This window comes from Mycobacterium sp. IDUB_5 (genome assembly GCF_055419565.1).
The window spans coordinates 505084-562032 of sequence record NZ_JBVAXX010000005.1 but is presented as its reverse complement, the minus strand read 5'-3'; the positions used below and the strand labels follow the sequence as shown (position 1 = coordinate 562032).

Here is a 56949-nt window from a genome sequence, read left to right as displayed (position 1 = left end):
TCGTTTAACGCCGAGCACATCGCCGTGTTGGCACCCGGAAGCCTGGCTGAATAGGACGCCGGCTCCAAGATGGCGATGTCGGCGCCGGCTTCCATGATGAGTTGCTGGAACGCCAGATCTGGACTGCTGCCGGGGAATTCGCCGTCGGACGGGAAGCTGTCGACACGCATGGCGTAGGCGTGTGCGTAGTCAGGAGCGTCGTAATAGATCTGGTCACCGACCGGGTGGGTGCCGAAGTAGTTGCTGCGCCAAGGTTCTGGCAGGTACTCGACGAGTTCGCCGCGACGCGGTGTCGGATGGACGTCAGAGTCGACGCACCGGACGGCCACGCGTTCGGCCGCCGCCACTCTGGGATTGGCTGTCACTGTCACGAGGCCTCCTCTGGCTACGTTGCGGCCACGGTGGCCGAGACGTCGATGCCGTACAGCTCGGCGGCGTTGCGCCAACACAACTTGTCCCGCTGGTCCGCGGTGTAGCTGGCGGGCACCACGAGTTCGTTGCACTGCCAGTGCGGGTAGCTCGAGCCGAACATCACCATGTCGTCCTTTCCGGTGAAGCCGGCCCATTCGCCCGCAAAGGGCACGTCACCAGGCCCGTCGAGATCGCCCTCGACGAAGTACACGTGGCCGGGCAGGTAGTCACTCGGCATTCTCGGCGCCCACGGAGTCTGCTCCAGATGCGGGCGACCGAAGCAGTCCATCCGCCACATGAACGGTGTCAGGAGATCGGCAGCGCCGTCTGCCCACACGAACTTCAACTCGGGTAACCGCTCGAACACGCCCTCGGCGATCATGTTCATCAGGTGATAGAGGTAGTTCAGCGCCATGAAACCGGCGTACTGCTCGTAGGTGCGCGTGTTGCCCGACGGTGTGGGCGCCGCGGCGATGCCCGTACCCACCTCGATGTGTACCGCCACCGGGAGGTCAGCCGCCACGGCGGCATCCCACAGGGGCCAGTACTGCGGCTTGCCGTAGAGCTCACGGGACTGCAGCGGGATGCCGATCTGGACGACGCGCGGATGGTCGCGATACTTCTCGATCTCCCGGATGGCGCCCGCGACGTCATCGGGATTGACCCGGATGGTTCCGCGAAAGCGATCACCGAACTCTCCGTCGAGCCACCTTCTGACCATCATGTCGTTGTGAGCCGAGGCGATAGCGGTGCCGAGGTGACGGTCGGGCATGACCCCTCGCGTCATGGGATGCAGGATGGCGATGTCGACGCCGCGCCGCTCGAACAGGTCGTGCGCCACCACCGCGGGGTCGGAACCGGGGTACTGACCGTCCGGGCCGGTGCTGCCGGCGACGTATTCGCCGCCGGGTGCGCCGTACCAATCCATCTCGTAGTCCGGGAATCCGCGGCTTCGAAACGGTTCGTGCATGTAGGTCTGCCGAAGGTCGGCGTTGGACTGACAGAAGATATGCACGCTGGCGTCGATGACCGGTGTGGTCCACGCCGCACCAGCGTCGTCATGCAGTTCCATCACGTTTCCTGCCCCCTGCCGCGCGCATGCGGTGCCGTGCCCATCGAATCAGTGTAGATCCTTGTTCTTCTGTTGCAAGAATTATGTTCTCGTCCGCTCGTGGTCGCCATGAGCGCGGGTGATGTCGTCGGACCCATCGGCTTCCCGCAGCTCGAAGATGACCGTCGATGGCAGTCGAAGAGAATCAGTAATCCATGAATGAGAATGTTATTCTCGCCAAGGACCATCACCACGGGAGGCGCGGCATGCTGTTGGAATTGGACTCTGATCAGCGACTCTGGCAGGAGACGGTCCGTGACGCGGTGAGCAAACAGTGCCCGGCCACCCTGGTGCGTGAGGTGGCTGAGTCGGATGCTGACTCGACGCCGCTGTGGACGACCTACGTCAGCGCCGGGTGGACCGAGCTCGCCGATTCCGAGAATGCCGTCGAATTGGCGATTCTGCTCGAGGAACTCGGCCGGGCGACCGACCCGACTCCTTTCCTCGCGACGCTGACGCAGTTCGCGCCGTTGGTCGGCGATCGCTTCGATCCTCAGCGCCCAGGGGCTGCGTTGCTCGAGGGCATCAGTGCTCACCGCGACGCCGACGGGTGGATTCTGTCCGGGACGAGCCGCCACGTCCTCGAAGCAGACCGGGCGCACCGATTCGCGGTGGTGACCGCCGCCGGGGTGTTCGTGATCGATGCCGATGATCCGGCCGTCCTCACTCGCCGCGCTGCCGTCTTCGACCCGGTCCTGCACGTCGGCGAGGTGAGCCTCCTCGGCATGCACGTGCCCGACAGCGACCGACTCGCCGTCGATGCCGAGCGCGCGCACCACGTCGCTTTGACGGGAATGGCCATCACCATGGTGGGAGCCTGTCAACGGGTGCTCGATCTGGCGCTGGACCACGTCAAGAATCGCCATCAGTTCGGGGTACCGATCGGGTCTTTTCAGGCGGTGCAGCACAAAGCAGCCGACATGCACGTCGCAATCGAGCGGGCCCGCGCACTGTCGTACTTCGCGGCGCTGACGATCGCCGCCGACGATCCCCGCCGGCGGCTGGCCGCGGCCATGGCCAAGGCATCGGCGGGGGAGTGTCAGTCGCTCGTGTTCCGCCACGGCTTACAGCTGTTCGGCGCCATGGGATTCACCTGGGAGAACGATCTGCAATTCGCTCTCAAACGCGCCAAAGCCGGCGAGCACATGCTCGGCGGCGCGGCCGCGCATCGAGCCGTCATCGCCGCAGAGTACGGAACCTGCTGATGCAGTTGACCTTTGACTCAGACGTCGAGGACTTCCGTGCGGAGTTCGTAGCCTTCCTCGATGAGAACCTGCCCACCTCGGCAGAGACTCTCGAGCGGCCCCGCTCGGTGTCGCACCTTCCCCAGTGGGCGCGGGACTGGCAGCGGTTGTTGTTCGACAACGGCTGGTTGCTGCCTGCGCAACCGCCGGAATTCGGTGGTCGCAACGCCTCGGTGCTGCAGACGTACGTGCACCTCGAAGAGCTCTGCCGCCGCCGGATCTACCACAGCTTCAACCCCCAGGGCGTGAACATCGTTGCGGCATCGCTGCTGACGTTCGGCAGCGAAGAGCAGAAGCACGAGTGGGCCGTGCCCGTGCTACGTGGCGACAAAACCGCGTCACTGGGCATGAGCGAGCCCAGCGCCGGCTCCGATCTCGCCTCGCTGCGGACCCGCGCGATCCGCGACGGTGACGCGTTCGTCGTCAACGGCCAGAAGGTATGGACATCCGGTGCGCACGACGCAGACTTCCTGCTGACCTTCGTGCGCACCGACCCCGACGCGCCGAAGCACAAGGGCATCAGCGCGCTGCTCATCCCGACCGATCTCGAGGGTGTCGTCCGTCGGCCGTTCGCCGATCTGTGCGGCCAGCAGAACGACGACTTCAACGAGGTGTTCTTCACCGATGTTCGGGTGCCTGCCGAGAACCTGGTCGGCCCGATCAACGGTGGTTGGGGCGTCGTCAACGGATCCCTGGGCCACGAGCGCACGATGATGTGGCTCGGTTTCGCCGACCGGATCGACAACATGATCAACGACTTCTCCCCGAGTTCGGAACTCGAGCGCGATCAGTTCGCGACCATCGTCATGGATTATCAGGCGCTGCGCGCGATGGGTTCGATCTCCCTGGCTCGCGCCGCACGCGGCGAGGTCGACGTCGCCTCGGTGTCAGTGCTCAAGCTCTTCGGCTCCGAGGCGGAGATGAACGCGTCTGCCAACATCTTGACCGCCATCGGGCCCGAGGGTCTGACCCACCCGTCCACGTCGGGCGCGTATGCGCCCATGAATCTCGACCACTACTTCGCGAGTTGGTTCGAACGCTTCGCGCGCAGCTTCTCGGGAACGATCGCTGGCGGCACCTCGGAGATTCAGCGCAACATCATCGCCCAACAGGTACTGGGGCTGCCCCGACCGCCCCGCTGATCCCGAGGGGGTTCCGGATGACGCTGGAGATCGATCTCACCGGTCTGCGGGTCCTGATCACCGGAGCCGGACAGGGCATCGGCCGCGGCTTGGCGCTGGCGTTCGCGGCTGCCGGCGCCGAGGTGCTGGTCAACGATCTGCGCGCGGAACGCGCCGACGACGTCGTCGAGGCTTCCTGTGCTGCAGGGGGATTCGCACATGCGTCCGTGTTCGACGTGACCGACTACGGTGCCGTCACCGACGCGATCGCGGCGGCCGGAGCTGTGGACGTCTTGGTCAACAACGCCGGCAACGCGGGCGCCAACGACTTCCTCACTGGACGAAGCTTCGCAGCGACCGAACCGGCAGACTGGGAGCCATTTCTGCGGGTGAATCTCTACGGTGTCTTGCACTGCACCCGCGCTGTGCTGCCTGCAATGGTCGACCGCAGCAGGGGCCGCATCATCACGATCGTGTCCGATGCCGGTCGAACGGGCGATCCCACGTCGGCTGCGTACGCGACAGCGAAGGCCGGGGCTGCGGGGTTCACGCGCTCGATCGCGGCGGAGATGGGCCGATACGGGATCACCGCGAACAACATCGCACTGGGAACCATGCGGACACCGCTGACCGAAGTGCTGTGGAGCCAGCCGAAAACCCCACAGCACGAGGCGATCCTGCGCAACTACGTCATCCGGCGCCCCGGCACCGCGGACGACGTCACCCGCCTCGCCGCGTTGCTCGCGAGCGAGCACGGCTCGTGGATCACCGGACAGACAATTCCGGTCAACGGAGGCTTCTCCTTCGCACTGTGATCTCCGACGTCGATCGACGCCGACGGCCGTGTGGCCTGCAATCAGCCTGCAGCCTGACATGCTGTGGGAGCGTCATTCGCGAAGCCCCGACGTCACTGACGGCGCGGCAAACCGTGTCACCAGTTCGTACTCGGTCTGCTTGTCCTTCACCGGCCAGTACCAGAGGGCGAAGGTGATTCGGATCAGCCATTGCGCAGCGAGGGGATCGTCACGCCCGATGATCTCTTCGGCGATCTTGGCCACGAGCGGTGACGCCGTGACGTGGCCGATGTCGTGGTCTGGACTGATGTCGCCCATGATCAGTTTTCCCAGCGGCTCGGTCCGCATGCACTGCAGTCCGACGACGATGGCCGTGGCGACGCGCTCGGTTCCCTCGGTCCCCGCGATGGCTTCGCGCACTCGGTGGGTGACGCGCTGGGACAACATGGAGATGAGGCGTTCGAGAATCGCGGCTTTTCCGCCTGCTTGCCGGTAGATGGTCGCGGGCGAACAGTTCAGCCGGGCAGCCAACGCATCGATGGCGAATGCTTGGAAACCATTGCGAGAAACTATTTCTGATGCTTCGAGCAGGATTCGATCCAGCGCCACCGCGCTTCGATCCGCGCCGAGGACCCAATCCCTGCGTGCCATGGTCTTCAGCATTCCCGTCGCGGTGGTGAAAGACAACGAATCCGCTTTCGCACCGCGAGACAGATCGCTTCGAATGTCTCACTCGTGTGTGCAGCTAGGAGGATCTCGCCTCGAGCGTCGACTCATCGCCCTGATGCCGGGCATGTCAACTTCAGCTCCTGGCATTGACCACTTCGATGTGCGCGCCGAATCTGGACACAACTGCGACAGGGAGTGAGTGTTCATGCCGAACCCGCTGATGAAAGCTACTGACGGCGCGACCGCGGTGCTGTCACCACTCATCGCTGCGGGACAGTTGAATGTGGCAGCGGCAATCCGCACGCGCAGACGCGGTTATGGCGGTTGGACCGGGGCCATCAACACCGACTACGACCCATTGGATCCGAGCGTTGCAGCACATCCCCACGCTGCATACGACGCCCTGCACCGCGGCGGGCGTGTCCACTACAACCCGAAGCGGGCGACCTTCATACTGCACCGACTCGACGACGTCCGCGCAGCCCTGCGCGATACGGACCGGGTGACCAGTAGCCACGGGGTGACCCGAGCACGGATGGTCGCCGACTTGGTCGTGGTCACCGACGGTGATCGACACAGCCGTCTCCGCAAGCAGGTGCAGCCGGCGTTCACCAAAGGTGCACTTGATCGTTGGCGCAGCATCATCGACACGCTCGCCGCAGAACTGGTCGACGAGATGGTCGCGGCGAACGGCGGTGACGCGGTGCAGCAGTTGACCGTGCCTCTCCCGCTTCGGGTCATCGCCGCGATACTCGGGGTCCCTGACACTGACATCGCGGACTTTCGTCGTTGGTCAGAAGACTGCACCCAGATGATCAACGTCAGTCCAACGCCGAGAGGCATGGTGAACACGGCGCGTTCTCTTCGCGCCGCAGCAGCATTGCGTCGCTATTTCTTGCGACATCTCAAAGACGGACACCTCAAGGGGTCGAACACCGTGCTCGGTCGTCTGCTCGCCCACAGCAGCGACGGCGAACTTACGGACAACCAGTTGTTCTACATCGCCATCCTGCTGCTGATCGCCGGAAACGAGACCACGACAAATCTTCTCGGCGGGATGCTTCACACCTACGCTCGACACCCCGACCAATACGACATGATTCGAGCCAATCCAGAGCTCATTCCGCAGGCCATCGAGGAACACCTGCGCTACAGCAGTCCCATCCAGAATCTCTACCGCTATACCCGCGACGACTATCAGGTCGGTGAGGTCACCATTCCCACTGGTTCGCGCATATTGATGTCATTCGGGGCCGCCAACCGCGACCCACTGGCCTTCGATGACCCCAACACCTTCCGCGCCGATCGAAACCCACGCAGCCATCTGGGCTTTGGCTATGGTCCCCACCTGTGCCTCGGTGCACCACTTGCGCGCATGGAGGCCCAAGCCGTTCTCCGCGAGCTGGTCGGCCGCGTCTCGCGAATCTCGCTCACCGGCCCGACGACGTGGTCCACCAACAGCTCCCTACGCGGCCCGACACACTTACCCGTGGTTCTCCATGACGGGGCAGTTATTTGATCTCCTTGCGCACACGATCCGGACGGTGGTCACAGATCGGCGGGTCAGCTCTGGTCCTGTCCGGTGTTGCCCATGTGCTGTGTCCACGTGCTTTCGAATCAGTCAATCGAATGGCCTTCGCAGACAACATCCGTGCCCACGTTGTCGTCAACGGCAGCATCGAAACCGTGCTGGGCTTGGCGGTGCTGCACCCCGGTACCCGGCGCCCCGGGCTCGCTGCGACGGCTGCGTACCTCACTTATTTCAACGTCGCCCTGCTGTATCGGAGGCTTGCCGGCTGACTGCGATGCAACTGATGGCAATCGGACGCGCAGATCGAGACGTCACCAATCGATGACGACGGCGTCCTTGTGCTCGGTGATCGGTCTTGCGGGCAATTGCTCGTCGCACACTCGCTGCAACCTCGCCAGGGTCTCGTCGAGGCCGGGCCCGAGCCGCGTGCCGGGGGTGAATGTGGCGGGTAGGTGCTTCATACCCTGGATGACGCCGATGCTCTCGTAATGTTCTGTGCCCGCCGGATCACAGACATAATCCGGCATGCGGTCGAGGACCGCCGTCAGCATCGACTTGAACACCGTGCGGGCCACGTTGGATCCGACGCACCGGTGCACACCGATGCCAAAGCTGAAGTGACGGTTGCCCTTCCGATCCAGAATGACCTTGCCCGGTTCGTCGAAAACCGATGGGTCGCGGTTGGCCATGGCCCACGACAGCCACAACCGCTCGCCCTCTTTGAACTGCTGGCCCACGACCTCGATGTCCTCGGCGAACGTCCGTCCGTCCCCGGGGGCGGGAGTGAAGAAGCGCAGGAATTCCTCGGTGGCCGGGTGCAGCAGCGTGTCACGCTCGCGGCTGAGTCGGTCGCGCTCGCCGGGATTCTCCGACAGCCACTCCAGCGCATGGGCGGTGAGAGCCGTGGTGGTGTCGAACCCGCCGCCGATGACCAGCCCCAGGTTGCCCAGGATCTCCAGATCCGGTGCGGGCTCGCCGTCGATCCGCAGTTGCAGTAGCGCGTTCACCAGACCGGGGCGGCGATTCTCGCGGATCTCCATCATCGTGGTGATCATGTCGATGCCCATTTGTCTGCTCATCTCCGCGACGCGAGGCGCGTCGGGTGAGTGCTCGGGCGTGGAGACCGACAGATGGGCGGGCTCACTGTAAACGGGCCACTTGTCGAGCTGTATGCCCATCATGGCGAGAGTGAGGACCGCGGGCACGATGTTCGCCAGATCGTCGACGAAGTCGATGCGGCCGGTCTCGATCTTCTCGTCGATCGCCGCGCGGGTGATCTCGTCGACGAAGGGCGCCCACCGCTTCACTGCGGCAGGCGACAGGTACGGGTTCAGTGCACCTCGATAGATACTGTGGTCGGGCTCGTCCATCTCGAGGATGCCGCCGCGAACGACAGTGGCTCGCTGCGCCCTCGGAATCGTGATGCCCTGGTAGCCCCGCCGTTCACCGTGCAGGTCGTGGTCGTTGGAGATCGCGGGACAGCGAGCCAGCTCGAAGACCTCGTTACTGCCGGCCGCCACCCAATGCCCGTCGTACATGTCGGTCCACGCCACCGGACACTTCGCATGCATCTCTTCGGTGATCTGCTGGAACTGCTCCCGATACTCCGGTGCGTGCCGGTCGAAACGGAACGTGTTCTTCTTGCGGTGCTCGTCGCCCACGACGTCGTCGATACTCACGGCGGTGTCTCCTATTGTGTTGGGCTAGAGGTCATTCGAGGATGATCGCCTGCTCGGGACACGAGTGGGCGGCTTCTCTGACCTGATCTTCCCGGTCGGCGGGAACGATGTTGGTCACGGGCGATGCATGACCGTCCACGTCGTCGAGCTGGAACGAGTCGGGTGCGATCATCGAACACAGGGTGTGGCCCTGGCAGCGTTGTCCGTCAACTGAAACTCTCACGTCGACAACCTCTTTCGATTCAGATGTGGTAGTCGTACCACTTGAGATAGCCCCCGCCGTCAACGCGCATCTGCATACCGGTCACGTACCGCGACTCCTCGGAGGCGAGGAACAAGACCATGTTGCTGATGTCTGACGCTTCGACGTAGGGGATATTCATGGCCTGCTGCACTCTGAACGCGGGCTCGGCGTCCGCGCGGCTGGGCTTGTCCAGGTCGGGTCGGAAGGACCGGTACATCGGCGCACTCTGCAGCATGTCGGTGTTGCAGTTGGTCGGATGGACGACGTTGGCCCGGATTCCGCGCGGAGCGAGGTGGGTGGCGAGATCGTAGACATAGCCGGACAGCGCACGCTTGGAGGTCATGTACGCCACTCCGCCGAGATCGGCTCCGGGATTGTCCACCTTGGCCACGTCCATGAGGGCGGCGGTCGACCCGGTGGCGATGATCGAGGCGCCTTCGCCGAGATGGGGGAGGGCCACCTGGATCGCGTTGATGGTGCCGACCAAGTTGGTGTTGATGACGTCGCACCAGGCGTCGATCTGCGGCTCACCCTTCATCCCCGCGACGCCGGCCTGGGCGACCACGACGTCGAGCTTGCCGAATTCTGCGAGGCCCCGGTCGAGTGCGCTCTTGAGCTCGGTGACCTGTCGCACGTCAGCCTTGACCGCGATGATGCGTCGGCCCGTCTTCTCGACGTAGTTGACCGTTTCCTCCAGATCTTCCGCGGTGGCCAGTGGATAACCGATGGAGGCGATGTCTTCGCACAAATCGACGGCGATGATGTCGGCGCCCTCTTCGGCCAGTCGGATCGCGTGACTACGGCCCTGCCCGCGCGCCGCACCCGTAATGAATGCGACCTTGCCGTCAACCCGTCCCATGCGTGTCCTCTCGTGTCCGTGATCGATGCCCTCGGGTCAGGTGTTTCTGCCGCCGTTGACACCCAAGATCTGTCCTGTCACGTAGTCGGCTTCTTCCGAGACGAAGAAGGAGCACGCGGCCGCGATGTCCTCGGGCCGTCCGATGCGGCGCACCGGCGTGCGCTCGATGTTCTCGTCGATGTCGCCCAGGAACCCGCGACTCGCGGCCTTGCGCAGCATCGGGGTGTCGATGAAGCCGGGAGGAACGGCATTGACCGTGATCCCGGCCGGCCCGTACTCGAGCGCCAAGCTCTTGGTGAGCCCGTTGACCGCCGATTTGGCCGATACATAGTGCGACATGTACGGCGTTCCCGAGTGGGTGCTCGACGAGGAGATGTTCACGATGCGACCCCAGCCTGCCTCTATCATGTCGGGCAGCACGGCCTGAATGCAGTGGAAGACACCGTGGAGGTTGACGTTCACCACCCGCTGCCAGGTGTCGAAGTCGATGTCGAGGAAACGCTTGAAACCGTCGAGGCCTGCGGCATTGACCAGAACGGTGACCGGCCCCAAGTCGGAGTGGATGGCGTCGAGCGCGGTGTCGATCGCCGCGCGGTCGGTGACGTCGGCGACGTAGGAGAATTTCTCGTCCGACGGCGTCAGGTCGAGAGTCGCCACGTGATAGCCATCAGAACGTAACCGATCGGCGATCGCCCGGCCGATGCCCGATGCGCCCCCGGTGACGACGGCGTTCCTCACTGCATGGCCTCCCGATGACGTCGCACTACCCAAGAATCCTACTTCCGAATGCGAGAACCGTACTCTCAACTGCTGTTGACACGCAACAAATGCGTCCCTGAGAGATCTTTGCGACAGAACGACGACATCAGTGCAGGACGTCGCGACAAGGGCATATGCCGATATTTGTGTTCCCACAGGCTGAATGTATGATTTGCCGCAAGTGAGAATGGAATTTACATCACACTTGAGGAGCAGGATGGGGCAGTCACCCGCGGTCACCACAGGAGAGCGGTCCGAGACGCATCCCGAAGCACCCGATCGACGCATGCTGATCGACGGCCATCTCGTCGAAGCGCAACGTTCGTTCGCCTCGATCAACCCGGCGACCGGCGAGGTCGTCGGTCACGCACCGGACGGGACGGTCTCCGACGCGGATGCGGCTGTGACCGCGGCCCGCAGGGCCTTCGATGAGGGGCGGTGGGCGACCGACGTCGAGCTGCGGATGCGTTGCCTGGATCAGTTCCATCGGGCGCTGATCGAGCATCGCGACGAGCTGGCCGCGTTGACCATTGCCGAAGTGGGCGCCACCCCCGCGCTGCTCGCGGGCGCTCAGCTCGACCAGCCGATCGAGATCGTGCGCTACTACGCGGACCTGCTCGAGACGATCCCGCTGACCGAAGATCTCGGCAACATCGAAAGCCGTGGGATGCAGCACCACCGCTGGGTGGAGAAGGAGGCCGGCGGTGTGGTGGCAGCCATCGTGGCCTACAACTACCCCAATCAGCTGGCGCTCGCGAAGCTCGCACCGTCGCTGGCCGCGGGCTGCACCGTCGTGCTCAAGGGGGCGCCCGACACGCCGCTCGTCACCCTGGCCCTCGGCGAGATCATCGCCAACCACACCGACATCCCTGCCGGGGTGGTCAATGTCTTGAGCTCGTCGGACCCGGAGGTCGGTGCCGCACTGGTGGCCAGCCCTGAGGTGGACATCGTCACGTTCACCGGTTCCACTCCCACCGGTCGGGCGATCATGGCGGCCGCCAGCACCACTCTCAAAAGAGTGTTTCTCGAACTCGGTGGAAAGTCGGCGGCCATCGTGCTCGACGACGCCGACTTCGCGACCGCTGCAATGTTCGCGGCCTTCAGCATGGTCACCCACGCAGGCCAGGGTTGCGCACTGACCTCACGGCTCCTGGTGCCCCGGGCACACCACGACGAGATCGTGGAAATGGTCAAGACCAACTTCGCCCATGTCCGCTACGGCGACCCGCACAACCCGAAGACCTACATGGGTCCTCTGATCAGCGAGCGCCAGCGAGACAAAGTCGACGGCATGGTCCAGCGCGCAGTGGCCGCGGGTGCAACTCTGGTTGTCGGCGGAGAGAAGAAGGATCCCGGCTTCTTCTACACCCCCACCCTGCTCACCAACGTGGACGCAGACGCCGAGATCGCACAGGAAGAGGTCTTCGGACCGGTGCTCGTCGTCATCGCTTACGACGACGACGACGACGCGGTCCGGATCGCGAACAACTCCATATACGGTCTGTCCGGCGCGGTGTTCGGAAGCGAGGAGCGCGCGGTGGCGATGGCCCGTCGTATCCGAACGGGCACATTCTCGATCAACGGCGGCAACTACTTCAGTCCCGACGCTCCCTTCGGTGGCTACAAACAGTCGGGCATCGGTCGAGAAATGGGTCTGGCCGGCCTCGAGGAGTTCCAGGAGCGCAAGACCTTCGCCACTGTCGTCCCGGATTCTGCGTCGTGAGCCTGCCACTGGCGGGGATTCGCGTCCTGGAAGTCGCGATGTACGGGTTCGTGCCGTCGGCGGGAGCGGTCCTCGCAGAGTGGGGTGCCGATGTGATCAAGGTCGAGCACGCGGTCACCGGCGACCCGCAGCGCGGCCTTCGCCAGACCGGATCACTTCGCGTCGAGGGCGACCCCAATCCCAACATCGAACACGCCAACCGTGGCAAGCGCAGTATCGGTCTCGACGCCTCGACGCCGGAGGGCCGCGAGGTTCTCCTCGAACTCGCCAGTCACGCAGACGTCTTCTTGACCAGCTTCCTGCCCGGCCACCGGGAGAAGTTCGGCATCGACGTCGACGACATCCGCGCGGTGAATCCCCAGGTGATCTACGCCAGAGGAAGCGCCCTCGGCCCCCGCGGCCTGGAAGCCACCAAGGGCGGCTACGACATGACCGCGTTCTGGTGCCGCGCCGGAACTGCAGCCACCATCACGCCCCCGGGTGTCGAAGGCATGATCGCTCCTCCCGGCCCCGCATACGGCGACACCATCTCCGGCACCAATCTGGCCGGAGGTATCGCCGCCGCGTTGCTCAAGCGTGAACGCACGGGGGAGCCGTCGACGGTCGACGTGTCTCTGCTGGGAAGCGGGCTGTGGGCCATGGGCCACACCATCGCGTTGACGTCGCACCTCGGCCAGCGCCTCATCGCCCCGACGCCTGGCGTGCACGGGTCACCGGTCAACCCTCTCGCCGGCGTTTATGCGACGAAAGACGACCGCTACATCTCTCTGCTGATGATGCAGCCCATCAAGTTCTGGGCGGACGTCTGCCGGCACATCGATCGCGACGACCTGATCGACGACCCGCGGTTCTCAACCGCTGAGTCCATCGCGCAGAACACTGCCGCCGCCGTGGAAATCCTCCGGAGCGTCATCGCCACCCGAACCCTGCCCGAGTGGAGTGAGCGCTTCGCCACGCTGGCGGGACCGTGGGCGCCCGTTCAGGACACGTTGCAGGCCGCCGCCGACGCTCAGGTCCTCGCGAACGAATACATCGTGCGGGCAGGTGATCTCGACCTCGTCGCGAACCCGGTTCAGTTCGACGTCGCCGCGCCGCGAACCCAACCCGCGCCGGGTTTCGCCGCTCAGACCGACGAGATCCTGATGGAGTTGGGCATGGACTGGGACCGCATCATCGAGCTGAAGACCGCCGGCGCGGTCACCTAGGCGCGGAAGGCGACATGTTCGAAGCGTCACATCGAAGCGGACGACATCGTCCGGCAGTTCAGAGATGCCACGATGTCGCCCCATCGATTGAGGCGCCTTCATTTCCGATGGCATCGTCACCAGTCAGTGCGAACTACTTCGCCGAAGGCGCCCCCAGCAAAGGCCCTCGTGTGCCACAGTGCGTGAAGCCGGTTCGACCGCCCGAGGCAGCGCGGTTCCCGCTTGTGACGAAATGTGCTGTGGCACTGGATATTGACGCCCACGGTGTTCGACAGGAAAGGACCTGAAACCCATGGCGGTCAAGGGGCCCGAACGTTGGTCGACGGGTATCTCGCTGCCGAAGAGTTTGCGGTCGCCGATGGGGGCCGTGGGCGGCCTGTTCTCCATGGGTCTCGATGCGATGCGCTTCGTGTTCGTGCGGCCCTTCCAGACACGGGAGTTCCTGGAACAGTGTTGGTTCGTGGCGCGGGTGTCACTGTTGCCGACGCTCCTGGTGGCCATTCCGTTCACCGTGCTGGTGAGCTTCATTCTCAACATCCTGCTGCGCGAGCTGGGCGCGGCCGACCTGTCCGGAGCCGGCGCGGCGTTCGGCGCGGTCACCCAGGTCGGTCCGCTCGTCACCGTGCTGATCGTGGCCGGGGCGGGGGCCACGGCCATGTGCGCAGACCTCGGTTCGCGAACGATCCGCGAGGAAATCGATGCCATGGAGGTATTGGGCATCAACCCCGTTCAGCGGCTTGTGACTCCACGCATGCTGGCCTCGGGACTGATCGCGTTCCTGTTGAACAGCCTCGTGGTCATCATCGGGATCCTCGGCGGCTACTTCTTCTCGGTGTTCGTCCAAGACGTCAATCCCGGCGCATTCGCCGCGGGTATCACCCTGCTCACCGGTGTACCCGAGGTCATCATCTCGTGTGTGAAGGCGGCGTTGTTCGGGCTCTTTGCCGGCCTGATCGCCTGCTACCGAGGACTGACCATCACCGGTGGCGGAGCCAAGGCCGTCGGTAACGCCGTCAACGAGACCGTCGTCTTCGCCTTCATGGCGTTGTTCGTCATCAATGTGGTGGTCACCGCCATCGGCATCCAGCTGACGGCGAGGTAGGCGAGCCATGGGCACGTTGCAGGTGGTGCGCAGCCGGTTCCCGCGGCTGGTGTCCACGGCGAACCGTCCGATCAGCAGGCTGGGTCGGCTCGGTGACCAGACCATGTTCTTCGGCAAGGCCCTTGCCGGAACGCCGCACGCGGCAGCGCACTTTCGCACAGAGGTCGTGCGCCTGATCGCCGAGATCTCGATGGGCGCCGGCGTGCTGGCAATGATCGGCGGCACACTGGTCATCGTCGGCTTCCTCACCCTGGCCACCGGCGGCACTCTGGCCGTACAGGGCTACTCGTCGCTGGGCAACATCGGCATCGAGGCACTGACCGGCTTCCTGGCCGCCTTCATCAACGTCCGCATCGCCGCCCCGGTGGTGGCCGGCATCGGTCTGGCAGCCACCTTCGGTGCCGGCGTCACCGCACAGCTGGGAGCGATGCGCATCAACGAGGAGATCGACGCCCTGGAAACCATGGGCATCCCCTCCGTCGAATACCTGGTGTCCACTCGCATCGTGGCGGGGATGCTCGCCATCACTCCGCTGTACGCAGTCGCGGTGATCCTGTCCTTCCTCGCATCCAGATTCACCACCGTTGTGCTCTTCGGACAATCCGGAGGTTTGTACGACCACTACTTCGAGACTTTTCTCAACCCGGTCGATCTGATGTGGTCCTTTTTACAGGCCCTGCTCATGGCGCTGTCGATCCTGCTCGTGCACACCTACTACGGATACTTCGCCAGCGGTGGGCCATCGGGGGTGGGGGTGGCCGTCGGCAATGCCGTGCGCACGTCGCTGATCATCGTCGTGTCGGTCACCCTGCTGATCTCGCTTGCCGTGTACGGCTCCAACGGCCACTTCAACCTGTCGGGATAGGGGGATATCGATGTCGAGCACAATCCTTCGTCCCCTGGTGGGGTTGGGCATGGTCCTGGTGATCGTGGCGGCCATCGTGTTGGCGATCGCGATGTTCCTGGGCGGTTTCGGTCAGACCGTTCCGGTGACCGTGGTCGCGGAACGGGCCGGCCTGGTGATGAACCCGGAGGCCAAGGTTCAAATGCGTGGTGTCCAAGTCGGACAGGTCGAGTCGATAGAGACTCGTCCCGACGGCAAGGTCGTCCTGCACCTGGCGATGGATCCCGACGAGCTGCGCAACATTCCGTCCAACGTCGTCGTCGACATCAGCTCATCGACGGTGTTCGGCGCGAAGTCGGTCCAACTGGCCGACCCGCCCAATCCGTCGCCGACACCGTTGTCGAAGGGAGCCGAGATCGACGTCGAACACGTGACCGTGGAGACGAATACGGTTTTCCAACAGTTGAACTCGGTCCTCAAGGCCATAGATCCGGTCAAGTTGAACCAGACCCTGGGCGCCGCCTCGGGCGGCCTGCGGGGCCGCGGCGAGAAGCTGGGACAGACCGTCACCGATCTCGACCGCTTTCTACAGAACCTCAACCCCAGCATGGGCAGCATCAGCCGTGACCTAGAAGTGGCGCCGGTCGCGGTGAACGCCTACGCCGACGCGGCCCCCGACCTCGCCGACGTGCTCGCCAACACCACCAAGGTGAGCGACACGGTGGTCGACCAAGCACAGGCGATCGATATGTTCCTCCTCAGCTCGATCGGGCTCGCCGAAACGGGGAATGATGTGGTCGGATCCAACCGCCAAGGGCTGACCGACCTCCTGCACATGTTGGTTCCCACGACGTCAGTCGCCAGCAAGTACAGCGACAATCTGCGCTGCGGCGTGCAGGGTCTCGCCACCTTCACCAAGACCCCGCCGTTCGACAACTCTGGACTGAACATCTCGGCGACCTTCACACTCGGCATCGACCGCTACCGGTATCCAACCGACCTTCCCAAAGTTGCGGCGAAGAGCGGGATTTCGTGCAAGGAACAGATGCTACCGGTCGTACCGAACGGGAAGCGGCCGCCATTTCTGGTCACCGATGTCGGCGCGAACCCATGGAAATATGGCAACCAGGGGCTCCTGTTGAATTCCGACGGACTCAAGCAGGCATTGTTCGGACCACTCGATGGGCCGCCGCGTAACACCGGTCAGGTCGGGATGCCCGGATGACCGGCTCTCGCGCAACGATGGTGAAATTCGGCGCCTTTGCCGCCGTCATGATTCTGCTGACCGTGTTCCTGTTCTTCACTTTCGGCCAATATCGAACGGGCTCCACCAACGGTTACTCGGCCGTGTTCACCGATGCGTCCCGGCTGAAGTCGGGTGACACGGTGCGAGTCGCAGGCATCCGGGTCGGCACGGTGACCGAGGTGTCCCTAGGGCAGGGCGGCGAGGTCGTCGTCGACTTCGACGCCGACCGCAGCATCAATCTCACCGACGGAACCAAAGCTCAGATCCGCTATCTCAATCTCACCGGCGACCGCTTTCTCGACCTCGTCGATGGTCCCGGCTCCACTGCACCGCTCCCGCCCGGCGCCCAGATACCGAAGAGCCGAACCACACCGGCGCTGGACCTCGACCTGTTGCTCAGCGGCCTCAAACCCGTGGTCCAGGGCCTCAATCCGACAGACGTCAACGCCCTGACGGCCTCGCTGGTGCAGGTGTTCCAGGGACAGGGCGGCACCTTGGACTCGCTGTTGTCGAAGACGTCGTCATTCACCAACACCGTGGCCGACGACGACCGGACGGTCCAGGCCCTGCTCGACAACCTGAAAACGACGCTGGACACGATCGCCAAGGATGGCGACCAGTTCGGCGATGCCATCGACCGGCTCGAGAAGCTGATCGACGGATTGGCCCAGGACCGCGATCCGATCGGCACCGCGATTACGTCGCTGGACCAGGGCACGGCCTCGCTGGCCGACCTGCTCGCACAGGCTCGGCCACCGCTGGCGGCTACGGTCGATCAGCTCAATCGTCTTGCGCCTAACCTGGAGAGCGGCAAGGGTGTCCTCGACGGAGCGCTGCAGCGCGCACCCGGCAACTACCGCAAGCTCGCGCGTGTAGGGGCTTACGGATCCTTCGTGCAGTACTACATCTGTGCGCTTCAGGTCCGCGTCACGGATCTTCAGGGTAGGGCCGCATTGTTCCCGGTCGTGAAACAGGAAAACGGAAGGTGTGCTGAGCCGTAATGCTGAAGTATCGCGCCAGCGCAACCCTCGTCAAAGCCGGTTTCATCGGTGTCGTGCTCGCCATCCTGGTCATCGCGGTCGGGCTGCAACCTGAGAGGTTGCTCGCGTATGCGACGTCATTGACCTACCAGGCGCGCTTCGCCGATGCCGGTGGCCTCTACGTCGGCAACGACGTCACGATCTCGGGCATCAAGGTGGGTTCTGTGACACGTGTGTCGCTCGCCGACGGCGACGCACTGGTCGGCTTCACCGTGCAGAGCAAGTACCCCCTGGGTTCGGAGACCTCCGCCCACATCCGAACGGGATCTCTTCTCGGGCAACGGGTTCTGGCTCTGGAGTCGAGTGGTAGCCGCGCCCTCGACCGATCAGAACCCATCCCGGTGGAGCGAACGTCATCGCCGTACTCACTCACCGACGCGGTCGGCGAGCTTGCCGCGAACACCGCGGGCACCGATACCCAGCAGCTGAACCTCTCGCTCGACACCCTGTCCCAGACCCTTGACCAGGTGGCGCCCAGGCTCGGCCCCACGTTCGACGGGCTGACCCGCCTGTCCACTGCGTTGAACGGCCGCAACGAAAGCCTGCGCGATCTCCTGCAGGCCGCGTCGGCCGTCACCGGCATCTTGTCCGAGCGCAGCCAACAGGTGAACAGCCTGATCCTCAACGCCAACGATCTGCTGGGTGTTCTCGTGGAACGTCGGCAGGCCATCGTCGATCTGCTGGCAAACACCACCGCCGTCTCTCAGCAGCTCGTCAATCTCGTCGCGGACAACGAGAAGGAGCTCGCGCCGACGTTGGAACGGTTGAACAAAGTGAACGAGGTTCTCATCCGTAATCGCGACAACATCGCCAAAGCGATTCCGGGCCTGGCGAAATATCAGTTGACACAGAGCGAGGCCGTCTCCAGCGGTCCCTACTACATCGCCTACGTGCCGAACGTCTCCTTCGGACAGTACTTGCAGCCGTTCTTGGACTACGCCTTCGGATTCCGGCGCGGCCCATTCGGTTCCGGGGCGCCCCCCACCACGCCGGAGACCGGGCCGCGCGCTGAACTCCAGTTGCCCTACAACGCCATTCCGGGTGGGTCACGATGACGACTCGAGTGCGACGCTGGCTGACGCCCTTCGTTGCGTTGGCACTGATCGTCGCGCTGATCGGGGGAGGGTTCCTGGTCCTGCGCGCCGCGTTCTTCGCGCCCTCGACGATCACCGCCTACTTCCGGACCGCCACCTCCATCTACCCCGGCGACGACGTCAAGGTCGCCGGAGTGAAGGTCGGGACCATCAGCGCGATCGAGCCGCAAGGCACACAGGCCAAGATCGTCCTGAGCGTCGACCATTCCGTGTCGGTGCCGGCAGACGCCAAGGCGGTGATCGTCGCTCAGAACTTGATCGCCGCCCGGTACGTCCAACTGACGCCGGCCTACCGGTCCACCGGTCCCACCATGGCCGACGGAGCCGTCATCCCCGTGGAGCGCACCGCCGTCCCGGTGGAATGGGATGAGGTCAAACTCCAACTCGACCGGCTGGCAACGGATTTGGGGCCGACGGGAGACATGTCGACGTCCTCGGTGGGCCGGTTCATCGACAGCGCAGCGAACGCGCTCGATGGCAACGGCGACAAACTTCGTCAGACCTTGGCTCAACTATCGGGAGTCGGACGGATCCTGAGTAGTGGTAGCGGAGATCTGGTCGGCACGATCAAGAACTTGCAGATTTTCGTCACCGCACTGCGCGACAGCAACCAACAGATCGTCTCCTTCAACGACCGGCTCGCGACGTTGTCCAGCGTGCTCGACGGAAGCAAGTCGGAACTCGACGGTGCGTTGACGAACCTGGCTGCCGCGGTGAACGAGGTCACACGCTTCGTCGCCGGTACCAGGAATCAGACCGTCGAGCAGGTCAAGGGATTGGCGCAGGTGACCCAGACGTTGGTCGAGTCGAAGGACGATCTGGAACAGGTCCTGCACGTCACGCCCAACGCATTCGCCAACGCGTACAACATCTACGATCCCGATATCGGCGCGGTCCGTGGGGCGTTCTCTATCCCCAACCTCGCGAACCCCATGCAGTTGATCTGTGGCACGGTCGGCGCAACCGCCAACACGACCGCGCCAGAGACAGCCAAACTGTGCAACGACTACCTGGGGCCGGCTCTGCGACTGCTCAATCTCAATTACATTCCGGTACCGATCAATCCGTATCTCGCCAAGTCAGCGAGCCCGGATCACGTCATCTACGCAGACCCCGCGTTGGCACCGGGTGGTACCGGCGGTGCGCCGTCGCCACCGGAGATTCCGCCGTCAGTGTCTGCCTACACCGGTCTCGACGGCGACGTCCCGCCGCCGCCGGGCATGGGCCCACCCGGCGTCCCGCTCCCGGAGAACAATCGTCTCCCCGTGGCGCCGTTCCCCGCGCTGTATCCCGGCGCGCCCGTGCCCACGGATCCGCCGCAGATCCTGCCTGGCGGCCCTCCAGGTCAGGAATCTCCCGCCGCCGCGGGCCCACCGAGCCTGCCGCAAGTGCTGCTTCCCGCCGAGGCTCCGCCGGCTCCCGAGCCTGCCCCGCCGACCGAGGGGACGCCGCCGTCATGATCCCGAGAAGGCCGATGGCCCTGCTGAGCATCGTTGCCGGTATCGCGACGATTTCCACGGGATGTGCGTTCCAGGGGATCAACTCCCTGCCTCTGCCAGGTGCGGTGGGACGAGGTTCCGACGCGCACCTCTACCACGTGGAGATCGCGAATATCGCGACGTTGGAGACGAATTCGCCGGTGCTGATGAACGACGTGGTGGTGGGCAGCGTCAAGGCAATGCGTGTCGAGGGCTGGCATGCCGAGGTCGACGTGACGATCAAGCCCGACGTGGTGGTTCCCGCCAATGCGGTCGCCAGCGTCGGTCAGACGAGTCTGCTCGGTTCGATGCACCTCGCCTTGAATCCGCCTGCCGGTCAACAGCCCACGGGAGAGCTGCCCTCGGGCGCCACCATCGGACTGAACGACTCGTCCACGTATCCGACGACGGAGCAGACGCTGTCAGCGCTGTCGGTCGTGGTCAACGCGGGCGGACTGGGCCAGATCGGCGACATCGTGCACACCTTCAACACGGCATTGTCCGGACGTGAGAGTGACTTCCGCGATCTGCTCACCCAACTCGACACCTTCGTCGGCACCCTCGATCAGCAGCGACAGAGCATCGTTGCCACCATCGACGCACTGAACCGGGTCGCCTCGACCTTCGCCAATCGAAAGGACACCCTCGATCAAGCGCTGCAGCGTATTCCGCGTGCCTTGGAGGTGCTGGACCGGGAACGGCCACGGTTGACCACAGCGCTCACCAAACTGGGTCAGTTCAGCGATACGGCCAACCGGCTGGTGAACGACACCCAGGCAGACCTGGTCACCAACTTGACGAACCTGGCGCCCACGATCAAGGCCCTTGCCGACGTGGGACCCGATCTGGACGCCGCGTTGGCCTACGCCACGGTTTTCCCGTACGGACAGGGCGTGATCGACCGCGGCATCAGAGGTGACTTCATCAACATCTTCGTCACGGTCGACATCTCCGGCCCGCGGTTGCGCAAGTCGCTGTTCTTGGGCACACGAGGCGGCCAGGAGGGCCGCGATCTCGTGCCTCTGCCGGGTGAACCGTACTTCCAGACGTACACGCTCGATCCGCTGGGCCGACCACTGCGACCTCCTCCATCCGGCGGCCCGCTCGGTCCTCTGCCGGGCAATCCGCCGACCCCCGGTTTGCAGGCCGATCCGCCCGGGGCGGACAAGAGCCTGCCGGGACCCGGGTCGATTCCGGCACCCGCGGCGCCAGCACCCGCGGCCCCACCGCCCGCGGCGCCAGCACCCGCGGCACCACCGCCTGCGCAGGAGGGCGGCAACTGATGCTGACCCGTTTCATCAAGATCCAATTGGCGATATTCACCGTGGTGTCGGTCGTCGGCCTGCTGGTGATGGCGATCTCCTACATGCAGGCACCCACGCTGCTTGGCATCGGGAGGCTCACGGTGACGCTCGAGTTGCCGAGCAGCGGTGGCCTTTACCAGCTCAGCAACGTCACCTACCGCGGTGTGCAGATCGGCAAGGTCACCGATGTGCGGTTGGCCCCCGATGGTGCGGTGGCGACGTTGTCGATCGCGACGTCGCCGCAGATTCCTGCGGACCTGGAGGCGAGCGTCAAGAGCGTGTCGGCAGTGGGCGAGCAGTACGTCGACTTGATGCCGCGCACCGATTCTGGTCCCTACCTTCAGGATCACGCTGTCATCACCAGAGACAATGCGACCATCCCGATGCCCATCGGCCCGGTGTTGGACAAGGTGAACACCCTAGTCGGAACCTTCCCCAAAGATCGGCTGGCCGACCTGCTGGACGAGACCTACAAGGGACTCAACGGTGCCGGTGAGGACTTCGGTTCGTTGCTCGACTCCGGCTCGGTCCTGAGCGCAGACCTCAATGGCGTTGCAGCGCAGAGTCGGGCGCTCGCGGACGACGCCCGCCCGCTGCTCGAGGGTCAGGCCCAGGGGGCCGATGCGATACGGACGTGGGCACGCAGTGTCGCCGGCGTGACGGGCCAGTTGGTCGAGAGCGATCCGCAGCTGCGTACGGTGTTGCAGACCTTTCCCGGATTCAGTAGCGAGGTCTCGGGGTTGTTGAATGAGCTAAAGCCCACGCTGCCCGTTCTGATCGGCAATTTGAGCACGGTGGGCGAGATCCTGATGACCTACAACGCGTCGCTCGAGCAGCTGCTGGTGCTTCTGCCGCCATATATGGCCCAACAGCAGGGTTACTCGAGCACGTCGGACTCCACCGGTGGCGCTCGCGGTGACTTCGCCATCACCGTCAACGACCCGCCGGCGTGTACGGTCGGCTTCCTGCCACCGTCGTCGTGGCGTTCACCCGATGACGTGTCCGACATCGACACCCCCGACGGGTTGTACTGCAAGCTGCCTCAGGATTCGCCCATCGCGGTGCGTGGTGCCCGCAACTTCCCCTGCATCAGAAAGCCCGGCAAGCGCGCCCCGACCATCGCGATCTGCAACAGCGACAAGCCATTCACGCCATTGGCGATGCGACCTCACGTGTTGGGGCCGGTGCCCCTCGATCCGAGTTTGATCGCCCAGGGGATTCCCCTCGACGATCGAACGACGCTCGACAATGACATTTACGCACCTGTAGAGGGCACCCCGTTGCCGCCCGGAGCCGTCCCGTACGGAACCCCGCCGGGTGGCCAGCCCGTGTCACCGCTCGAGGTACCGGTCGCGCCGCCCCCGCCGGTCGGAAACTCGTTGAACGGTCAACCGTTACCGCCCGTGAGTGCCCCGGCGCAGGGGACACCTGAACCTTCACCGCCCGCGAGCATCCCCGACGCCCCCGCAGGCAGCGGCGGCGCGACGCCCGTCGCACCGAGCGGCTTCTCTGCGGGACGATCCGGTAAGAAGCCGAAAGTTGCTGTAGCACAATACAATCCCAGGACGGGGGAGTATGTCGGCTCGGACGGCAAGCTCTACAAAGTGACCAACCTGGCGTTCGCTGACCCGATGCCGACGACGTGGCGGGATCTGATGCCGCATTAGCCGGCGAAAGAGAGAGGGGTCAGGAGATCTTGACGATTTTGACCGGAAGGTTGACGACGAGCGACTTGTTGCGACCACAGTTCCCGCTGATCCCGGTGGTCTGGTCGGTCCCCAGCCACATGTCCGAGATCCGCTTGACGAGCCCGGCGTCGTCTGCGGGATAGAAGTGGTAGACCTGTAGACCGGGGGCCCTGCTGCCATCCGGGCACGGGATCCAGTCAGGAACAGCGTGTTTGACGTACCAGTCCGCCCCGGAGATCGTGTAGACGTCTTCAGTCCACCCCAGTGAGCTGGTGACCTTCCCGGCGCAGGTCATCGCCGTGGTGCAGGTGGAGGTGACGGTCCACGTGCTGCGCACCGTCGGTTCGTCCTGGTAGCGGTCGTTGTTCCTGGCCCATTCGCCGTTGGAGACCACCGAATAGGTGCCGTTCATCGCGTACTGCTCGTAATCGGCCTGCGCGGTGGGTGCACAGATGGCCGACGCCGCGGCGATCGCGAGCGCTCCGGCGAGGGGCCTGACTGCCTCCATGTCGTCTCCTCGGTCCTCGCTCACCGCAATGTCGTTCTGCCACAGAGAATAACATTTACCGCCGAGCGCCGGGCCGTCACGCGTTTTCGGCCATTGCGAGTGAAATCGGCGCCGATTGATGCGATGGATCGGACGAAATCCTGTTCGGCCCATGACAGAATCGGGGTGTGCACATCGCCAGCGTCGTCGCGGCCGGAATCCTGATGTCAGGATTGGTCCTCGCGCCGTCAGCGGCCGCCGATCCGGCTGATCCGGCGCCCGCCGACGATCCGACATCGTGCAACGAACCAGCCTGCGTGCCGGGGATCCAACCGGGCGCCGTTCTCGGTGCGCCGTGTTATCAGACGACGTATTACGTGTTCGGAGTGACTGATTGGGGCCGCGTGCTGTTCTGCGGTTCTCCGAGGCGCTACGCTCCGCGGTGGTTCCGATCCACCGAGCTGCGTGGTGTCAAACTCGAAGGCTCCAACTGTTCAGGTCGCGACGGGGAGATGGCTCAGGCGCCCGACGGATTGTTCCTGTCGTGCGACGCGCGCGACGGCGAAAGCAGGTGGATGCGCGGGGACACATGATGTCCTTGGGTACGCGTCAGTAGCGTTGCAGGGCAAAGGTATACGTGCTGACGCCGCCCGGGGCGCCGTAACACCCCGCGTTGTACGTCGACACGATCGTTCCTGCCAGGGTTGTTGCGTCCCATGAGTAGACGTCGTGCGAGGGCAGGTTGTACCCGATGCAGCGCACCCCGTCGATGACGTCCACGGTCAGGGTGTAGCGCCCGTCGGCATAGAACGCGATGTTCTGGAAACGCTGGCTCTTCGGTGGCCGCGCTATCGCGATCACGTTGAGGTTGTCGGTGTGTGGGGCCAACACGGGATCCTCGTAGTAGGTTCCACACTCGGGATCGTCGTTGCATGAGTGGGTCACCGACCAGATCCACGAGTGGTCGTTCCACCGGTTGTTGAGTACCTCGTAGTTTCCCAACGGCATATGCGGGTCGGCGCCGGCGATCGGCGCCGATATGGTGGCCGCTGCCGTCAACGATGCGCCCAGCAGTGATGCTGCTGGGCGCCGCCACCGCCCGCCGGTCAGTTCGACACCGCCGGGGTGAATTCGATGTTGATCTCGGTCAGTCCGCGCAGGATGAATGTGGGCTCGTAGTTGTAGCTGCGAGCGCCGGCCGGCCCGTGTTTCTCCTCGTCGATGCGGATGTCGTTCATGCGGTCGAGGATGCGCTCCATCGACACCCGCCCCTCCACGCGAGCCAGCGGCCCGCCGGGGCAGGAGTGGACGCCCCGCCCGAACGCGATGTGTTCGCGGACGTTCTTGCGATTGATGTCGAATTCATGCGGGTTCTCGAAGCGCATCGGGTCGCGATTGACCGCTCCCGGGCAGATCATCAACGTCGTTCCGGCTGGAACTTCGGTGCCGTTGAGGACGGTGGTCTTCTTGGCCAGCCGGAACTGGCTCTTGACGGGGGCATCCATGCGAAGCGCCTCTTCGACGAACACCGGTATGCGACTTCGATCCTTGCGCAGAGCGTCCTGGATGTCGGGGCGGTCGCCGAGGACCCTGATCGACGCAGACAGTAGTTTCGTGGTGGTCTCCTGGCCGGCCGCGAAAAGGAATGTCGCCGACCGGGCGACCTCGATGACCGGAGGTGTCGACCCGTCGGGAAACTTGGCCGTCGCCAGCGCGGTCAGGACGTCGTCACGCGGGTTCTCGCGGCGGTCCTCCAGATACGCAACGAACTTGTCATCGAGCCACGCCAGGGGGTTGGTCGCGACCAGCTCTCCTTCGAGTGATCCCACCGTCGCGCCGGGTCGCGGTGCGCCGAGAACGGTGCGGAACTCTTCGTGATCCTCGTGCGGCACACCGAGAAGATCGGCAATGACCAGAAGCGAGAACGGTTTTGCATATGCGGAGAGGAATTCGCACTTCCCGTGGGGCACGATTTCGTCGAGACATTCATCGGCCAGGCGCCACATGAAGGCCTCGTTCTCCTTCAGGCGGCGGGGGGTCAGCAGGCGGTTCAGGAGCGAACGGGCGTTGGTGTGGTCCGGCGGATCCATGGTGACCATGTGCTCGAACATCGGCATCAGCTGCCGGTGCTCGGCGATCTGCGCCGTGATGTCGTCGCCTTCCGGGGTGAACGGCAGTGGCGGGAACGGTCCGGCGACCGCAATGCACGATGAGTAGGTGTCGGTGTCCTTCAACACCGTGTTGGCCTCGTCATAGCCGGTGATGGCCAGCACGCCGTAGTTCGGCTCGCGCACGACCGGACACTTGCTGCGCAGGTGGTCGAAGTACGGGTGCGGATCCGGCACCAACGACTGGTCGGTGAAATAGTCGATGGCGTCGAAATCTGCAGTCATTGTCGGGGTTGTCCTTCCAGTGCCCGCTTGGGCGACGGATGAGGTTGGGCGACGGATGATCTGCCGTCGGGGGGCTGGGCTGCCATAGATGCTGAGCACATGCTTAGCATTACGTGGTGGCCCGGTCAAGAGAGTCCGGGTGCGTCGCGCCTACCATTCGCCTGGGAGGCGCTGTCATTCACACGAGAGGGCAGGTGGCGGCATGGCATCGGATCGGCGGGTCGCGGGACCCGAGGCGAAGAACCGCGCCGTGCTGCTCGACGCGGCCGAGCAATTGATGCTGGAAGACGGTTATGCGGCGGTGACGTCCCGGCGGGTCGCCGAGCGCGCTGGGCTGAAGCCCCAACTGGTGCACTACTACTTCCGCACGATGGACGAGATGTTCATCGAGATCTTCCGTCGCCGAGCGGTTCAGGGGCTCGAGGTGCAGGCGCGCGCGCTGGACTCGCCACAACCATTGTGGGCGCTGTGGGAATTCGGCATCGATCCCGCGGGCACCCGACTCACGATGGAGTTCATGGGGCTCGCCAATCACCGAAAGGCGCTGCGGGCCGAGATCGGCGCGTACGCCGAGCAATTCCGCAGACAACAGGTGGATGCGATCACCACGGCGCTTGGTCGCTACGGCTACGACGTGTCGGAGGTGCCGCCGGTCGTGTGGGCGGTGTTCGCGACGAGCCTGACTCGCGTACTGGTCATGGAGCAGGCGCTGGGGATGTCGGGCGGCCACGCAGAGACGCTCGCGTTCTGCGAGTCGTGGTTGCACCGGATGGAGGGTGAGCGTCGGCCCGTCACGACCGAACCGACGGACGGGCTGAGCGTCTCGGGGTGACGCTAATAGTTCCGTATGGAGCACAGCGTCCCTATCGGTCCCGTATTGGACACCACGACCGTGCCATCTACGGCGAGTGTGCAGTGGAAGTTGGGTCTCCTCGGTGAATCCAGGCTCGTGACCGTCACCATCGCCCAGTCGTCCGGGTTGGCGAGCTGGACGTCCAGGGTCCACGGCTGAGTCGGGCCCAGATCGGCCTCCACGTTCGGGGTGAATACGTAGGGGTTGTGGCTGTAGTCCGCGAAGTTCGGCGGATCGACTGCGTGATAGTAGATCTCGGCATTGCGGAACGGGGCCTCGGAGAACACGGTGTACGTGACCGTGTGCATCGGCGGGCCTGGCGGAGGAGCATCATCGGCGTGCGCGACGGGACCGGCGATCACTGCACCGGGCACGAGTGCCGCTGTGAGTAACAGCGGCGCGAGCGCCATCTGGCCGCGGCAGACGGCGGGTGCGGGTGGGCGGTTCCTCGAAGGAAAGCGCATTTCCGTATTTTAGAACGTGCTTTACTCCGATGGCCGAGAAAGCGCGATTCGGTCGCTGCCGAACCCTGGCGGGAGTGCCACGGTGACTGCGCGGCTCACGACGTCAGATGCCATATCGCAACTTCACAGCGCGGTAGCGTTCGTGCAGTTGCCGAGCTCTGCCGGCGCGGTCGACGAGCGCGGTGTCGGGTGGCAGTTCGTCGAGCACCGCCGATCGCGACAGGAGGCGGGTGCGGAACACTGCCCGATGGGTGCTCGCGAGATTACGGTAGGTGAGATTGCCGTCGGAAAACGATTGGGTATCAAGCCAATTGTGCACTCCGGGGTCGTCGTGGGCGATGACGAAACGGATGACACCGTCTCCATCGACGACGGTCCGTGCCGGCGTGAAACTGACCGAGCGGTGCAGGAAGTCCATGCTGCCGCCGAACACTCCGCCCATCCCGAAGACCCAGAACCCGTCGTGGGCATCCATCTCCACGATCAGCGCCTCGTTCGGTCGCAGGTGCCACACCATGTGCGCCGCCATTCGTCCCCGCGTCGCATCCGCCGCGGAGTCGGCGACCTTGTCTGGTGGGAAAGAGTTGGTGAAGGTGGGATCGCACACGCCCCCGGAGTGCCGCCAGGAATGCTCAGGCCAGTCACGCATCGCGCCGACGAGGAAAGCTCCTGCCCATTCCATGGCGTCAGTCAGTTGCGTAGGCCCCGGTACCGGGCGAGGTGAGTCCATGCCGACGCGCTCGATGGTCATCGCGGTGGGGGTCTCGGTCCAGGCATCGAAAGCTTCACGGATGAACAGTTTTCGAGACCCCGGTGTCGTCGGCAGCCAGTTGGCGGCGCGGCGCTCCCCCCCGACGAAGAGTTCGAAGGTGCCGTTGGCATCGGTGTCGATCTGATGACCGAAGATGTTGCTCTCGGGGACGTCGCCGAACGGTTCGTGCAAGCTAGGCACGTCGGTACCGGGAATGAACTCGGGTCGTGGGCCCTGCACGGTCACGTTGAGCCAGCGCGCCGAACCGCGGCGCCCGGTGATTCGATAGGTGTGGCGACCATCGATCCAGGCCTGTCGATAGGTGAAGTCCGCGACATCACCACCGAGCTTGCAGGTGGGCGTGCAGAACCAGTGAAGCTGCGGGTAGGCCGGATCTTTGGTCTCGAGTGCCAGATCGAAGGCTTGGCCGAGATTCTGGGTCAAGAAGCGAAACGCGTCGGCCCGCATGATCGGTGCAGCGGGATTGACGTCCTTGAAGGCGGCGTCGCCTGCGGTCTTCAGCTGGTCGCAGAAGTGGTGCCAGGCGTCGCGAAGTGACTGGTCGGCGGGTCCATCGCCGATGGCCACGTCAGGCTCCCAATCGTGTCAACAGGTCGGACACGTAACGTGCACCGCGTGCGGTTGCCTCCCGGGCACCCTCCGCATCGATCCGGGGGCCGACCAACTCGACGTCGAAGATGCCCTGGTAGCCCGCGGCCAGAACGTGGGCGAGGATGTCTTGCAACGGGATCACGCCATCACCGGGTACCGCGCGGCAGGGTGCGGATCGATCGCCGAGCACGTAGTCGCTGACCTGTATGAGTCCGGTTCGCGGCAACGCCCGCTCGAGCAGTGCGAAGAGCCCACCCTCGGTCCAACAGGCGTGCAGCTCGACGCATGTGCCCACGTCGGCGATCTCGGCGACGGTGATGGCGTCGGTGAGGGTGTGCACGAAGTGGATGTCGGCGTTGAAGGCCGAGGCGTTCTCGACGAGGAGGTGAACGCCGTAGGCCGCCGCATGGGCCGTGCACTGTGAGACGAGATCGGCGAAGCGTTCGGCGGCCTGCTCCCACCGCAGGTATCCGCGACCGCCCGTGATCATGTAGACGATGCCAGCGCCGAGACTGCCAGCGAGATCGATTGCTTCGTAGAGCTTTTCGACTGCCAACCCGGTGTCCCGATCCAGATCGGGGTGTACTGCGAAGGGGTGGTTGAGTGCAGTCACCGTGAGGCCGTCAGTGTGGACGGCGCGGCGCGCGGCGTCGTAGGCGTCGAGTTCGGTCAATGAGGTGGAGATCAACGAGACGTTCCCGACGCCGATGCTGCGGCAGTGGTCCAGGAACGTCTCGGTGGATTCATTGAGGAACGCGACCTGGTGCAGTGACACTCGCGGATGCATCTAATCCCGATTCTCGATGACGACGCCGAATCGTTCCCGAAACGGTCGGAACTCCTCGTGTAGTCGATCCACATCCTCACCGATGTCGGTAAGCAGCGTGGTCGAGTAGCGGAACTTCCCGTGACGGTCGCTCTTGTTCTCGGTGAGATAGGTCCGCATCGCCCGCTCTGCATCGGGGGAGAGCTCGCGGTCGGCGAATGTGTAGCAGCCGCGAATCGTCCCCACTGGATCGGCGACGAAGTCGGTGTAGCGGACGTGATGAATGCGGGGGTCGGCGGTGAGTGGGTTGGTCATGGTGTTGGCGACGCTTGCGCGGGTCATCTCCAAATGCGCCCTGGTCTCGGTCGCGAGGTCGAAAGTCGCGTCTGTGCCATGGAGTAGTCCGTCCATGATGTCGGCCATCATCATCGCGCGCGATGCGGCTACCTGCACTGGGTCGCGGTGCAGCCAGATCAGCCGGGCATCGGGGTACGCGTCGAAGAAGTCGGACAACCGTGCGCCGTGGAAGCCCTTGAGTACCCACCGCTTTGACGGTCGGCGGTATTGCATCTGCTGCAGCATCGCACGGTGGATGCGGTACTGGGCCGCGGCATCGGTCGGCAGACCGGAGACGAGGCTCTGTATCGGAACCCGCCACCACGCGGTCGGTGTCATGACGCGGAAGTCGAACGCCCAGCACCGTTCGTCCTCGGGCAACCCGTCGCCGAGCATGTCGTTGTACGGATGGGAGTGAAGCCACCTGGGTAGCCGGGCGTTGATCTCGCGCCAGTCGGCATCGGCACGAGCCTGCCGGTCGTCGTCGGGAGCCGCCACCCCCGGCGGCGGTGACGGGTACATCACCTCCCAGAAGCGCAGGGCTCTGGCGTTGGGGTCGACAGACATCAGGGCATGCATCAGCGTCGTCCCCGATCGGGGCTCGCCAGTGACGAAGGTGGGTCGGTCGATGATCTCGTCGGCGAGGTCGTACCGGTGGCGGTCCTCGATGAACCTCAGACGCGTGGTCAACAGCCAGCGGCAGTTCTCCGCCGCCGCGTGTCGTCCGGCCGCATCGAGCGCTACCCGGGTGAGGTGCTCGACGGCGGACGCGAACCGGTCGGGCAACGTGGTATCGCCCCAGTCTGACAAGCCGGTATCCCTGCAGGCCGACTCGAGCAGCGCATTCGCGTCGAGGCGACTTCCCGTCGGCGCGGACGGCACGGCCCCGGTCAGCAGGCGGAGCACTTCGTCTTCGGTGTCGCGGACCTTGGCGGCGGAACGCTCCGCGAAGCGGATGCCGGCCATCGCTCCGTACTCCATCAGCTTGAACACCCGCATGCCTGCTTCGCCGAAGCCGACGATTCTCTTGGCCACCTCGTGCGGTGTGCCGCAGGGGAACACGTCGCGGACGGCCTGAGTGTCCACTTCTCGGCAGAACTCGACGATCCTTTCTCGAGACAGACTGACAGGGTCGAAGTCCATGACACCGCGCCACTGCGGGCCCATCGGGTGTTGGTACCCGAAGGTGAGCAGATCCTCGGCGGTCATCAGCAGAATGATCGCCTTGACCATGGGCGACTCGAGCATCTCGGCGATTTCGTCGTCGTCACCGATGAGGCAGATCTGGGTGAGCGCGGGCACGATCGCCGCGGGGTCGCGACCGGAGCGCTCGGCAGATCGGTGGATTACCGCGAGCTTCTCTGCGTAAGCCTCCGGGGTGTATGCCCCGTTCGGCCACCATCCGTCGGCATGCCTGCCGGTGATCTCGAGCATTCGTGGCCCGGCGGCGCCGATCCAGATAGGGGGTGGTCGTCCGTCGACGAGTTCGGTGTCGAGTCGCGCGTGCTCGAGTCGGAAGAAGTCGCCGGCGAAGTCGACGGGTCCATCGCTTTCCCAGAGCGTCTTGATCACCTGGATCGCCTCTTCGAAGCGGCTGACGGGCTTGGCGAAATCGAACCCGTAGGGCACGGTGTTCTCCAACTCGCCCGAGCCCAGTCCCAGGATGAAGCGACCGCCGCTGAGATGGTCGACGGTCAGAGCGGTCTGGGCAAGCATGGCCGGGTGTCTGCGGACGGTGTCCACCACACTCGTCACGAGGGGCGTTCTGGTCGTCAGGACAGCCGCCGCGGCGGCTACGGCCATTCCGTCGAGATGGCGGTGCGGCGACGGTGACACCGTCGCCAGGTCGGTGAACTCGGGTGTCCAGATGGAGTCCGGCCAAAAGCTGACCATGTGGTCGGGCAGCCAGATCGAGTGGTAACGCCCAGAGTCGTACTCCGCCAGGACATCCAGGGAGAGTGGCAGAGTGGTGCGTAGGAACGCGGCGGGCTGAATCATCGTGCTTGCCAACTGTGCCTCCGGTGGCTCGAGACCCGATTACGCCTTCGGTTGCTCCGGGCGCTTCATCACTCGCTCGGCGGCGGCCCAGTGGGCGTCGGACACCCACAGCTTGGCGAAGGAATCGATCGCCTCCTCGGGCGTGGCTCCCGCGATCACACGCTTGATGGCGGTGACCGGTGCGGCCGCCAGCTTGCGTGCCAGAGTGCGCCACTGGTCCTCGAAAGAGTCGCGGGGGACCACGACGTCGATGAGGCCCACGCGCTGGGCCTCGTGCGCGTCGAGTACGTGCCCGGTGCCTGCCAGAAGCAGAGCGCGGCTCTTTCCGACGATGTCAGCGAGGCGCTCGGCGCCACCCCAAGCCGGCATGATCGCCAGCGCGACTTGATTGAAGCCGATCTTCACGTCGTCGGCGGCCAGTCGGATGTCGGCAGCTACCGCCACCTCGGCGCCACCGCCAAAGGCGTGCCCGTTCAGCGCCGCCAGCACCGGACCGGGGAAGCCGGCGATCCGATCGCAGACCGCACGCATCCGCCTGGCCATCGCCGCCGCATCGGCTTCGCTGCGAAGGGCGGCGAGTTCCTTCAGGTCGCCGCCGGACACGAATGCCTTGTCTCCTGCACCCCTGATCACCAGTGCCCGAGCGCACGCAGCTCCGTCCAGGGCTCTGTCGAGCTGATCCATCGTCTCCAGCGAGATGGCATTGCGCGCATGCGGGCGGTCGATGGTGACGACGGCAACGCCGTCGTCAATGTCCAGATCGACCATGGATTGACCTGCCGTTCTCATTGCATGGCATTGGCATTCTCAATAACGGAGAATAGCATCGCCCACGTGTTCGCAACCCCGGTGCGGGTCGTCCCGCGCGACCTCGCCACACGCTACGAGCTAGAGGGCTGGTGGCGGCCGGAGACGCTCGGCGACATGCTGGCAGCGGGCTTGGGGGCGCATCCTGCGGTGAGTTTTCGGGTGCATTCCGAGGAGCGACCCTGGTCGGGCACCTTCGGCGACGTCGAACTCGTGGCCCGTCGGCTCGCCGCCGGATTGCGAGAACGTGGGGTCGGGCCAGGCGATGTGGTCGCCATGCAGTTGCCGAATTGGATGGAGGCCGCCGCGACGTTCTGGGCGACGGCGCTGCTCGGTGCCACCGTGGTGCCGATCGTGCATTTCTACGGTTCCAAAGAGGTCAGCCACATCCTGCGTACCGCCGCACCCCGGGCCTTCGTCACCACTGAGCACTTTGGTCGGATGACGTTCTCGCCTGAGCTGTGCAGCGACGTACCGATCGTCGCGTTGGTCGGCTCCGAGGGCGAGCGCGGTTTCGACGCGCTGCTCGCCGATCGTCCCTTGGCGGGGACTGTCGCGGCCGACCCCGGTGCGCCCGCGTTGATCGCGTTCACCTCTGGCACCACCCGCGACCCGAAGGGCGTCGTGCACAGTCATCAGACCCTGAGCTGCGAAACCCGTCAGCTGCTGGCTTCCTACCCGCCCGACCGCGGCCGGCAGATCACGGCCACGCCGGTCGGCCACTTCATCGGCATGGTCTGCGCGTTCTTGATCCCGGTCATCGAGGGGGCCCCGGTCGACCTGGTCGATGCGTGGGATCCAGCGAAGGTCCTCGCACTGATGAAGTCTGAGGGGTTGTCAATTGGCGGTGGGCCGCCCTACTTCGTGACAAGCCTGCTGGACCATCCGGACTGCACTGAGGACCATCGACGCCTATTCACCACGGTGGGGCTTGGCGGATCGACGGTGCCGGCCGCGCTGACCACGCGTCTTGCGGACCTGGGCTTCTTCGTGTTCCGGTCCTACGGCAGCACGGAACATCCATCGATCACCGGATCATCGCCCGACACGCCGGAGAGCAAGCGGCTCTACACCGACGGCAGAGCGCGTCCGGGGGTCGAGCTGAAGCTCGACGAAGACGGCGAAATCCTCAGCCGCGGGCCAGACCTCTGCCTGGGCTATACCGATCCCGAGCTGACGGCCCAGGCTTTCGACGACGAGGGCTGGTACCGGACCGGCGACATCGGCGTGCTCGATGCCGACGGATACCTCACGATCATCGACCGTCGGTCGGACGTGATCATCCGAGGTGGCGAGAACATCAGCGCGCTCGAGGTCGAGGAGGTGCTCCTCGGGATGCCTGAGGTGGTCGAGGCTGTCGTGGTAGCTGCCCCCGATCATCGGTTCGGCGAGCGCGTCGCGGCGGTGCTGCGGATCCGCGCCGACGCTGCGATGCCCACGTTGTCGCAGGTGCGCGAACGTTTCCGGGCTGTCGGTGTAGCCCGGCAGAAGTGGCCGGAGGAACTGCACGAAGTGGACGACTTTCCCCGCACGGCCAGCGGCAAAGTGCAGAAGTTCAGGGTGCGAGAGTCGGTCCGGCGGGGCGCTTGACCCGGTCGAGCATTGCCAGTCGGCGCGCATGAGAATATGATTCTCACAAACGATAAGGAGAATTCCGCATGGGTCAGCTTTCGCACCGGGTCGACATCCCCTTTCCGCTGTTCGACGCAGACAACCACCTCTACGAGCCGCCCGAAGCTCTGACCAAGTACCTGCCGAAGGAATACAAGGACGTCGTCCAGTACGTCGAGATCAACGGCCGAACGAAGATCGCGCTCAAGGGGCAGATCAGCAACTACATCCCCAATCCGACGTTCTCCGTGGTGGCCAGGCCCGGCGCCTGGGAGGAGTACTTCAAATTCGGCAACCCGGACGGTAAGAGCAAGCGCGAACTGTTCGGCGAGCCGATGAAGGCGATCCCGGCCTTCTTCGAGCCCGCACCCCGTCTGGAGAAGATGGACGAGCTCGGCATCCAGCGGTCACTGATGTTCCCCACGTTGGCCAGCCTGATCGAGGAACGTCTCGCCGACGATCCGATCGCCATCCACGTTCTGATCCACTCGCTCAACGAGTGGCTTCACGAGGTCTGGGGCTTCAACTATCAGAACCGCATCTTCACCACCCCGGTCATCACGCTGCCGATTCTGGAGAAGGCGATCGAGGAACTGGAATGGGCGGTGGCGCGAGGTGCCCGCGCGATCCTGATTCGGCCCGCGCCGGTGCCCGGTTTCCGGGGGCCCCGCTCATTCGCCCTTCCCGAGTTCGACCCTTTCTGGGAGCGGGTCGTTCACCATGATGTCTTCGTCGGTATGCACTCGAGCGACAGTGGCTACTCCCGCTACACCTCCGAGTGGGACGGCCAGGCGCAGGAGATGCTGCCGTTCCAAACGAATGCCATGTCGATTCTCAATGAGTGGCGCCCCATCCAGGACGCTGTCGCCTCATGGGTCATCCATGGTGCTCTGTTCCGGCACCCCAAGCTCAAGGTCGGCATCGTGGAAGCTGGCTCCAAATGGATGTTCCCCCTTTTGGATTCCATGGCCGAGGTCTACAAGAAGGCCCCCGAGGCGTTCCTAGGCAATCCGATCGAAGAGATCAAGAACCGTATCTATGTCAGCCCCTTCTATGAGGAGGGCATCGACGATCTGATCAACCTCATCGGTGTCGATCAGGTGCTCTACGGATCCGATTGGCCGCATCCAGAAGGGTTGGCCGAGCCCACCCACTATGTCACCGCGCTCGATCATCTCTCGGTCGACGATCAGGCAAAGATCATGGGCGGCAACTTGTCCCGCCTCATCCTTGCGTGACTCCAGCAGGTCACTGGACGACCATTCCCGAGCTGGTCGCGAGTTCAGCGGATCGCTTCGGCGACAGCGAAGCCGTCGTAGACGGTTCGGTGCGCCTCAGTTTCGCCGAACTCGTCGACCGGATCGGTCGCGCGTCGGGTGCCCTTGCCGACTTTGGCATCCAACGCGGCGACCGTGTCGCGCTGTGGGCCCCGAATTCTGTGCACTGGATCGTCGCCGCCTTCGGCGTGATGGCCGCTGGTGGCGTGCTCGTTCCCGTGAACACGCGATTCGCCGACGGTGAGGCGGCGGATGTCATCAGCCGTAGCGGAGCCAAAGCCGTGCTCGTGCAACGGGGATTTCTGGGTCGCGACTTCGACGTCTCACCGGGGGTCACAGCGGTCGACGTTCGATCGGATGTCTTGGCTTCTGGGAAGCCCTACTGGTGCCCAGCGAGCGGCGACGAAATCGCCGACGTCGTCTACACGTCTGGGACGACGGGTAAACCCAAGGGCGCCATGATGAATCACCGCCAGACGCTGCGTATGTACGAGGAATGGGCCACTCTCGCGGATCTGCGCGAAGGTGACCGCTACCTCATGGTCAACCCGTTCTTCCACACCTTCGGTTTGAAGGCCGGTCTGGTGGCCGCGTTTCTGCGCGGAGCGACCATGCTGCCGGTCGCTCAATTCGACATCGATCGGGTGGTCGACTTGATCGAGCGCGAACGCATCACGATGCTGCCCGGTCCGCCAACGCTGTACCACTCCCTCCTCGACGTCGAAGACAAAACCAGGCTGGCGTCGCTGCGAGCAGGGGTGACCGGCGCGTCCGACATTCCCGTCGAGCTGGTCCGTCGAGTGCACGCCGAACTGCCTTTCGAGACCCTGATGACGGGATACGGCCTGACCGAGGCAGGCAACGTGACGCTCTCTCGGCCCGGCGACTCGTTGGTCGACGTCGCGACCACGGCCGGAGTGCCCTGCGACGGAGTGAACGTGCGCCTGGGCGAGGACGGTGAGGTCCTCGTGAGTGGATACGGCGTCATGCAGGGATACCTCGACGACCCTGCGGCGACAGCCGAGGCCATCGACGACCAGGGTTGGTTGCATACCGGTGACGTCGGGGAGTGCACGGAATCGGGCCGCTTGCGCATCATCGGGCGAAAGAAGGACATGTTCATCGTCGGGGGATTCAACGCCTACCCGGCTGAGATCGAAGGTGTTCTCACAGAGCATCCGGCCGTCGCACAAGCGGCCGTTGTCGGCGTGCCCGACCCCCGGTTGGGTGAAGTCGGCAAAGCCTTCGTCGTACTGCGCCCGGGCGGACTGCTCACCGCCGAGGCCCTGGTCCGCTGGACTCGTCAGCAGATGGCCGGTTACAAGGTTCCGCGATTTGTAGAGTTCGTCGACTGCCTACCTACCAATGCCAGTGGCAAAGTGGTCAAGGACAGTCTCCGCTGATCGCCAGGTCAACCCGGAGAACCACATTTTCGCTGTAAAAAAGGGCATTCCGAACGTGAGATTCTCGGGTACGCTAAGGGCAATAGGCAATTTTGGAAACGTGATTCTCGTGCCGCGACGACCGGCCGATCTGAGAGGGGAGGGCAGATGTCCAATCTGGAGCGACCCTCATCCACGCTCAACGGCAGGGGCGCCGGGCACGCGATCATGACGCGCGACAGTGACGGCGCGAACCTCGGTGCCGAACACTTGGCGGCGCTCGCGCAGGAGGCCGAAGCCGAGGCGCTGGCAGCTGAGGCCACCGCGGCGGCGGCGCGAGCGCGTGCCCGGGCGGTGAAGATGCGCAGGCAGGCGAGTGCGGCCGCCACACCGGCGGAGGCGGAAGAAGTTGCGTCACCTGCGTCGCCCGACATCGTCGATGCCGGGCCGCTGATCGAAGAATCACGAACCACCGATGCCGCGGACGATGACGAGATGGCCGCAGGCGCGCCCGTTCCGCCGGTCACCTCGACGGCCTCGGAGACATCTGAATCTTCCGACGGGAGCGTGTCGAAAAGGCGTCGCTCACGTCTGCGCGCGCCCTCGATCTCGCTCAGGATAGTGGCCGCCACGGTGGTGGTCATTTGCACGCTGGGCTTCGTAGGGGCCTCTGGATACATGCTGTGGCAGCACCACAAGGTCGTGACGGAGCAGCAGCGTACGGCGGAGTTCGCGGCTGCCGCCCGCCAAGGCGTTGTCACGCTGATGTCGTTGAATTTCAACAATGCTCAAGACGACGTCAAACGCATCCTCGACAACACGACTGGCGACTTCAAGAAGGACTTCGAAGGCCAGTCCGAGCAGTTCGCCTCGGTTGCGCAGGCCTCGAAGGTCATCACCGAGGCGACAGTCACCGCGACGGGCGTGCAGGCCATGACCGCGGACACCGCTACTGTGCTCGTCGCGGTCACCACGAAGGTCTCCAATGCCGCAAGCAAAGAGCAGCAGCCGCGATCCTGGCGACTTCGAGTGGACATGGCGCGCGACGGCGGTCAACTCAAGCTGGCGAAAGTGGAGTTCGTACCGTGAAGCCAGACGATGATGGAACCGCCGGCGTGATCGGTGTCGAGTCGACGGCGGACGCTTCGACCGAAGGTGCGCAAGGCGACTCCGCCGCCGACGCGGTGTCAGGCGTTGATGCGGGCGCGGACTCGGACGCGACATCCGGGCGCTCCCGGAGCAGGCGCCTCGCCGTTCCCATCGTGCTCGTAGCTGCGTTGCTCGGCTCGGCAGGCTTCGCGGCGTGGCTGTATGTCACGACGTTCCGGCCAGATCGGGAGACGAATGCCTCGGTCGCGGGTGACGTCATCAAGGCGGCGAGCGACGGATCCGTGGCGATGTTGTCGTATGCGCCCGAGTCGATGGACAAGGACTTCGCAGCGGCCAAAGCGCATCTCACTGGTGACTTCCTCTCCTATTACAGTCAGTTCACCCACGACGTCGTCACTCCTGCCGTCCAGCAGAAGGCGGTGAAAACCACTGCAGCAGTGGCGCAATCGGCGGTTTCGGAACTGAAACCGGGTTCCGCTGTGGTTCTGCTGTTCCTGAACCAGACGACTGTCAGCAAGGAGAACCCCGAAGGCTCGTTCACGGCCAGTTCGGTGAAGGTGGGCCTCACCGATGTAGGCGGCAAGTGGCTGATCTCGTCCTTCGACCCCGTCTGAGGATCAATGAGTAGACAGGCGATGGAAATACAGTCGCGGCCACCCGCTGCGAGTATCCGGCTCTGTTTAGTGAAATCTGTTCTGCCACAGTCTGTTTCAATCCGTCGCGTCTTTACAACACGCGATGGATCTGTCATCGTGAGACTAGGTCCGCCCCTCGAGGCGGCGGGTGTATCGGAGGTACCAGCTTGAACGTCGACGATCTGATTCTGGTGAGCATCGACGACCATGCGGTCGAGCCGCCCGACATGTTCCTCAACCATGTGCCCGCGAAGTACAAATCCGATGCGCCGATCGTCGTCACCGACGACAAGGGCGTGGACCAATGGATGTATCAGGGCAAGCCGCAGGGTGTCAGTGGGCTCAACGCTGTGGTGTCATGGCCGCCCGAGGAGTGGGGCCGTGATCCCGCCGGCTTCGCCGAGATGCGACCGGGTGTTTACAACGTGCACGAGCGCGTCCGCGACATGAACCGCAACGGCATCCTCGCCTCGATGTGCTTCCCCACCTTCACGGGGTTCTCCGCCCGCCATCTCAACCAGTTCCGCGAAGATGTCACGCTGATCATGGTGTCGGCGTATAACGATTGGCACATCGACGAGTGGGCGGGCAGCTACCCAGATCGATTCATCCCCATTGCGGTGATGCCCACCTGGAACCCGGAGGCGATGTGCGCGGAGATCCGCCGCGTGGCAGCCAAGGGTTGCCGGGCTGTGACGATGCCGGAATTGCCGCATTTGGAGGGGCTGCCGAGCTACCACGATGGTGAGTACTGGGGTCCGGTGTTCCGGACCCTGTCTGAGCTGGGCGTGGTCATGTGTCTGCACATCGGTACGGGTTTCGGGGCGATCAGCATGGCGCCCAACGCCCCTATCGACAACCTCATCATCCTGGCCACGCAGGTGTCGGCGATGTGTGCGCAGGATCTGCTGTGGGGTCCGGCGATGCGCGACTACCCGGACTTGAAGTTCGCCTTCTCCGAAGGTGGGATCGGTTGGATACCTTTCTATCTCGACCGCAGCGACCGGCATTACACCAACCAGAAGTGGCTGCGCCGCGACTTCGGCGACAAGCTCCCGAGCGAAGTGTTCCGCGCGCACTCCCTGGCTTGTTACGTGACCGACAAGACGTCGCTGAAACTGCGCCACGAGATCGGCATCGACATCATCGCCTGGGAGTGCGACTATCCGCACTCGGACTGCTTCTGGCCGGACGCGCCTGAGCAGGTACTGGCGGAGTTGAACGGAGCGGGAGCCGACGACGAGGACATCGACAAGATCACCTGGCAGAACTCGTGCAGGTTCTTCGGCTGGGACCCGTTCGCGAGGACGCCGAAAGACCAGGCTTCTGTGGGGGCGTTGCGCGCCAAGGCATCCGACGTCGACGTGTCCATCAGGTCGCGCAGCGAGTGGGCGCAACTCTACGCCCAGAAGAACTTGACCACGACCTAGCGGGAGACTGAATCGTCGATCATTCGGGCGCGAGGTCCGAACGGCGGAATCTGACATGGACCGTTACGAGTTACGCAGGCTTGACTACAGCCTCACCGAAGACCACGTCGACCTACAGATCGCATACCGGGGGTTCTTCGAATCTCGCTGCTCGATCGACGTCGTTCGCGCCGCCGAGGCCTCCGGGTTCGACGCCGGGCTGTGGGATCGTCTGTGCGCCATGGGCGCGACGACGATGGCCTTGCCTGAGTCCCACGGTGGTGACGCGGGCACGCTGCTCGATCTGACCCTGGTGGCCGAGGAGGTCGGACGCGCGATCGCACCGGTGCCGTGGATCGATCATGTGGTCACGACACGTCTGCTCGCCGAATTGGGAGCCTTCGACGTCGACCAGGTCCTGGCTGGTGACCTGCTTCGCGGCAGGTGCGTCGCGGCCATGGACCCGCGTACGAGGGTTTCCGGGGATAGGCGACTCATCGCCGCCGGCGCCATCGCCCGCCAGGTGGTCCTCGTCGAGGGAGACGACATCGTTCTCCTGACATTCGGCTCCGATCGCGCGGTCGTCGACAATATCGGCCGTCTGCCCATGGCGTGGATTGATCCGGCTACTGCAGACAGCAGAACGGTGGTGGCTTCCGGACGCGCCGCCCTCGAGAAGTACGAGCAAGCGGTGGACGAGTGGCGACTGTTGACGGCCTCAGCGTTGGTGGGACTTGTGGAGAAGACACTCGACGGCGCAGTCGAATTCGCTAAGAACCGGCAGACCCTCGGCGTTCCGATCTCGACGCTGCAAGCCATCTCGCACCCGATGGCCAATATCACAGTCGTCGTCCAGAGTGGCCGCAATCTGGCTCGACGAGCGGCGTGGTTCCTCGACCATGAACCCGGCGAGCGCTCTGAGCTCGCGGCGTCGGTATTCGTGTTCATGACCGAAGAGGCGGCCAAAGCTGCGACGATGGCCGTCCACGTGCAGGGCGGTCTCGGCGTCACGGTCGAGGCGGCGGCGTCGGCGTATCTGGTCCGCGCCAAGGGGTGGCCACTCGCCGGCGGTGACGTCAGCGTCGCCGCCAAGCGGATCGCCGACATCGTCGTGGCGCGCGAGAGACGCTTCGACACGACGGCGTAGCGGTGGACTTCTCCCGACTACCGCTGTCAGGCGACGACCAGCATTTCGTGGATCGCGTCCGAACCTCGTTGCGAACATGCGTCACCGACGAGGTGATCCGACGCGCTCGGGAGACCGGCGACAACTTCGACGAGGCTGTCCATCTCGCACTCGGCGAACAAGGCTTCTTGGCCGGAGACTTCCTCCCAGAATCCCATGGTGGATTCAGCCCGGTCCGACGCCGGATCTGGGAGCTCGAAGTGGGACGGGCGCGAACGCCATGGTTTCACTGGGGCACCACCGCCATGGTCGCCCGTATCGTCGAGAAGCTCGGGTCGCCAGAACTGGTCGACGAGATCCTGCCGGGCGTGCTGTCAGGCCAGATCCGGATATGTCTGGGATTCACCGAACCCGACGGCGGGTCTGACGTCGCCACGTGCAGAACCAGGGCCGTGCGAGACGCCGATGTCTGGGTGGTCAGCGGCTCCAAGATGTACACCTCGAACGCCCACCACAGCCGGTATGTCTTCCTGCTCACCAACACCGATCCGGCTGCGCCGAAACATCGCAGCCTGACCATGTTCCTCGTTCCCCTCGACACCGCAGGTGTAGAGATCCGTGGAATTCGGACTGTGGACGGCGACCGGACCAACCTCGTCTTCTACGACGATGTCCGCGTTGACGACAGGTACCGCATCGGTTCGGTGAATGACGGCTGGAGCGTGATGCGGGAAGCGCTCGCGGTCGAACATGGCGTTCAAGAGCGCAATGGCTCCGGGTTGCAGTCTATTTCGACGATGTCACATCACGGGACACTCATGGCCCAGGCAGTCGACGGTGTCGCGGCAGCGATAGGAGACGTTCGACCCGACGGGCGTCGCCGGATAGAGGACGATTCCGTTCGATTCCGCTTCGGCCGCATCGTCGCTCGAATGGAGGCGGCGCTGAGCGCACCCGGGATGTTCGGGCGCGTCGCGCTGGCCCAGATGATGCGTGACGTTGCGCCAGAACTCATGGATGTCGTCGGGGCGGAGTCGAGCCTTCCCGCGGACACCGAAGGCTCCATCGACGACGGCGCAGTGGAACACATGTTCCGATTAGCCGTCCCGATGGGCATCTACGGGGGCACTCTCGAGGTGTTCAGGAACATGATCGCTCAGAGCGTGCTCAAGATGGGCAAACCCAGTTACTCCCGAAGGATAGACGGAGGCGGATGTTGACATGACAACAGATTCGAAAGCGGGACTCTGGTCGCTGGCAGACTTGCTGGGCTTGTTCGATGTGAACGCCGACGGGACGGACCGGTTCGTCGGCGAGACGGGCTTGGCCGGCGTAGACGACCGTCAGGTGGTCGAGGGCACCCAGGTGCTGTCGCAGGCGATCGTAGCCGTGGGAAAGCGGTTCGCGGACAAGTCGATTCGTTCTGCACACGCGGTGTTCAGTCGGGCGATCATGGTTGGCGCACCGGTGGAACTGGTGATCGACGTGGTCGCCGAGGGGAGATCCACTGCTACTGCCGTCGTGTCGGCGGTGCAGGAGGGACGGCGGGCGATCACGATGACGGTGCTGGCCGATGTTCCGTCGGCTGACGTCATAAGGCACCATGTGCCGCGCGCCGAGGTCGGCAAGCCCGCTGAAGCCCACGAGGCGGACATGCCGATGGTCGGGCGGCAAATCCGTATGGTGGACGTGGTCGATGTCAACAGCCCCGACGAGGTCGGGCCGCCGGAACTCCACGCGTGGGTGCACTACGACAGCGTTCCCCCGAGTGACGCATTGGCGAAGGCGTTGTTGGCATACTTCACCGGTCATTTGGGCATTTCCACCACAATGCGGGCCCATGCGGGAATCGGAACGGCGCAAGCGCACCACACAGTGTCCACCGCACCGATGACTGTCACCGTCAGCTTCCACGAGCCGGTGTCCTGGCGGGGTTGGCTGCTGTACACCCACGAGAGCACACAAGCCGGTTCAGGGATGTCCTATGTCCGCGGAACGGTACACACCGATGAGGGTGAACTTCTCGCGTCGTTCTCTCAGGAAGGACTGATCCGTCCGCTGAGGCGCACCGACACCGCGATCGAGGTGCAGTCGCGCCTGTGAACGCTGGGCGTGCCTCGGCCTCAGCGCCGCCAGAAATCGAACGGGTCACGGCCCGGGCGGAAGCCGGCGGCCTCGACGATGTCGACCGCCAACTCGAACCGGTTGCCGACGTGAGCGGGCTGGTGGGCGTCACTGCCGAACGACACGGCGTCGCCGCCTTCTTGCCACCACCACCGCACGAGATCGACTGACGCCAAGGGAGATTTGGTGTTGATCTCCAGCGCCCGCCCCGTTCCGGCCAGCGCGGCGAACACCGTCCGGTAGTGCTCCTCGAAGTCGGTCTCGCGGTAGGCGCCGGCGCGGTCGGCGGGCCAGTAGCGGCGTGGATAGTCGCAGTGGGCGAGGACGGTGAACACGTCCGACCGCTCGATCAGCGTGACCATGTCGGCGAAGTAAAGGCGCACCAGTTCGTGGGGATCGTGGTCGGCGAACAACCGCCTGCTGATCCCTTCGAGGCGGCCTGCCACCGGGATCCCGTGCAGGCTTCCCAGCACCCGGTCGAACCCACCGGCGGCGAGGACAGCCGCGACACTGCCGGAAAACCAGTGAGGCTCACCGGCTTCGATTCCCGACAGGATTCGCAGATCGGGGAACATCTCACGGCAGCGCTCGACATCGGCGAGGTAGCCCTCGATCTCGAGCGGTGCGACGCGGGGTCGATCAGCGAGTGTCATCCCGTGAGCGGAAGCGTCGTCGTCACCCCACTCTGTGAAATCCACGTGCTCGGTGAAGGCCACCGCCGGGATCCCGAGTTCGACCGCGCGTCGGCAGGTGGCCTCCATCGTCGAGGTGTCGGCGGTGTCCCAGGACCACCGCGTGTGCACGTGGTTGTCGGAAGGCAGCATCAGTCCGTGCGAGCCGCTTCGAAGGCCTCGCGCTGGATGCGCTCGAACTGAGCGCCCATGGCCTCGGCCAGGGCGGTCGCCCCCGAGAGCGGCCGCACCATCACCATCAGGTCGTCGATGAGCCCGTTCTCGTCGACGTGGAGGAAGTCGCACCCGGTGATCTTCCTGCCGTCGACCGTTGCCTCGAAGAGGAGCGCATGATCGGGACTGGTGGCGTCGCCGATCTCCCTGATGTAGCGGAAGTCGGCGAACACGCGCATGACCGCGCGCAGGATAGCCGCGGTGATCGGCTTCCCGGTGTAGGGCTTGAACGCCACCGGGCTGGTGAAGACGACGTCGTCGGCGAGCAACGCCTCGATGGCGGCTGCGTCGCGCGCCTCGACGGCCTGGCGGAAGGGATGCATACCGAGTACGGTAGCCAACGCCCGGGTGCTGCCATCACCACGGCCCGTCACCGGCGCGGAATAGCGTTCCCGGTCGCGAAATCGGCGGGTCCGCAGCCATGGCTTCTCACCGGCGGAAGCACTCGACGAGCCTCAGCTGTCATCCCGGGTGCGGCGCTCGGCCATCGCGGCCAGCCGCCATGTGGTCTCTCGGTTGCGGGGGAAAGCGGCGGTCAGCGCCACCTGTTTGGGCAGCAAGTTCAGCGGCGGTGACACCGGCACCTCGGCCATGTCGATGCGGCAGCCGCCGCCGTCCAGGTCGGTGAGGCGAAGGGTGACTCGCGCTTTACCGAACGGTCTGCCGTTGGCGATCAGGACGAGTTCGGTTTCGGGATCGCACGATTCGACGACTGTGCTGTCGTTGAGCACCAGCGGCCAGACGCCGATGGAGTGGTGGATGGTGCTGCCAGGCGCCGGCCACGTCGCGTCGACGGCGCGCATCCGGCTGTTGCCCACCACCCATTGCGAATAGGTCCAGCCGTCGGCGATCACGGCCCAGACGTCGTGGCGCGACGCTGACGTGTCACGCGAGACGACCGGCGTGCTCTCGATGTCCTCGGGTTCTGTCGTCATCGAGTCGAACTACCCGCGCCCTGCGCGGGCAAACGTGGCCCGTCTGGTTCCATTGGGGCCGCATTCGACAAGGAGGTGCCGGCAATGCCCGCGGTGTGGAACGGTGACCCGCTGTGGCTCGCCGACGTGTTGCGCGCCGAGGGCCTCGACGTGGCGGAGTTCCCGGGCTGGCGCGGCCGTGGTCACGGTGATTTCGCCGACATCCGCGGGGTGATGGTGCACCACACGGGGTCGGATACCGCGACAGCCGAATCCATCGCACGGGGTAGGCCCGACCTGTCCGGTCCGCTGTCCGCGCTGCACATTGCGCGCACAGGCACCGTGACAGTGGTGGCGGCGGGGGTCTCCTGGCACGCCGGCAAGGGCTCGTTCCCGTGGCTGCCCGTCAACGGCGCGAATCGGCACATGATCGGCATCGAGTGCGCGAACAGTGGAACGAGCCCGACGGCCCCGCATCGCACGCACTGGCCCTACGCCCAGTACGTCGCTCTGCTGCGCAGCTGTGCCGCGATCTGCCGTCGGCTGGGCCACTCCGCCGACCGGGTCATCGGACACAAGGAGTACGCGGGTCGCGCCCAGGGCAAATGGGACCCCGGCGCGATCGACATGACCATTCTGCGGCGCGACATCGCCGAGGACCAGACCGCCCCGCGGCCGCCCGGCGACGAGTACGCCGACATCCTGCTGCAGCGTGGATCTCGTGGCCCCCAGGTCGCCGAACTGCAGCGACGCCTGAAAGCGGCCTACACCAGCTACGCGGGAGACCTCGTGGTCGACGGTGTGTTCGGACCGCGAACCGAAGCTGCTGTCCTGGAATTCCAGCGCCGCACAACGGGTTTGGTGGTGGACGGAATCGTCGGGCCGGCGACCGCGCGGGCGCTAAGGCTGCGGGTGGTCAGCGTGTCCGGCTGACTTCGACCGGGATGCCGTTGAGGGCGCCGTTGCCCGATGGCTCGTCCAGGAAGTCCACGGGCGACAGGACATTGGTGTTGACGCCGGGGGAGCTGTTGGCCACGTCCAGGCGGGTACCTGCTTTGCCGTGGCCCCAGCCGTGCGGCATCGAGACCACCCCCGGTTTGATCTCGTCGGTGAGTTCGGCCGGCACGTCGATGCTGCCTCCGGAGGACGTGACGGTGACGATGTCGCCGGTGGTGATGCCGCGCCGGTGCGCGTCGTCGCGGTGGATCAGGAGTGTGCAGCGATCGCGGCCCTTCATCAGCGGTGCCACGTTGTGCAGCCAGGAATTGTTGGAGCGCAGGTGGCGCCTGCTGACCAGGACGAGGCCGTCCGGCGCGCGGTCGAGCCGCCGAGCGAGCCGCGGCAGATCGTCCGTCAGGTACGGCGGTGCCACCCGGATCTTCCGGTCAGCGGTCCCGAGGATGTCCGGGATGCGGGGCACCATCGGACCGAAATTGATCCCGTTGGGGTGCTCTCTGAGCGTCGCCAGGGTCAGCCCGCCGGGATTCTCGCCGTAGCGGTCCCCGAAGGGGCCCGTACGCAAGGTGAGGTCCAGGATGCGTTCGGGCCCAGCGTGCTCGTAGTGCGCCCGCACCGTCGCGCCGTCGAGTCCCTGGGTGAAGCACAGGTAGTCGAAGAAGCCGTCGTCGATCGCGCCGACGTCGACGTCCTCGGCCGGTGTGCCCGTGCACAGGCCGGTCAGCCGGATCAGGATCTCCCATTCGTCCGGTGCCGAGGGATTCGGTTTGGTGAACACGGGTGGCGAGTAGTTGGCGACGCTGTTGACGGCGAAGTGCAGGATGAGGTCGTCGTGGTGAGGCTGCTCCAATGGTGATGGGCCGGGCAGGATCACGTCGGCGTGGCGGGTTGTTTCGTTGAGCCACAGGTCGATCGAGATCATCGCGTCGAGCAGGGGGAGTGCGTCGTCGAGGCGATCTCCCGCCGGGGTGGACAGCACGGGATTGCCGGCGACGGTGATCAGCGCCTTGATCTGGCCGTCGCCGGGCGTCGCGATCTCCTCGGCCAGACACGACACCGGAACCTGGCCCAGCACTTCTTTGGCGCCGCGCACCCGCGTGCGAAAGCGGCCGAAGTCGGCGGCGCCGTCCTCGAGTCCGGGGATGGGTTGCACCGTCACCGACCAGGCCGCCGCGGTGGGGAACATGGCGCCGCCCGGGGTGTCGAAATGTCCGGTCAGGATGTTGACGACGTCGACGAGCCAGCTCGCCAGGCTGCCGAACTCCTGGTTGCAGGTTCCGATACGGCCGTAGACCACCGCGCGAGGTGTGCTGCTCAGCTGCCGAGCCAGCTCGCGGATGCGGTCGGCGCCGATGCCGGTCACCGCGGACACGCGCTCGGGCTGCCAGTCCGCGGCCAGCGCGCGCAGCGTCTCGACTCCGTCCACATGCGGTTCCAGCCCACCCAGTGTCACCAGATCCTCGGCGAACAACGTGTGCACCACCGCGAGCAGCAGCGCGGCGTCGGTGCCCGGGGTGATGGGGAGCCACTCGTCGGCGCGTTCGGCGGTTCGGGTGCGGACGGGGTCCACGACGACGACCGTGCCGCGACGGCGGACAGCCTCGATCAGCCCCATGACATCGGGAGCTGCCAACAGCGAACCCTGCGACGCAGCAGGATTGGCGCCCATGACGACCAAGAGGTCGGTGCGCTCGATGTCGGGCACGGGGAACGTCCACCAGCCGCCGTACATCAGATGCGAAGACAGGTTTTTCGGCCATTGATCGACCGTGCCGGGCGAATAGGTCAGAGGCATTCCCGAGAGTCCGAGCAGCACCCCGGCGTAGCGCGCCAGCGAGAACGAATGGGCCAGCGGATTGCCGGTGTAGGCGGTGACAGCGGCGATTCCGTGTTCGGCGATGACTGGCGCGAGCAGTTCGGTGCAGCGGGCGAACGCGGTGTGCCAATCCACCTCGTGCCACTGCCCGTCGAGCTTGATCATCGGCGTCCGGATTCGGTCGGGATCGTCGTGAATGGCACCGAGGGAGGCGCCCTTGGGGCAGATGTGCCCGCGGCTCCACACGTCGTCCCGGTTAGGCCGGACGTCGCTCACGCGCCCCTGTTCGACCCGAATCTGCAAGCCGCACATCGCTTCACACAGTGGGCACGTGTAGAGGTGGAGTCCGTCCTCGCCGATGCCCGCGAGTTGGCCAATGTCGGTCATCGAACCCCCTGTGTCGTGACACACTGTATCGACAATCGGCCGACGGAGGATGGGGTTTCGTGGATGGATCTGCGGTGGACAGATCGCCGCCGAGCGCCCGGCGACACCACGGGTCGCGCCGCGACCCGGCGATCGATACGTCCGTTCTCGAGGCCGCCCGCGCGCTGTTGGTGACGCGCGGGTACGCGGCGACGTCCATCGACCTGATCGCGGCGACCGCCAAGGTGAGCCGGCCCGCCATCTACCGCCGCTGGCGCACGAAAGCACACCTCATCCACGAGGCGGCGTTTCCGGATCTCGGCGCAACACCCCAGGAGGACGACCTCGCGGCGGAGATCACCCGCCTGTGCCGGGGAGCACTCGTCATGTACGCCGATCCCGTTGTGCGTGAGGCGGTTCCAGGTCTACTCCACGATCTGCGGCTGGAACCGGCGATGCGCAGACTGCTCAACGACCGGCTGGAAGCGGCGGCGCGCCGCAACCTCGCAGAACATCTGGTGCGTTCCGAGGCCGCCCGATCCGGCGTCGACGCCGACACCGTCATGGACGTCATCGCCGGAGCCGCGTGGTACGCGGTGTGTGTGCGTAAGGTGACCGACCTCGATGATGCGGCGGCGAAATTGGCGGACCTGGTGCTGAGCGGGGTGCTGGACCGCCCTCAGAGCCGTCCGACCTGACGCAGCCCTTCGGCGGTGTCGGCGATCGTCTCGGCCGGATCTCGCCAGTGCAGCCCGAAGTCGCGCGTGCTCGGTGCGTCGTCGCAGGCCGGCATCTGCGTGTAGTACTGCATGGCCGCAGAGTTGATCGGCGTCTCAAACGGCAGGAAAGGCCCGACGACGTCGAAGACGCGGCCTGCGCTGCGCAGCGCCACATCGGGCACCGGGACGACGGCGAGTGTGCGGTTTGTCGCGCGGCCGATCATCTGCGCGAGTTGGTTGACCGACACTCGCTGGCCACCGGCCATGTAGCGCCGCGGTCCGCGGCCCGGCTCCAGGAGGGCGACGTGGAGGTCGGCCAGGTCGCGCACGTCGATGACGATCCAGCCAGCGCCGCGACCCGGCACGGCGTGCATCTTCGCCGACGCCTCGACACCTTCGGCTGCCTCGCCGAACTGATCGCCTGCGGGCGGACCCAGCACCATGCCGGGATAGGTGATGTTCACGGGTGCACCGGCGTCCTGCAGGCCGCGCGCGTACGCCTCTACGGCTGCTTTGGAGCGGCCGTAACCGTCGCTGCCGCCGACCACCGGGAGGTCGGCGTGCAGCACGTCGAGGTCGGGGCGGAACAACGCGGTGAAGCTCGACACGTGCACGATCGGATCGATCCCGGCCGCGACGGCGCCGCCGAGGACGTTGCGTGCGCCTTCGAGGTTGGTGTGCAGCATCTCGTCTGCTCGGCTCGGATCGGTCGACACCATGGCCGCGCAGTGGATCACGGCGTCGCATCCCTGGAGCGCGGCTTCCGTGCTCTCGGCGTCGGCGATGTCGCCGAGCACGTGGTCGGCGATGTCGACGCCGATCTTCTCCGCGCTGGTGGCCAGCCTGCCCGCATTGCGCACCAGGAAACGAACCTTGTGCCCGGCGTCCTGCGCTGCCTTCGCGGTCCACGCGCCGACGAAGCCGGTGCCGCCGGTGATCAGTACCAACATGAGCCCTCCGATTCCACGACGCGCTTTATACCCGTTTTCTGCCCGGGCGCCCCACGGGGGAACCCATGGTCATGATCAGGCTGTCACGCCGCCCGGCCCGCAATTGACGGGCGTCAATTAGTTTGTCGGATGTGTCCGTCGCGGCGACCCTGCTGCTATACGTTGACCGGGTGTCCACGCCACCACCGCTCCTGGAAAGCCCCGCCGACCTGACCGTCGAATGGCTCAGCTCCGCACTCGAGCGCGACGTGTCGACCTTCTCGGTCACCCGCATCGGCACCGGTCAGATGAGTGAGTGCTACCGGGTGGACGTGCAGTACGCCTCAGGAGATGAGCGTCCGGCATCGGTGGTCCTCAAGGTGGCCGCCGCTGATCCGAGCAGCCGTCAGACCGGGCTGGCGATGGGGCTCTACGAGCGTGAGGTCCGCTTCTACACCGACATCGCACCGGGCCTCGGCGGTCCGGTCGCGCCCTGTCATCACGCGGCATACGACAGCGCGACGGGGGCGTTCGATCTGCTGCTCGACGACGCCGCCCCGGCGACCGTCGGTGACGAGATCCGCGGTGCGACCCGGAACCAAGCGGACCTCGCGATGCGCCAACTCGGTCTGGTGCACGCTCCGCTGCTGGGCAACGAGGCGCTCGCCGATGCAGCGTGGCTCAACCGTGAGTCGCCGGTCAACCAGGGATTGATCAGCGCGCTGTACGCCGGGTTCATCGACCGCTACGCCGACCAGGTGGCTCCGGAACATCGCGCGGTCTGCGAGCAGTTCGTGAGCGCGTTCGACGCGTACATGGCCGCAGAGGGCGGCAACGGCCGGCGCGGCCTGGTCCACGGCGATTTCCGGCTGGACAACATGCTGTTCGGCCAGCCGGGGGCCGACCGGCCGCTGACCGTCGTCGATTGGCAGACGGTGACGTGGGGTCCGGCGTTCACCGATGTCGCCTATTTCCTCGGGTGCGCTCTACCTGTCGAGGAGCGACGCGCCCGGTACGACGAGCTGCTCACCGCCTATCACGATGCACTCGGCGGAGCTTCCGGCGTCACTGTGGACGAGGTGCGCGAGGGCGTACGGCGGCAGGCGTTCTTCGGGGTTCTGATGGCCATCGTGTCGCCGATGCTGGTGGAGAGGACAGCCCGGGGTGACGAGATGTTCATGGCGATGATCGCCCGGCACTGCCAGCACGTGCTCGACACCGATGCACTCTCGCTGCTGCCGCCGCCGTCGACGCCGGAACCGTTGCAGCCGAACGCATCCGACGAAGGGCGACACACCCCGACCAACGAGCCGCTCTGGAGTGAGAGTTGGTACTTCGACTTCGTCGACCCCAGTCAGAACGCGGGCGGCTGGTTCCGGCTCGGCCTCATCCCCAACCAGGGCCACGCCTGGGTCAACGGTCTGCTCTGCGGCCCGGGCCGTCCCACCGTGGCAGTGCTGGACTTCGAGGCACCTCTGCCCGAGGACCACACCGTGGTGGCTGCCGATGGTGCGGAGTTCAGCATGGAGGTCGCCGAACCTCTTGTCCGCTTTTCGGTGACGCTGCGCGGACGGGGGCAGGCTCATGACGATCCGGGCGCGCTGCTGCGCGGCGAGGCGGGCAGGCCCGTCGATGTCGCAGTGGAGCTCGAGTGGACGAGCGAGGGGACGCCCTTTCAGTACCGGGTGTCGCCACGCTACGAGATTCCGTGCCGGGTGTCGGGCACGGTCACGGCCGACGGACATTCGTACATCATCACCGGCGTCGCCGGGCAGCGCGATCATTCGTGGGCGTCGCGGGACTGGTGGGGGATGGACTGGGTGTGGAGTGCTCTTCACCTCGACGACGGGACACATCTGCACGGCGTGGACATCCGCATCCCCGGCGCCCCTGCGCTGTCGGTGGGCTACCGGCAGTGCCGTGGTGAGCCGCTGGTGGAGCTCACCAAAGTCGAAGCGCGCGAGACTGTCTGGGACGGCGAACGACCCGTTTCGGCAGTGGTCGACTACGACGGGCTGACCGCGACGATCACGACAGTGGGTCACGCACCGGTGTTGCTGAGCTCTCCCGACGGCCGACTCAGTCGTTTCCCGCGATCCTGGGCCACGGTCACCACCGATGACGGCCGCACCGGGACGGGGTGGATCGAATGGAACCGCAGTCAGGGCTGAGGATCCCTCAGCTGGGGCGGATCATTTCGAACCGCGCTTCGGGTAGCACGTCGAAGTAGGTCGCAGGCCCGCCGGCGCGAAGGATGGGGCGGGCGGCCGCTGTGTCGTAGACGCCGTCGACCAGGTACTGCCGGTCGATGTGGACCGCGATGACCTCACCCAGCACCAGCCACGTGTCGATCGGCGACCTGTCTCTGTCGTGAAGCTGAATGAGCTGCGTCAGAACGCATTCGAAGTTGACGGGGCTTTCGAGGACCCGCGACGGCTTGACTTCGGCGGAGTCCACGGGCGTGAGCCCGCCGAGGGTGAACTCGTCGACGTCGGGGTCTGCGCTGGCCGCCGTCTCGTTCATTGCTGCAGCGATCGGGCGGCACGCGAGGTTCCACACGAACTCGCCGGTGGCCTCGATGTTGGCGACGCTGTCCTTCCAGCCGATCGAGGCGAAGCCGATCACCGGCGGGTGATAGTTGAACCCGTTGAAGAAGCTGTAGGGAGCCAGGTTAGGCGTGCCGTCTGCGCTCACGGTGGAGATCCAGCCGATCGGCCGCGGCCCGATGATGGCGTTGAACGGATCGTGGGGGAGCCCGGTGCCGTCTGCGGGACGGTAGAAATGAGCGTCGGACGTCGCCATCGCAGCAGTCAATCACACGTTGGTGCGCGGGAGAAAACGCCGAAAAAGAGAGACCGAAAGCCGCAACCTCTGTGATCTCTCGCTGTGACCGCACTACGTGCAGGATCCGCGCCGGCTCACGGTAACACCTCGGCTCACCGAGCGTTGCGCAACTTCACCAGCGATACGAGCCCCATGTCGTAGAGCGCCGCGGGAGGAAACGTGCGGAAACCCCGCACACCGGAGATCCCCGTGCCGGATTGCACGATCTTGCGCGCAATCCGATAGTCCAGATCCTTGAGCGTCCCTCTGTCGGTGGTCGCGTCGAGCAATGCTGATACACCGGCAACGGCAAACGGATTCGTGACATCGAGCATCACGTTGGTGGCCGCGATGAGGTGGTGGATGCGTTCCGCGACAGCTTCGTCTGCGAGTGTGACTGCGGCACCATCGATTCGGGCGGCAATGCGGGCTACCAGGCGCCGAAGCCGATGAGGTCCCAGCGCCACCGTGCCGTCGAAGAGCACCGACATCCCCAGGCAGTTGATCCGGTCGCGACCTCGGTACGCCGGATCGACCTGGCACGGCCGGCCGTGGCCACTGAGTGCCGTCCGCAGGTCTTTCGAGATCTTTCTCCTGACGCCGAGCTCTCCGACGAGGACATCGATACGTCGATCTGCCTCGTGAACAGCGCTCAGGTCGGGGTGCGCTACCAGAAAATCGTCGTTGTATCGGGCATAGAACACGCCGTCGATGTCTGTGATCGCATCGTCCATCGGGACGACGGCGAGATTGCCCAGTGCGGGAACCAGTGGCGTTCCCATGGCCACGCCGTTGAGCCGAGTGAACTCGGCGCCGTCCGCGTCGCGGACGACGGGACGGACCAGCGTGGTGATGATGTTCCAGGCGGCACAACTGATCTGTCCGGACGGTGCGCCCAGGGAGGCGACCTCGCGCAGCATCCTCCACACCGCTGCGTCGGGGCCGACTGGGAGGTTGTCTCCGTATTTCTCGAAGTCCGACTGCAGTACGTACAGCGGGCCGCTGCGGGGCCCTGCGCGGCGGCGATGCTCACGCACGAACGCCGCGAATGCGCGCATTGCGGTGAGGTTGGTCAGGCCGGGGAGATAGGAGTACACGCCGGGTAGCCCGCGGCAGCGGGCATTGTGCGACAACAGTTTGAATAGCGCGGAGCCCACGACGTGGTCGACGAACGCCGCGGTGTGCGCGGTGCGACGTTTCCCGCCCGTCTCCAGGACCCACTGATCGACGGGTTGGGGTCGGTAGGTGGCGGCGGCGACGCTGGAGGCGATGGCACGGGCCAGAGCGCGACGGTCGGCTGCGGCCGCGAAGTAGGTGATGTGCGGGTGGAACTCCGCGTGTCCGAGCCCGCGTTCGGAGCGCTTGGTGTAGATCCGCAGAATCGTCTCGTCGTAGGTCGTCGGATCGATGAGTCGCCGCTCGATGTCGACGGGTTCAAGAGGCACGATCGATACCACCTTCGGGCCACTCGCCCAGGCGCCATTTCCGCAGCGTCTGCAGCCATCCACGGAACTGCTCGGGGTCGGGGTCGGGTGGAAGAACGAACAGCATTCGTACCCTGTTGTGGTGGAAGATGGGCGAAAGCCACCGTCGCGCAACCAAAACCACCAGCGCATCGTCATCGAGGCTGCGGACTGCTGCGGGTAAAGTCATCGCCAGCAGATCATGGTCGAGGCTTCGCAGAGCCTGCCGCCCACTGCGCGTGCTCACGTCGGCTGCGATACCGGCTGGGAATCTGGACAGGAACTCCGGCGTCAACGTGCGCGGATTCGTCGGTGGCTGCGGCACCCCTGTCAGGCCGGCCAACCATGTGTCGTCGACGATGCGGGTGAGCGCTGCACGACCGTCAGCAGCGGGCTGGCGCCAACACCGTCCGCGGTGGGCTGCACCACCTGTGCCATCCTGCAGCGACACATGCACCGGCGGCTCGCTCCGTGGGCCACGCTCGTAGAAGATCAACGTCGTCGCCGATGTGAAGGCCAGAGCGCCCCTGCTGTGCAGTGCCTTTCGCAACATGTCGACCGCAGCGCGGCGCTGTCGCGCCGGAATCCACTCCGGAACAGTGATCGTGCCGGCGCACACCGGTCCGGGCTCCTCGGCGAGAGCGCGAATCCAGTCCCCGAGGGGTAACTGGCTCGGTCGCGGGGGAGAGCGGTCCTGCAGGTGTTGGACGTTGATGTGAACCAGGAGCAGGACGAGCATCGCCGCAGAGAGTTCGACGAGATCGGATGCGGGGTTGATGTCGACCCACACCAGTGCGAACAGCACACCGGAGAACAGGATCGTCACGTTGAGCGCGCGGAAGCGCCCCTCGGCGAACAGTCGCATCTGGTACGTGCCGATGAAGCTGCGGGCGAGGAACAGGGGAAGCAGCGCGAGGAGAAAGGTGAGCGGCACATCGGGCAGGACGAAGACGCCTAGGGCGACAGCGAGGGCCCAGAAGTACATCGTGACCATCGGAGTGACCCAGAGCAGACGATGGAAGAACCACACGCGATACTCGCGAAGAGCCGGGATACGGCGCAGCCGAACGAAATCGAAGTAGAACACGGCGGTGGTCTCGTAGGCGCCTCGCAGCAGCGGCAACACGAGGTAGAAGAACTGGAACGCGTCGATGTCACGCCACGCCTCGAACCCGGCCGTCAGGTCATAGGAACGAGTACTGGTGCCGTAGATTCCGGCGATCGCCAACACGGCGACGGCGTCCAGGCGCAGCCCGAGACCTGCGAGCGTCGCCTCGACCGCGTGCCGCAGTGGCACGACCGGAAGGCGTTGATGCCGTTGGCGCCACCGTGGAGTCAGTCCGTTGAGTCGGTACAGACGCAGCGTGTAGTGAACGGTGATCCAGATCGACATCGCATTGGATACGACGATCGCGATGATCACCGCGGCGGTCGGATAGAACAGTGCGCCTATGCCGAGAACGCTGATCTGCGCGAGGGCCGGCGCGAACAGTGTCCACGGCGGGCGGAAGATCCGCTGCGTGGCGAACATTCCGGAGTGCAGCACCCGCAACGGAATTCGTGCGGCCAGCTCGATCAGGACCAGAAAGGCATAGAGGCGTCCGAGGGGGTCGTCACCAGATGGAGCCAACGCCAGCAGTGCGGTCGCACCGGCGACGGTCACAGCGCCCGAGGTGAGGTAGGACAACCTCAACCATGAGCCGATCTCGGTGGCGACGGCCTCGCGGTCACCGGACACCGAGAACGCGCGGAGCCGTTCGCGCATGATCTCGAGCAGACCCCACCACGCCCCGCTGACGATGAGGCTGCCCACCCGAAGGATCATCACCGTGAACGCGGCGAGTCCCCCCAGGCTGGTGAGAATGATCAGGAACTCGGCGACGTGGATGACGAACGTGATGCCGTCGACCAGAAGGGCGTATCGCAAGCGATACCAGAAGTAGCTCAACATTTTTCCAGTCAGCAAGCAGGCATACAGCGACACTGTGCGGTGGTCCTCGCGTCCCGCCCGCTCGAACCACCGGTCGATGTCGTTCACCCGGAAGTCCTCCTGTCGGCACGCTGCTGTGGGAGGCTTGCCCTGTAGAAGGGTGCACCATGGCGCGAGGCGACGTCGCCGTAATGTCGATTTCGGCTGCGCTGGTGGCGATCGTCGTCGCCGCTGTCACGTACAGCGTCGTCGTCCTCGACGCAAAGCCCGACCCGTCGGCGATGGTGACCGACGACTCTTCGAGTTGGCTCGTGCTGACGTGGGCGCCCAGCTTCTGCGTCGCCGAACCCGCCAATCCGGGATGCACCTCGGGTGACGCCCAGCGTGCGGGTGAGACGATGTTGCTCCACGGTTTGTGGCCCCAGCCGCCGGACCGACGATATTGCGGCCTGGCACCCGACGTCGAGGAGACGGCGCTGCCGCGCGTCGATCTCGATCGCGAGGTAAACCAGGTTCTGGCGGCAACGACGGTGAACTCTGCATCGCTGACCCGACACGAGTGGTACACCCACGGCACGTGCTCGGGTGTCTCTCCCGACGACTACTTCGGCGACGCCGCCACACTGACCCAGGAAGCTCGCTCAGCGTTCGATCCGATATTCCGCGATGTGGCGGGAGCTCGGTTGACCCTCAACGCACTTCGCGAACGCGTCGACGACGACCTCGGTGCTGGTGCGGGCGAGCGTGTGGGGATCGGCTGCCGCAAAGCCACCGGGACGGGATCGCTGGTCGTCGAGGTCCGGCTGTCGTTGCCGCCCGTGGTCGCACTGCGCGACGGCG

At 65.0% G+C, this 56949-nt stretch carries 53 protein-coding genes and 1 pseudogene (2 of these 54 cut by a window edge); 30 read left to right on the top strand and 24 right to left on the bottom strand.

Annotated features, from left to right (window positions below; all coding sequences use genetic code 11):
* Positions 1–371: the start of an amidohydrolase family protein gene (locus ACZY1G_RS19495; protein WP_463816395.1), read on the bottom strand. The gene continues 772 nt to the left of window position 1, outside the view; only the first 371 of its 1143 coding nucleotides appear in the window; the start codon lies at positions 369–371; its stop codon lies off the left edge, out of view.
* Between the two features lie 14 nt (positions 372–385).
* Positions 386–1483 carry an amidohydrolase family protein gene (locus ACZY1G_RS19490; RefSeq protein ID WP_463816394.1) on the bottom strand — a complete coding sequence of 366 codons (1098 nt, stop codon included), beginning with the start codon at positions 1481–1483 and terminating at the stop codon, positions 386–388.
* A gap of 245 nt (positions 1484–1728) precedes the next feature.
* Here ACZY1G_RS19490 and ACZY1G_RS19485 point away from each other — a divergent pair, with 245 nt between their 5' ends.
* Genes ACZY1G_RS19485 through ACZY1G_RS19475 form a run of 3 tightly spaced genes read left to right on the top strand, consistent with a single transcriptional unit; the run spans position 1729 to position 4702 of the window.
* On the top strand, positions 1729–2727 hold the full coding sequence (locus ACZY1G_RS19485) for an acyl-CoA dehydrogenase family protein (protein ID WP_463816524.1): 999 nt from the start codon (positions 1729–1731) through the stop codon (positions 2725–2727).
* Complete coding sequence (locus ACZY1G_RS19480; RefSeq protein ID WP_463816393.1) at positions 2727–3908, top strand: acyl-CoA dehydrogenase family protein; 1182 nt, start codon at positions 2727–2729, stop codon at positions 3906–3908. Before ACZY1G_RS19485 ends, ACZY1G_RS19480 begins: the two co-directional genes overlap by 1 nt.
* Positions 3909–3925: 17 nt before the next feature.
* Positions 3926–4702, top strand: coding sequence for an SDR family NAD(P)-dependent oxidoreductase (locus ACZY1G_RS19475; RefSeq protein WP_463823357.1), 777 nt, complete (start codon positions 3926–3928; stop codon positions 4700–4702).
* Positions 4703–4774: 72 nt separating this feature from the next.
* Here the strand turns inward: ACZY1G_RS19475 and ACZY1G_RS19470 are convergent, their stop codons facing one another.
* Positions 4775–5332 carry a TetR/AcrR family transcriptional regulator gene (locus ACZY1G_RS19470; RefSeq protein WP_463823356.1) on the bottom strand — a complete coding sequence of 186 codons (558 nt, stop codon included), beginning with the start codon at positions 5330–5332 and terminating at the stop codon, positions 4775–4777.
* 223 nt (positions 5333–5555) lie between these two features.
* On the opposite strand from ACZY1G_RS19470, the gene ACZY1G_RS19465 reads away from it, so the two are divergent.
* Positions 5556–6869, top strand: coding sequence for a cytochrome P450 (locus ACZY1G_RS19465; RefSeq protein WP_463816390.1), 1314 nt, complete (start codon positions 5556–5558; stop codon positions 6867–6869).
* Positions 6870–6979: 110 nt separating this feature from the next.
* On the top strand, positions 6980–7150 hold the full coding sequence (locus ACZY1G_RS19460; RefSeq protein ID WP_463823355.1) for a hypothetical protein: 171 nt from the start codon (positions 6980–6982) through the stop codon (positions 7148–7150).
* A 42-nt stretch (positions 7151–7192) separates the two neighbouring features.
* Here the strand turns inward: ACZY1G_RS19460 and ACZY1G_RS19455 are convergent, their stop codons facing one another.
* The 4 genes from ACZY1G_RS19455 to ACZY1G_RS19440 are packed head-to-tail and all read right to left on the bottom strand — an operon-like array spanning position 7193 to position 10401.
* Positions 7193–8560 (bottom strand): cytochrome P450, encoded by a 1368-nt coding sequence (locus ACZY1G_RS19455; protein WP_463823354.1) that lies wholly within the window; start codon positions 8558–8560, stop codon positions 7193–7195.
* Between the two features lie 31 nt (positions 8561–8591).
* Positions 8592–8783 carry a ferredoxin gene (locus tag ACZY1G_RS19450; RefSeq protein WP_463823353.1) on the bottom strand — a complete coding sequence of 64 codons (192 nt, stop codon included), beginning with the start codon at positions 8781–8783 and terminating at the stop codon, positions 8592–8594.
* 19 nt (positions 8784–8802) lie between these two features.
* On the bottom strand, positions 8803–9663 hold the full coding sequence (locus ACZY1G_RS19445; protein WP_463816386.1) for a mycofactocin-coupled SDR family oxidoreductase: 861 nt from the start codon (positions 9661–9663) through the stop codon (positions 8803–8805).
* Positions 9664–9699: 36 nt separating this feature from the next.
* On the bottom strand, positions 9700–10401 hold the full coding sequence (locus tag ACZY1G_RS19440) for an SDR family NAD(P)-dependent oxidoreductase (RefSeq protein WP_463816385.1): 702 nt from the start codon (positions 10399–10401) through the stop codon (positions 9700–9702).
* Positions 10402–10639: 238 nt separating this feature from the next.
* Between ACZY1G_RS19440 and ACZY1G_RS19435 the strand changes: the two genes are divergently transcribed.
* The 10 genes from ACZY1G_RS19435 (at position 10640) to ACZY1G_RS19390 (ending at position 23125) form a co-directional block, all read left to right on the top strand.
* Positions 10640–12145 (top strand): aldehyde dehydrogenase family protein, encoded by a 1506-nt coding sequence (locus ACZY1G_RS19435; protein WP_463816384.1) that lies wholly within the window; start codon positions 10640–10642, stop codon positions 12143–12145.
* Entirely contained in the window at positions 12142–13350 is a 1209-nt protein-coding gene (locus ACZY1G_RS19430) for a CaiB/BaiF CoA transferase family protein (protein WP_463816383.1), read from the top strand. Before ACZY1G_RS19435 ends, ACZY1G_RS19430 begins: the two co-directional genes overlap by 4 nt.
* A 292-nt stretch (positions 13351–13642) precedes the next feature.
* The gene (locus ACZY1G_RS19425) at positions 13643–14452 is read left to right on the top strand and encodes an MlaE family ABC transporter permease (RefSeq protein ID WP_463816382.1); all 810 of its coding nucleotides are present in this window, start codon (positions 13643–13645) and stop codon (positions 14450–14452) included.
* A 7-nt stretch (positions 14453–14459) separates the two neighbouring features.
* Entirely contained in the window at positions 14460–15317 is an 858-nt protein-coding gene (locus ACZY1G_RS19420; RefSeq protein WP_463816381.1) for an MlaE family ABC transporter permease, read from the top strand.
* Positions 15318–15327: 10 nt separating this feature from the next.
* Positions 15328–16521 carry an MCE family protein gene (locus ACZY1G_RS19415; RefSeq protein ID WP_463823352.1) on the top strand — a complete coding sequence of 398 codons (1194 nt, stop codon included), beginning with the start codon at positions 15328–15330 and terminating at the stop codon, positions 16519–16521.
* Positions 16518–17543: an MCE family protein gene (locus ACZY1G_RS19410; RefSeq protein WP_463823351.1), complete on the top strand. Its 1026-nt coding sequence runs from the start codon at positions 16518–16520 to the stop codon at positions 17541–17543. Before ACZY1G_RS19415 ends, ACZY1G_RS19410 begins: the two co-directional genes overlap by 4 nt.
* Positions 17543–18637 carry an MCE family protein gene (locus ACZY1G_RS19405; RefSeq protein WP_463823350.1) on the top strand — a complete coding sequence of 365 codons (1095 nt, stop codon included), beginning with the start codon at positions 17543–17545 and terminating at the stop codon, positions 18635–18637. The genes ACZY1G_RS19410 and ACZY1G_RS19405 overlap by 1 nt, the downstream gene beginning before the upstream one ends.
* Positions 18634–20136, top strand: coding sequence for an MCE family protein (locus ACZY1G_RS19400; RefSeq protein WP_463823349.1), 1503 nt, complete (start codon positions 18634–18636; stop codon positions 20134–20136). Before ACZY1G_RS19405 ends, ACZY1G_RS19400 begins: the two co-directional genes overlap by 4 nt.
* A gap of 14 nt (positions 20137–20150) precedes the next feature.
* The gene (locus ACZY1G_RS19395) at positions 20151–21437 is read left to right on the top strand and encodes an MCE family protein (protein ID WP_463816376.1); all 1287 of its coding nucleotides are present in this window, start codon (positions 20151–20153) and stop codon (positions 21435–21437) included.
* Positions 21437–23125: an MCE family protein gene (locus tag ACZY1G_RS19390; protein WP_463823348.1), complete on the top strand. Its 1689-nt coding sequence runs from the start codon at positions 21437–21439 to the stop codon at positions 23123–23125. Before ACZY1G_RS19395 ends, ACZY1G_RS19390 begins: the two co-directional genes overlap by 1 nt.
* 19 nt (positions 23126–23144) lie before the next feature.
* On the opposite strand, the gene ACZY1G_RS19385 is transcribed toward ACZY1G_RS19390, so the two are convergent.
* Entirely contained in the window at positions 23145–23654 is a 510-nt protein-coding gene (locus ACZY1G_RS19385; RefSeq protein ID WP_463816374.1) for an Rv2253/PknI dimerization domain-containing protein, read from the bottom strand.
* Positions 23655–23857: 203 nt separating this feature from the next.
* On the opposite strand from ACZY1G_RS19385, the gene ACZY1G_RS19380 reads away from it, so the two are divergent.
* A complete protein-coding gene (locus ACZY1G_RS19380) occupies positions 23858–24226 on the top strand; it encodes a hypothetical protein (protein WP_463823422.1) in 369 nt (122 codons plus the stop codon).
* Positions 24227–24242: 16 nt separating this feature from the next.
* Here the strand turns inward: ACZY1G_RS19380 and ACZY1G_RS19375 are convergent, their stop codons facing one another.
* Together ACZY1G_RS19375 and ACZY1G_RS19370 are read right to left on the bottom strand one after the other, a co-directional pair.
* Positions 24243–24692, bottom strand: a complete 450-nt coding sequence (locus ACZY1G_RS19375; RefSeq protein ID WP_463816372.1) for a hypothetical protein — start codon at positions 24690–24692, stop codon at positions 24243–24245.
* Between the two features lie 47 nt (positions 24693–24739).
* Positions 24740–26026 (bottom strand): cytochrome P450, encoded by a 1287-nt coding sequence (locus tag ACZY1G_RS19370; protein ID WP_463823347.1) that lies wholly within the window; start codon positions 26024–26026, stop codon positions 24740–24742.
* Between the two features lie 202 nt (positions 26027–26228).
* Here ACZY1G_RS19370 and ACZY1G_RS19365 point away from each other — a divergent pair, with 202 nt between their 5' ends.
* Positions 26229–26858 carry a TetR/AcrR family transcriptional regulator gene (locus ACZY1G_RS19365; RefSeq protein ID WP_463816370.1) on the top strand — a complete coding sequence of 210 codons (630 nt, stop codon included), beginning with the start codon at positions 26229–26231 and terminating at the stop codon, positions 26856–26858.
* Positions 26859–26860: 2 nt separating this feature from the next.
* On the opposite strand, the gene ACZY1G_RS19360 is transcribed toward ACZY1G_RS19365, so the two are convergent.
* From ACZY1G_RS19360 to ACZY1G_RS19335, 6 genes and pseudogenes are all read right to left on the bottom strand, one after another.
* Positions 26861–27289 carry a hypothetical protein gene (locus ACZY1G_RS19360; protein ID WP_463816523.1) on the bottom strand — a complete coding sequence of 143 codons (429 nt, stop codon included), beginning with the start codon at positions 27287–27289 and terminating at the stop codon, positions 26861–26863.
* Positions 27290–27446: 157 nt separating this feature from the next.
* Entirely contained in the window at positions 27447–28682 is a 1236-nt protein-coding gene (locus ACZY1G_RS19355) for a DUF1214 domain-containing protein (protein ID WP_463823346.1), read from the bottom strand.
* 1 nt (position 28683) lies between these two features.
* Entirely contained in the window at positions 28684–29493 is an 810-nt protein-coding gene (locus ACZY1G_RS19350) for a sugar phosphate isomerase/epimerase family protein (RefSeq protein ID WP_463823345.1), read from the bottom strand.
* Entirely contained in the window at positions 29494–30690 is a 1197-nt protein-coding gene (locus tag ACZY1G_RS19345; protein ID WP_463823420.1) for a sulfotransferase family protein, read from the bottom strand. It lies immediately after the preceding gene.
* A gap of 12 nt (positions 30691–30702) precedes the next feature.
* A pseudogene (locus ACZY1G_RS19340) lies at positions 30703–31806 on the bottom strand (LLM class flavin-dependent oxidoreductase); the annotation flags it as partial.
* 39 nt (positions 31807–31845) lie between these two features.
* Positions 31846–32574, bottom strand: a complete 729-nt coding sequence (locus ACZY1G_RS19335) for an enoyl-CoA hydratase/isomerase family protein (protein WP_463816367.1) — start codon at positions 32572–32574, stop codon at positions 31846–31848.
* 24 nt (positions 32575–32598) lie between these two features.
* On the opposite strand from ACZY1G_RS19335, the gene ACZY1G_RS19330 reads away from it, so the two are divergent.
* The 9 genes from ACZY1G_RS19330 (at position 32599) to ACZY1G_RS19290 (ending at position 43266) form a co-directional block, all read left to right on the top strand.
* Positions 32599–34203, top strand: a complete 1605-nt coding sequence (locus ACZY1G_RS19330) for an AMP-binding protein (RefSeq protein ID WP_463823344.1) — start codon at positions 32599–32601, stop codon at positions 34201–34203.
* A gap of 68 nt (positions 34204–34271) precedes the next feature.
* Complete coding sequence (locus ACZY1G_RS19325; protein WP_463823343.1) at positions 34272–35462, top strand: amidohydrolase family protein; 1191 nt, start codon at positions 34272–34274, stop codon at positions 35460–35462.
* The gene (locus tag ACZY1G_RS19320; protein WP_463823342.1) at positions 35459–36904 is read left to right on the top strand and encodes a FadD3 family acyl-CoA ligase; all 1446 of its coding nucleotides are present in this window, start codon (positions 35459–35461) and stop codon (positions 36902–36904) included. Before ACZY1G_RS19325 ends, ACZY1G_RS19320 begins: the two co-directional genes overlap by 4 nt.
* Positions 36905–37153: 249 nt before the next feature.
* A complete protein-coding gene (locus ACZY1G_RS19315; RefSeq protein WP_463823341.1) occupies positions 37154–37972 on the top strand; it encodes a hypothetical protein in 819 nt (272 codons plus the stop codon).
* Positions 37969–38607 carry a twin-arginine translocation pathway signal gene (locus ACZY1G_RS19310; RefSeq protein WP_463816363.1) on the top strand — a complete coding sequence of 213 codons (639 nt, stop codon included), beginning with the start codon at positions 37969–37971 and terminating at the stop codon, positions 38605–38607. Before ACZY1G_RS19315 ends, ACZY1G_RS19310 begins: the two co-directional genes overlap by 4 nt.
* Positions 38608–38795: 188 nt before the next feature.
* Complete coding sequence (locus tag ACZY1G_RS19305) at positions 38796–40058, top strand: amidohydrolase family protein (protein WP_463823340.1); 1263 nt, start codon at positions 38796–38798, stop codon at positions 40056–40058.
* A 55-nt stretch (positions 40059–40113) separates the two neighbouring features.
* Positions 40114–41184, top strand: a complete 1071-nt coding sequence (locus ACZY1G_RS19300) for an acyl-CoA dehydrogenase family protein (protein ID WP_463823339.1) — start codon at positions 40114–40116, stop codon at positions 41182–41184.
* Positions 41185–41186: 2 nt separating this feature from the next.
* Positions 41187–42383, top strand: coding sequence for an acyl-CoA dehydrogenase family protein (locus ACZY1G_RS19295; RefSeq protein WP_463816360.1), 1197 nt, complete (start codon positions 41187–41189; stop codon positions 42381–42383).
* Position 42384: 1 nt separating this feature from the next.
* Positions 42385–43266, top strand: a complete 882-nt coding sequence (locus ACZY1G_RS19290) for an acyl-CoA thioesterase (protein ID WP_463816359.1) — start codon at positions 42385–42387, stop codon at positions 43264–43266.
* A 20-nt stretch (positions 43267–43286) separates the two neighbouring features.
* Here ACZY1G_RS19290 and ACZY1G_RS19285 read toward each other — a convergent pair whose 3' ends face one another.
* The 3 genes from ACZY1G_RS19285 to ACZY1G_RS19275 form a co-directional block, all read right to left on the bottom strand.
* Positions 43287–44111 carry a PHP domain-containing protein gene (locus ACZY1G_RS19285; RefSeq protein ID WP_463816358.1) on the bottom strand — a complete coding sequence of 275 codons (825 nt, stop codon included), beginning with the start codon at positions 44109–44111 and terminating at the stop codon, positions 43287–43289.
* The gene (locus ACZY1G_RS19280; RefSeq protein ID WP_463816357.1) at positions 44111–44515 is read right to left on the bottom strand and encodes a nuclear transport factor 2 family protein; all 405 of its coding nucleotides are present in this window, start codon (positions 44513–44515) and stop codon (positions 44111–44113) included. Before ACZY1G_RS19280 ends, ACZY1G_RS19285 begins: the two co-directional genes overlap by 1 nt.
* Before the next feature lie 132 nt (positions 44516–44647).
* A complete protein-coding gene (locus ACZY1G_RS19275) occupies positions 44648–45127 on the bottom strand; it encodes an SRPBCC family protein (RefSeq protein WP_463816356.1) in 480 nt (159 codons plus the stop codon).
* Positions 45128–45211: 84 nt separating this feature from the next.
* Between ACZY1G_RS19275 and ACZY1G_RS19270 the strand changes: the two genes are divergently transcribed.
* Positions 45212–46039 (top strand): peptidoglycan recognition protein family protein, encoded by an 828-nt coding sequence (locus ACZY1G_RS19270; RefSeq protein WP_463823338.1) that lies wholly within the window; start codon positions 45212–45214, stop codon positions 46037–46039.
* Here ACZY1G_RS19270 and ACZY1G_RS19265 read toward each other — a convergent pair.
* Entirely contained in the window at positions 46023–48266 is a 2244-nt protein-coding gene (locus ACZY1G_RS19265) for a molybdopterin-dependent oxidoreductase (protein ID WP_463823337.1), read from the bottom strand. The two genes, ACZY1G_RS19270 and ACZY1G_RS19265, sit on opposite strands and share 17 nt — an antisense overlap.
* Before the next feature lie 74 nt (positions 48267–48340).
* Between ACZY1G_RS19265 and ACZY1G_RS19260 the strand changes: the two genes are divergently transcribed.
* Complete coding sequence (locus ACZY1G_RS19260) at positions 48341–48943, top strand: TetR/AcrR family transcriptional regulator (RefSeq protein WP_463823336.1); 603 nt, start codon at positions 48341–48343, stop codon at positions 48941–48943.
* On the opposite strand, the gene ACZY1G_RS19255 is transcribed toward ACZY1G_RS19260, so the two are convergent.
* The gene (locus ACZY1G_RS19255; protein ID WP_463823335.1) at positions 48925–49914 is read right to left on the bottom strand and encodes an SDR family NAD(P)-dependent oxidoreductase; all 990 of its coding nucleotides are present in this window, start codon (positions 49912–49914) and stop codon (positions 48925–48927) included. The two genes, ACZY1G_RS19260 and ACZY1G_RS19255, sit on opposite strands and share 19 nt — an antisense overlap.
* Before the next feature lie 170 nt (positions 49915–50084).
* Here ACZY1G_RS19255 and ACZY1G_RS19250 point away from each other — a divergent pair, with 170 nt between their 5' ends.
* Positions 50085–52064 carry a DUF7064 domain-containing protein gene (locus tag ACZY1G_RS19250; RefSeq protein ID WP_463823334.1) on the top strand — a complete coding sequence of 660 codons (1980 nt, stop codon included), beginning with the start codon at positions 50085–50087 and terminating at the stop codon, positions 52062–52064.
* A gap of 7 nt (positions 52065–52071) precedes the next feature.
* On the opposite strand, the gene ACZY1G_RS19245 is transcribed toward ACZY1G_RS19250, so the two are convergent.
* From ACZY1G_RS19245 to ACZY1G_RS19235, 3 genes are all read right to left on the bottom strand, one after another.
* On the bottom strand, positions 52072–52695 hold the full coding sequence (locus ACZY1G_RS19245) for a flavin reductase family protein (protein WP_463823333.1): 624 nt from the start codon (positions 52693–52695) through the stop codon (positions 52072–52074).
* 134 nt (positions 52696–52829) lie between these two features.
* Positions 52830–54161, bottom strand: coding sequence for a hypothetical protein (locus ACZY1G_RS19240; protein ID WP_463823332.1), 1332 nt, complete (start codon positions 54159–54161; stop codon positions 52830–52832).
* Positions 54151–56217: a hypothetical protein gene (locus ACZY1G_RS19235; RefSeq protein ID WP_463823331.1), complete on the bottom strand. Its 2067-nt coding sequence runs from the start codon at positions 56215–56217 to the stop codon at positions 54151–54153. The genes ACZY1G_RS19240 and ACZY1G_RS19235 overlap by 11 nt, the downstream gene beginning before the upstream one ends.
* A 59-nt stretch (positions 56218–56276) precedes the next feature.
* Here ACZY1G_RS19235 and ACZY1G_RS19230 point away from each other — a divergent pair, with 59 nt between their 5' ends.
* Positions 56277–56949, top strand: the 5' portion of a protein-coding gene (locus tag ACZY1G_RS19230; RefSeq protein ID WP_463823330.1) for a ribonuclease T2 family protein. It continues 83 nt past the right edge of the window; 673 of the gene's 756 nt are visible here — the first part of the coding sequence; the start codon lies at positions 56277–56279; the stop codon falls past the right edge of the window.

What these genes read in the sequence shown, in the direction of transcription:
- ACZY1G_RS19490 (WP_463816394.1), bottom strand. Translation starts at nt 1,483, where the DNA reads ATGGAACTGCATGACGACGCTGGTGCGGCGTGGACCACACCGGTCATC.
- ACZY1G_RS19485 (WP_463816524.1), top strand. Translation starts at nt 1,729, where the DNA reads ATGCTGTTGGAATTGGACTCTGATCAGCGACTCTGGCAGGAGACGGTC.
- ACZY1G_RS19480 (WP_463816393.1), top strand. Translation starts at nt 2,727, where the DNA reads ATGCAGTTGACCTTTGACTCAGACGTCGAGGACTTCCGTGCGGAGTTC.
- ACZY1G_RS19475 (WP_463823357.1), top strand. Translation starts at nt 3,926, where the DNA reads ATGACGCTGGAGATCGATCTCACCGGTCTGCGGGTCCTGATCACCGGA.
- ACZY1G_RS19470 (WP_463823356.1), bottom strand. Translation starts at nt 5,332, where the DNA reads ATGGCACGCAGGGATTGGGTCCTCGGCGCGGATCGAAGCGCGGTGGCG.
- ACZY1G_RS19465 (WP_463816390.1), top strand. Translation starts at nt 5,556, where the DNA reads ATGCCGAACCCGCTGATGAAAGCTACTGACGGCGCGACCGCGGTGCTG.
- ACZY1G_RS19460 (WP_463823355.1), top strand. Translation starts at nt 6,980, where the DNA reads ATGGCCTTCGCAGACAACATCCGTGCCCACGTTGTCGTCAACGGCAGC.
- ACZY1G_RS19445 (WP_463816386.1), bottom strand. Translation starts at nt 9,663, where the DNA reads ATGGGACGGGTTGACGGCAAGGTCGCATTCATTACGGGTGCGGCGCGC.
- ACZY1G_RS19435 (WP_463816384.1), top strand. Translation starts at nt 10,640, where the DNA reads ATGGGGCAGTCACCCGCGGTCACCACAGGAGAGCGGTCCGAGACGCAT.
- ACZY1G_RS19425 (WP_463816382.1), top strand. Translation starts at nt 13,643, where the DNA reads ATGGCGGTCAAGGGGCCCGAACGTTGGTCGACGGGTATCTCGCTGCCG.
- ACZY1G_RS19420 (WP_463816381.1), top strand. Translation starts at nt 14,460, where the DNA reads ATGGGCACGTTGCAGGTGGTGCGCAGCCGGTTCCCGCGGCTGGTGTCC.
- ACZY1G_RS19415 (WP_463823352.1), top strand. Translation starts at nt 15,328, where the DNA reads ATGTCGAGCACAATCCTTCGTCCCCTGGTGGGGTTGGGCATGGTCCTG.
- ACZY1G_RS19410 (WP_463823351.1), top strand. Translation starts at nt 16,518, where the DNA reads ATGACCGGCTCTCGCGCAACGATGGTGAAATTCGGCGCCTTTGCCGCC.
- ACZY1G_RS19405 (WP_463823350.1), top strand. Translation starts at nt 17,543, where the DNA reads ATGCTGAAGTATCGCGCCAGCGCAACCCTCGTCAAAGCCGGTTTCATC.
- ACZY1G_RS19400 (WP_463823349.1), top strand. Translation starts at nt 18,634, where the DNA reads ATGACGACTCGAGTGCGACGCTGGCTGACGCCCTTCGTTGCGTTGGCA.
- ACZY1G_RS19395 (WP_463816376.1), top strand. Translation starts at nt 20,151, where the DNA reads ATGGCCCTGCTGAGCATCGTTGCCGGTATCGCGACGATTTCCACGGGA.
- ACZY1G_RS19390 (WP_463823348.1), top strand. Translation starts at nt 21,437, where the DNA reads ATGCTGACCCGTTTCATCAAGATCCAATTGGCGATATTCACCGTGGTG.
- ACZY1G_RS19385 (WP_463816374.1), bottom strand. Translation starts at nt 23,654, where the DNA reads ATGGAGGCAGTCAGGCCCCTCGCCGGAGCGCTCGCGATCGCCGCGGCG.
- ACZY1G_RS19380 (WP_463823422.1), top strand. Translation starts at nt 23,858, where the DNA reads ATGTCAGGATTGGTCCTCGCGCCGTCAGCGGCCGCCGATCCGGCTGAT.
- ACZY1G_RS19370 (WP_463823347.1), bottom strand. Translation starts at nt 26,026, where the DNA reads ATGACTGCAGATTTCGACGCCATCGACTATTTCACCGACCAGTCGTTG.
- ACZY1G_RS19365 (WP_463816370.1), top strand. Translation starts at nt 26,229, where the DNA reads ATGGCATCGGATCGGCGGGTCGCGGGACCCGAGGCGAAGAACCGCGCC.
- ACZY1G_RS19360 (WP_463816523.1), bottom strand. Translation starts at nt 27,289, where the DNA reads ATGGCGCTCGCGCCGCTGTTACTCACAGCGGCACTCGTGCCCGGTGCA.
- ACZY1G_RS19350 (WP_463823345.1), bottom strand. Translation starts at nt 29,493, where the DNA reads ATGCATCCGCGAGTGTCACTGCACCAGGTCGCGTTCCTCAATGAATCC.
- ACZY1G_RS19335 (WP_463816367.1), bottom strand. Translation starts at nt 32,574, where the DNA reads ATGGTCGATCTGGACATTGACGACGGCGTTGCCGTCGTCACCATCGAC.
- ACZY1G_RS19330 (WP_463823344.1), top strand. Translation starts at nt 32,599, where the DNA reads ATGGCATTGGCATTCTCAATAACGGAGAATAGCATCGCCCACGTGTTC.
- ACZY1G_RS19325 (WP_463823343.1), top strand. Translation starts at nt 34,272, where the DNA reads ATGGGTCAGCTTTCGCACCGGGTCGACATCCCCTTTCCGCTGTTCGAC.
- ACZY1G_RS19300 (WP_463823339.1), top strand. Translation starts at nt 40,114, where the DNA reads ATGGACCGTTACGAGTTACGCAGGCTTGACTACAGCCTCACCGAAGAC.
- ACZY1G_RS19290 (WP_463816359.1), top strand. Translation starts at nt 42,385, where the DNA reads ATGACAACAGATTCGAAAGCGGGACTCTGGTCGCTGGCAGACTTGCTG.
- ACZY1G_RS19285 (WP_463816358.1), bottom strand. Translation starts at nt 44,111, where the DNA reads ATGCTGCCTTCCGACAACCACGTGCACACGCGGTGGTCCTGGGACACC.
- ACZY1G_RS19280 (WP_463816357.1), bottom strand. Translation starts at nt 44,515, where the DNA reads ATGCATCCCTTCCGCCAGGCCGTCGAGGCGCGCGACGCAGCCGCCATC.
- ACZY1G_RS19275 (WP_463816356.1), bottom strand. Translation starts at nt 45,127, where the DNA reads ATGACGACAGAACCCGAGGACATCGAGAGCACGCCGGTCGTCTCGCGT.
- ACZY1G_RS19270 (WP_463823338.1), top strand. Translation starts at nt 45,212, where the DNA reads ATGCCCGCGGTGTGGAACGGTGACCCGCTGTGGCTCGCCGACGTGTTG.
- ACZY1G_RS19265 (WP_463823337.1), bottom strand. Translation starts at nt 48,266, where the DNA reads ATGACCGACATTGGCCAACTCGCGGGCATCGGCGAGGACGGACTCCAC.
- ACZY1G_RS19255 (WP_463823335.1), bottom strand. Translation starts at nt 49,914, where the DNA reads ATGTTGGTACTGATCACCGGCGGCACCGGCTTCGTCGGCGCGTGGACC.
- ACZY1G_RS19245 (WP_463823333.1), bottom strand. Translation starts at nt 52,695, where the DNA reads ATGGCGACGTCCGACGCTCATTTCTACCGTCCCGCAGACGGCACCGGG.